Source organism: Sphingomonas sp. ID1715, assembly GCF_013044515.1.
Lineage (GTDB): Bacteria > Pseudomonadota > Alphaproteobacteria > Sphingomonadales > Sphingomonadaceae > Sphingomonas_B.
Genome location: NZ_JABEPR010000002.1, coordinates 558,665 through 612,530, shown reverse-complemented (window position 1 = coordinate 612,530; position 53,866 = coordinate 558,665). Strand labels below are relative to the sequence as shown.

The 53,866-nt window shown below is 65.3% G+C and carries 65 protein-coding genes (1 of these 65 only partly in view); 35 read left to right on the top strand and 30 right to left on the bottom strand.

Translation table 11 applies throughout. The features are described 5' to 3' along the window. The first annotated feature begins 152 nt into the window (after positions 1–152). The 6 genes from HJG53_RS07950 (at position 153) to der (ending at position 4,400) form a co-directional block, all read left to right on the top strand. On the top strand, positions 153–671 hold the full coding sequence (locus tag HJG53_RS07950) for a hypothetical protein (RefSeq protein WP_171129254.1): 519 nt from the start codon (positions 153–155) through the stop codon (positions 669–671). Positions 672–853: 182 nt separating this feature from the next. Beyond that, on the top strand, positions 854–1,402 hold the full coding sequence (locus HJG53_RS07945) for an ATP-dependent Clp protease proteolytic subunit (protein ID WP_171129252.1): 549 nt from the start codon (positions 854–856) through the stop codon (positions 1,400–1,402). Positions 1,403–1,564: 162 nt separating this feature from the next. Beyond that, a complete protein-coding gene (locus HJG53_RS07940) occupies positions 1,565–1,702 on the top strand; it encodes a hypothetical protein (protein ID WP_171129250.1) in 138 nt (45 codons plus the stop codon). Further along, entirely contained in the window at positions 1,699–2,025 is a 327-nt protein-coding gene (locus HJG53_RS18275) for a hypothetical protein (protein WP_174842748.1), read from the top strand. The genes HJG53_RS07940 and HJG53_RS18275 overlap by 4 nt, the downstream gene beginning before the upstream one ends. A gap of 114 nt (positions 2,026–2,139) precedes the next feature. Then, the gene (locus HJG53_RS07930) at positions 2,140–2,994 is read left to right on the top strand and encodes a hypothetical protein (protein WP_171129248.1); all 855 of its coding nucleotides are present in this window, start codon (positions 2,140–2,142) and stop codon (positions 2,992–2,994) included. A gap of 50 nt (positions 2,995–3,044) precedes the next feature. Continuing rightward, entirely contained in the window at positions 3,045–4,400 is a 1,356-nt protein-coding gene (gene der / locus HJG53_RS07925) for a ribosome biogenesis GTPase Der (RefSeq protein ID WP_171129246.1), read from the top strand. Between the two features lie 99 nt (positions 4,401–4,499). Here der and HJG53_RS07920 read toward each other — a convergent pair whose 3' ends face one another. After that, positions 4,500–5,768, bottom strand: a complete 1,269-nt coding sequence (locus HJG53_RS07920) for an amidohydrolase family protein (protein ID WP_171129244.1) — start codon at positions 5,766–5,768, stop codon at positions 4,500–4,502. Between the two features lie 106 nt (positions 5,769–5,874). On the opposite strand from HJG53_RS07920, the gene HJG53_RS07915 reads away from it, so the two are divergent. After that, on the top strand, positions 5,875–6,306 hold the full coding sequence (locus tag HJG53_RS07915) for an Hpt domain-containing protein (protein ID WP_171129242.1): 432 nt from the start codon (positions 5,875–5,877) through the stop codon (positions 6,304–6,306). Here HJG53_RS07915 and bfr read toward each other — a convergent pair. The 5 genes from bfr to HJG53_RS07890 form a co-directional block, all read right to left on the bottom strand. Then, positions 6,303–6,782: a bacterioferritin gene (bfr, locus tag HJG53_RS07910; RefSeq protein WP_171129240.1), complete on the bottom strand. Its 480-nt coding sequence runs from the start codon at positions 6,780–6,782 to the stop codon at positions 6,303–6,305. The two genes, HJG53_RS07915 and bfr, sit on opposite strands and share 4 nt — an antisense overlap. A gap of 92 nt (positions 6,783–6,874) precedes the next feature. Next, positions 6,875–7,045, bottom strand: coding sequence for a bacterioferritin-associated ferredoxin (locus HJG53_RS07905; RefSeq protein ID WP_171129707.1), 171 nt, complete (start codon positions 7,043–7,045; stop codon positions 6,875–6,877). A gap of 43 nt (positions 7,046–7,088) precedes the next feature. Beyond that, positions 7,089–7,307, bottom strand: coding sequence for a hypothetical protein (locus HJG53_RS07900; protein WP_171129238.1), 219 nt, complete (start codon positions 7,305–7,307; stop codon positions 7,089–7,091). Between the two features lie 222 nt (positions 7,308–7,529). After that, positions 7,530–8,276, bottom strand: coding sequence for an arginyltransferase (locus HJG53_RS07895; protein WP_171129236.1), 747 nt, complete (start codon positions 8,274–8,276; stop codon positions 7,530–7,532). Between the two features lie 99 nt (positions 8,277–8,375). Then, complete coding sequence (locus tag HJG53_RS07890) at positions 8,376–9,620, bottom strand: threonine ammonia-lyase (protein ID WP_171129235.1); 1,245 nt, start codon at positions 9,618–9,620, stop codon at positions 8,376–8,378. A gap of 264 nt (positions 9,621–9,884) precedes the next feature. On the opposite strand from HJG53_RS07890, the gene HJG53_RS07885 reads away from it, so the two are divergent. Next, positions 9,885–10,733, top strand: coding sequence for a helix-turn-helix domain-containing protein (locus HJG53_RS07885; RefSeq protein WP_171129233.1), 849 nt, complete (start codon positions 9,885–9,887; stop codon positions 10,731–10,733). On the opposite strand, the gene HJG53_RS07880 is transcribed toward HJG53_RS07885, so the two are convergent. Beyond that, entirely contained in the window at positions 10,730–12,031 is a 1,302-nt protein-coding gene (locus HJG53_RS07880) for a NupC/NupG family nucleoside CNT transporter (RefSeq protein ID WP_171129231.1), read from the bottom strand. The two genes, HJG53_RS07885 and HJG53_RS07880, sit on opposite strands and share 4 nt — an antisense overlap. 107 nt (positions 12,032–12,138) lie before the next feature. Here HJG53_RS07880 and hslV point away from each other — a divergent pair, with 107 nt between their 5' ends. Then, positions 12,139–12,702 (top strand): ATP-dependent protease subunit HslV, encoded by a 564-nt coding sequence (hslV, locus tag HJG53_RS07875; RefSeq protein ID WP_171129229.1) that lies wholly within the window; start codon positions 12,139–12,141, stop codon positions 12,700–12,702. Positions 12,703–12,790: 88 nt separating this feature from the next. After that, positions 12,791–14,092, top strand: coding sequence for an ATP-dependent protease ATPase subunit HslU (gene hslU / locus HJG53_RS07870; protein ID WP_171129227.1), 1,302 nt, complete (start codon positions 12,791–12,793; stop codon positions 14,090–14,092). Positions 14,093–14,205: 113 nt separating this feature from the next. Here hslU and HJG53_RS07865 read toward each other — a convergent pair whose 3' ends face one another. From HJG53_RS07865 to HJG53_RS07830, 8 genes are read right to left on the bottom strand one after another with little or no spacing between them, the layout of a single operon-like run. Beyond that, positions 14,206–14,583, bottom strand: coding sequence for a hypothetical protein (locus HJG53_RS07865; RefSeq protein WP_171129225.1), 378 nt, complete (start codon positions 14,581–14,583; stop codon positions 14,206–14,208). A gap of 54 nt (positions 14,584–14,637) precedes the next feature. Then, positions 14,638–15,624, bottom strand: coding sequence for a type II secretion system F family protein (locus HJG53_RS07860; protein WP_171129223.1), 987 nt, complete (start codon positions 15,622–15,624; stop codon positions 14,638–14,640). Between the two features lies 1 nt (position 15,625). Continuing rightward, on the bottom strand, positions 15,626–16,594 hold the full coding sequence (locus HJG53_RS07855; protein ID WP_171129220.1) for a type II secretion system F family protein: 969 nt from the start codon (positions 16,592–16,594) through the stop codon (positions 15,626–15,628). A 15-nt stretch (positions 16,595–16,609) separates the two neighbouring features. Then, positions 16,610–17,878, bottom strand: a complete 1,269-nt coding sequence (locus tag HJG53_RS07850) for a pilus assembly protein CpaE (RefSeq protein WP_171129219.1) — start codon at positions 17,876–17,878, stop codon at positions 16,610–16,612. Continuing rightward, complete coding sequence (locus HJG53_RS07845; protein ID WP_254447597.1) at positions 17,878–18,516, bottom strand: CpaD family pilus assembly protein; 639 nt, start codon at positions 18,514–18,516, stop codon at positions 17,878–17,880. The genes HJG53_RS07850 and HJG53_RS07845 overlap by 1 nt, the downstream gene beginning before the upstream one ends. Then, a complete protein-coding gene (locus tag HJG53_RS07840; RefSeq protein ID WP_171129217.1) occupies positions 18,516–20,165 on the bottom strand; it encodes a type II and III secretion system protein family protein in 1,650 nt (549 codons plus the stop codon). The genes HJG53_RS07845 and HJG53_RS07840 overlap by 1 nt, the downstream gene beginning before the upstream one ends. Before the next feature lies 1 nt (position 20,166). Continuing rightward, positions 20,167–21,174: a Flp pilus assembly protein CpaB gene (gene cpaB, locus HJG53_RS07835; protein ID WP_171129215.1), complete on the bottom strand. Its 1,008-nt coding sequence runs from the start codon at positions 21,172–21,174 to the stop codon at positions 20,167–20,169. Between the two features lie 44 nt (positions 21,175–21,218). Further along, on the bottom strand, positions 21,219–21,680 hold the full coding sequence (locus HJG53_RS07830) for a prepilin peptidase (RefSeq protein ID WP_171129213.1): 462 nt from the start codon (positions 21,678–21,680) through the stop codon (positions 21,219–21,221). Between the two features lie 47 nt (positions 21,681–21,727). On the opposite strand from HJG53_RS07830, the gene HJG53_RS07825 reads away from it, so the two are divergent. Together HJG53_RS07825 and HJG53_RS07820 are read left to right on the top strand one after the other, a co-directional pair. Next, the gene (locus HJG53_RS07825; protein WP_171129211.1) at positions 21,728–22,666 is read left to right on the top strand and encodes an alpha/beta fold hydrolase; all 939 of its coding nucleotides are present in this window, start codon (positions 21,728–21,730) and stop codon (positions 22,664–22,666) included. Beyond that, the gene (locus HJG53_RS07820; protein WP_171129209.1) at positions 22,663–23,748 is read left to right on the top strand and encodes an FAD-binding oxidoreductase; all 1,086 of its coding nucleotides are present in this window, start codon (positions 22,663–22,665) and stop codon (positions 23,746–23,748) included. The genes HJG53_RS07825 and HJG53_RS07820 overlap by 4 nt, the downstream gene beginning before the upstream one ends. 10 nt (positions 23,749–23,758) lie before the next feature. On the opposite strand, the gene ruvX is transcribed toward HJG53_RS07820, so the two are convergent. Together ruvX and HJG53_RS07810 are read right to left on the bottom strand one after the other, a co-directional pair. Then, positions 23,759–24,220 carry a Holliday junction resolvase RuvX gene (gene ruvX / locus HJG53_RS07815; RefSeq protein WP_171129207.1) on the bottom strand — a complete coding sequence of 154 codons (462 nt, stop codon included), beginning with the start codon at positions 24,218–24,220 and terminating at the stop codon, positions 23,759–23,761. Then, entirely contained in the window at positions 24,217–25,392 is a 1,176-nt protein-coding gene (locus tag HJG53_RS07810) for a DUF3089 domain-containing protein (RefSeq protein WP_171129205.1), read from the bottom strand. The genes ruvX and HJG53_RS07810 overlap by 4 nt, the downstream gene beginning before the upstream one ends. A 345-nt stretch (positions 25,393–25,737) precedes the next feature. Here HJG53_RS07810 and HJG53_RS07805 point away from each other — a divergent pair, with 345 nt between their 5' ends. From HJG53_RS07805 to HJG53_RS07785, 5 genes are all read left to right on the top strand, one after another. Beyond that, on the top strand, positions 25,738–26,124 hold the full coding sequence (locus tag HJG53_RS07805) for a hypothetical protein (protein WP_217352683.1): 387 nt from the start codon (positions 25,738–25,740) through the stop codon (positions 26,122–26,124). A gap of 203 nt (positions 26,125–26,327) precedes the next feature. After that, on the top strand, positions 26,328–26,591 hold the full coding sequence (locus tag HJG53_RS07800; protein WP_171129201.1) for a hypothetical protein: 264 nt from the start codon (positions 26,328–26,330) through the stop codon (positions 26,589–26,591). Between the two features lie 54 nt (positions 26,592–26,645). Next, positions 26,646–26,933: an Asp-tRNA(Asn)/Glu-tRNA(Gln) amidotransferase subunit GatC gene (gatC, locus tag HJG53_RS07795; RefSeq protein ID WP_171129199.1), complete on the top strand. Its 288-nt coding sequence runs from the start codon at positions 26,646–26,648 to the stop codon at positions 26,931–26,933. Then, positions 26,933–28,417, top strand: coding sequence for an Asp-tRNA(Asn)/Glu-tRNA(Gln) amidotransferase subunit GatA (gene gatA, locus HJG53_RS07790; protein ID WP_171129198.1), 1,485 nt, complete (start codon positions 26,933–26,935; stop codon positions 28,415–28,417). The genes gatC and gatA overlap by 1 nt, the downstream gene beginning before the upstream one ends. Beyond that, on the top strand, positions 28,404–29,522 hold the full coding sequence (locus HJG53_RS07785; protein ID WP_368039546.1) for an acyltransferase family protein: 1,119 nt from the start codon (positions 28,404–28,406) through the stop codon (positions 29,520–29,522). Before gatA ends, HJG53_RS07785 begins: the two co-directional genes overlap by 14 nt. Before the next feature lie 19 nt (positions 29,523–29,541). On the opposite strand, the gene HJG53_RS07780 is transcribed toward HJG53_RS07785, so the two are convergent. Further along, the gene (locus tag HJG53_RS07780; protein WP_171129194.1) at positions 29,542–30,315 is read right to left on the bottom strand and encodes a PEPxxWA-CTERM sorting domain-containing protein; all 774 of its coding nucleotides are present in this window, start codon (positions 30,313–30,315) and stop codon (positions 29,542–29,544) included. 157 nt (positions 30,316–30,472) lie between these two features. Here HJG53_RS07780 and HJG53_RS07775 point away from each other — a divergent pair, with 157 nt between their 5' ends. Then, positions 30,473–31,033 carry an ECF-type sigma factor gene (locus HJG53_RS07775; protein ID WP_217352682.1) on the top strand — a complete coding sequence of 187 codons (561 nt, stop codon included), beginning with the start codon at positions 30,473–30,475 and terminating at the stop codon, positions 31,031–31,033. A gap of 24 nt (positions 31,034–31,057) precedes the next feature. Continuing rightward, on the top strand, positions 31,058–33,418 hold the full coding sequence (locus tag HJG53_RS07770) for a serine/threonine-protein kinase (RefSeq protein ID WP_171129192.1): 2,361 nt from the start codon (positions 31,058–31,060) through the stop codon (positions 33,416–33,418). Here HJG53_RS07770 and msrB read toward each other — a convergent pair. Together msrB and HJG53_RS07760 are read right to left on the bottom strand one after the other, a co-directional pair. After that, on the bottom strand, positions 33,415–33,903 hold the full coding sequence (gene msrB / locus HJG53_RS07765) for a peptide-methionine (R)-S-oxide reductase MsrB (protein WP_171129190.1): 489 nt from the start codon (positions 33,901–33,903) through the stop codon (positions 33,415–33,417). The two genes, HJG53_RS07770 and msrB, sit on opposite strands and share 4 nt — an antisense overlap. 56 nt (positions 33,904–33,959) lie before the next feature. Then, complete coding sequence (locus tag HJG53_RS07760; RefSeq protein ID WP_171129188.1) at positions 33,960–35,192, bottom strand: cytochrome P450; 1,233 nt, start codon at positions 35,190–35,192, stop codon at positions 33,960–33,962. Between the two features lie 148 nt (positions 35,193–35,340). Between HJG53_RS07760 and HJG53_RS07755 the strand changes: the two genes are divergently transcribed. Further along, positions 35,341–35,898, top strand: a complete 558-nt coding sequence (locus HJG53_RS07755; protein WP_171129186.1) for a hypothetical protein — start codon at positions 35,341–35,343, stop codon at positions 35,896–35,898. Between the two features lie 3 nt (positions 35,899–35,901). Here HJG53_RS07755 and HJG53_RS07750 read toward each other — a convergent pair whose 3' ends face one another. Then, on the bottom strand, positions 35,902–36,384 hold the full coding sequence (locus HJG53_RS07750; protein ID WP_171129184.1) for an SspB family protein: 483 nt from the start codon (positions 36,382–36,384) through the stop codon (positions 35,902–35,904). A gap of 77 nt (positions 36,385–36,461) precedes the next feature. On the opposite strand from HJG53_RS07750, the gene hisB reads away from it, so the two are divergent. From hisB to HJG53_RS07685, 13 genes are all read left to right on the top strand, one after another. Beyond that, a complete protein-coding gene (gene hisB, locus HJG53_RS07745; RefSeq protein WP_171129182.1) occupies positions 36,462–37,055 on the top strand; it encodes an imidazoleglycerol-phosphate dehydratase HisB in 594 nt (197 codons plus the stop codon). Continuing rightward, positions 37,048–37,656, top strand: coding sequence for an imidazole glycerol phosphate synthase subunit HisH (gene hisH / locus HJG53_RS07740; RefSeq protein WP_368039534.1), 609 nt, complete (start codon positions 37,048–37,050; stop codon positions 37,654–37,656). Before hisB ends, hisH begins: the two co-directional genes overlap by 8 nt. Further along, entirely contained in the window at positions 37,653–38,372 is a 720-nt protein-coding gene (gene hisA / locus HJG53_RS07735; protein WP_171129178.1) for a 1-(5-phosphoribosyl)-5-[(5-phosphoribosylamino)methylideneamino]imidazole-4-carboxamide isomerase, read from the top strand. The genes hisH and hisA overlap by 4 nt, the downstream gene beginning before the upstream one ends. After that, positions 38,369–39,136, top strand: coding sequence for an imidazole glycerol phosphate synthase subunit HisF (gene hisF, locus HJG53_RS07730; protein ID WP_171129176.1), 768 nt, complete (start codon positions 38,369–38,371; stop codon positions 39,134–39,136). Before hisA ends, hisF begins: the two co-directional genes overlap by 4 nt. Continuing rightward, on the top strand, positions 39,129–39,467 hold the full coding sequence (locus HJG53_RS07725) for a phosphoribosyl-ATP diphosphatase (protein ID WP_171129174.1): 339 nt from the start codon (positions 39,129–39,131) through the stop codon (positions 39,465–39,467). The genes hisF and HJG53_RS07725 overlap by 8 nt, the downstream gene beginning before the upstream one ends. A gap of 1 nt (position 39,468) precedes the next feature. Continuing rightward, on the top strand, positions 39,469–39,657 hold the full coding sequence (locus tag HJG53_RS07720; RefSeq protein ID WP_171129172.1) for a hypothetical protein: 189 nt from the start codon (positions 39,469–39,471) through the stop codon (positions 39,655–39,657). Positions 39,658–39,695: 38 nt separating this feature from the next. After that, complete coding sequence (gene gmk / locus HJG53_RS07715) at positions 39,696–40,379, top strand: guanylate kinase (protein WP_368039533.1); 684 nt, start codon at positions 39,696–39,698, stop codon at positions 40,377–40,379. Positions 40,380–40,440: 61 nt separating this feature from the next. Beyond that, entirely contained in the window at positions 40,441–41,271 is an 831-nt protein-coding gene (locus HJG53_RS07710) for a DUF3800 domain-containing protein (protein WP_171129170.1), read from the top strand. 231 nt (positions 41,272–41,502) lie between these two features. Next, entirely contained in the window at positions 41,503–42,741 is a 1,239-nt protein-coding gene (locus HJG53_RS07705; RefSeq protein WP_171129168.1) for a putative DNA modification/repair radical SAM protein, read from the top strand. Between the two features lie 44 nt (positions 42,742–42,785). Next, on the top strand, positions 42,786–43,259 hold the full coding sequence (locus HJG53_RS07700) for a hemerythrin domain-containing protein (protein WP_171129166.1): 474 nt from the start codon (positions 42,786–42,788) through the stop codon (positions 43,257–43,259). Continuing rightward, complete coding sequence (locus tag HJG53_RS07695; protein WP_171129165.1) at positions 43,256–44,647, top strand: UdgX family uracil-DNA binding protein; 1,392 nt, start codon at positions 43,256–43,258, stop codon at positions 44,645–44,647. The genes HJG53_RS07700 and HJG53_RS07695 overlap by 4 nt, the downstream gene beginning before the upstream one ends. 15 nt (positions 44,648–44,662) lie before the next feature. Beyond that, positions 44,663–44,932, top strand: coding sequence for a DUF3297 family protein (locus tag HJG53_RS07690; RefSeq protein ID WP_171129163.1), 270 nt, complete (start codon positions 44,663–44,665; stop codon positions 44,930–44,932). Positions 44,933–44,964: 32 nt separating this feature from the next. After that, complete coding sequence (locus HJG53_RS07685) at positions 44,965–45,576, top strand: flavodoxin family protein (RefSeq protein ID WP_171129161.1); 612 nt, start codon at positions 44,965–44,967, stop codon at positions 45,574–45,576. Here HJG53_RS07685 and HJG53_RS07680 read toward each other — a convergent pair. The 3 genes from HJG53_RS07680 to HJG53_RS07675 are packed head-to-tail and all read right to left on the bottom strand — an operon-like array spanning position 45,539 to position 49,314. Beyond that, positions 45,539–46,714, bottom strand: coding sequence for an alpha-amylase family glycosyl hydrolase (locus HJG53_RS07680; protein WP_254447596.1), 1,176 nt, complete (start codon positions 46,712–46,714; stop codon positions 45,539–45,541). The two genes, HJG53_RS07685 and HJG53_RS07680, sit on opposite strands and share 38 nt — an antisense overlap. Then, positions 46,639–47,151, bottom strand: coding sequence for an alpha-amylase family glycosyl hydrolase (locus HJG53_RS18675; RefSeq protein WP_254447595.1), 513 nt, complete (start codon positions 47,149–47,151; stop codon positions 46,639–46,641). Before HJG53_RS18675 ends, HJG53_RS07680 begins: the two co-directional genes overlap by 76 nt. A 45-nt stretch (positions 47,152–47,196) precedes the next feature. Beyond that, complete coding sequence (locus tag HJG53_RS07675) at positions 47,197–49,314, bottom strand: AsmA family protein (RefSeq protein ID WP_254447594.1); 2,118 nt, start codon at positions 49,312–49,314, stop codon at positions 47,197–47,199. Between the two features lie 160 nt (positions 49,315–49,474). Between HJG53_RS07675 and rpmI the strand changes: the two genes are divergently transcribed. Both rpmI and rplT read left to right on the top strand, forming a co-directional pair. Next, entirely contained in the window at positions 49,475–49,678 is a 204-nt protein-coding gene (gene rpmI / locus HJG53_RS07670; protein ID WP_171129157.1) for a 50S ribosomal protein L35, read from the top strand. A gap of 14 nt (positions 49,679–49,692) precedes the next feature. Beyond that, complete coding sequence (rplT, locus tag HJG53_RS07665; RefSeq protein WP_171129155.1) at positions 49,693–50,070, top strand: 50S ribosomal protein L20; 378 nt, start codon at positions 49,693–49,695, stop codon at positions 50,068–50,070. 59 nt (positions 50,071–50,129) lie between these two features. Here the strand turns inward: rplT and HJG53_RS07660 are convergent, their stop codons facing one another. The 6 genes from HJG53_RS07660 to HJG53_RS07635 form a co-directional block, all read right to left on the bottom strand. After that, positions 50,130–50,360 (bottom strand): hypothetical protein, encoded by a 231-nt coding sequence (locus tag HJG53_RS07660; protein WP_171129153.1) that lies wholly within the window; start codon positions 50,358–50,360, stop codon positions 50,130–50,132. 116 nt (positions 50,361–50,476) lie between these two features. Continuing rightward, positions 50,477–51,424 carry a YsnF/AvaK domain-containing protein gene (locus HJG53_RS07655; RefSeq protein WP_171129151.1) on the bottom strand — a complete coding sequence of 316 codons (948 nt, stop codon included), beginning with the start codon at positions 51,422–51,424 and terminating at the stop codon, positions 50,477–50,479. Beyond that, on the bottom strand, positions 51,425–51,820 hold the full coding sequence (locus tag HJG53_RS07650; protein WP_171129150.1) for a DUF2382 domain-containing protein: 396 nt from the start codon (positions 51,818–51,820) through the stop codon (positions 51,425–51,427). A 102-nt stretch (positions 51,821–51,922) separates the two neighbouring features. Beyond that, positions 51,923–52,591, bottom strand: a complete 669-nt coding sequence (locus HJG53_RS07645; RefSeq protein ID WP_171129148.1) for a 2OG-Fe(II) oxygenase — start codon at positions 52,589–52,591, stop codon at positions 51,923–51,925. 63 nt (positions 52,592–52,654) lie between these two features. After that, positions 52,655–53,515, bottom strand: a complete 861-nt coding sequence (locus HJG53_RS07640; RefSeq protein WP_171129146.1) for an RcnB family protein — start codon at positions 53,513–53,515, stop codon at positions 52,655–52,657. 107 nt (positions 53,516–53,622) lie between these two features. Beyond that, positions 53,623–53,866 carry the 3' end of a helix-hairpin-helix domain-containing protein gene (locus HJG53_RS07635; RefSeq protein WP_368039532.1) on the bottom strand. The gene runs 278 nt beyond the window's last position, so the window shows 244 of its 522 coding nt (coding positions 279–522); its start codon lies beyond the right edge, outside the window — the gene reads right to left on this strand; its stop codon occupies positions 53,623–53,625.

The following is a 53,866-nucleotide window of genomic DNA, read 5'->3' as shown; positions in this document are numbered from 1 at the left end:
GTGGCGCAATGCTATGTGGCGGCGGTTGACAGATCGTTGCGCCCGCGCCAAAACGAAGATCGGCCCGAGTCCTGGGTAGGATCGGGCCGATGTCGGGACGCTGGCTAGGTCGGCAAACTGCGTCAGCGTCCGTATTTTGGGAACGCCAGATCATGTCGGATCACGTCGATTCCGTCAAGTCTTACCTGCGCCTGCTGGAGGGCTGGCGGGAGACTTCTCGCGCCAAAGGCGACGACAAGATGGTCGCCACTTACGACAAGCGCATTGCGTTCATGCAGGCCGCAGTCGACGAGATCGAGCATCTGCGCCGCATTACTAAGCCCATCCCGGCTTCTTACGGCGACCTTAGCGACCTTCCGGACGAGCTGATCAAGGAGCTTACGGGCATCAAGGTGGATGACCTTGAGCAACAGGTCTTCACGATCATCAAGGCCGGGGGCGCCGAAGTCGATTTAGACTCGGTGCTGATCGAGCTTTTTCGGCGATTCAAGGTGGTTCAGACCCGCCGGTACCTACAGAACAAGTTGTGGCGCATGGCGCAGAAGGGCCTAATCTTTTCGGTGGCGGGGAAAAAGGGCGTGTACACCGCCGATCGACCGGAGGCTGATACTGCCGCTCCTAGGGCCGCTCCGAGTCCCTTTGATGATTTTGATGACGACGTGCCATTTTGAGGCTTGGAGCGCCCCGTCGTTTCCAACGGGGCGCTCTGATCGGGCCTAGCATAGTGCGGGGTGCGGCTTTCCATCCAACGCCCCGAGGGTGCAAGTCCCTCTAGGTCCACCCACTCGTTGCCGAGCCTTCGGGGTATACATGTCTCCCCAAGGCTCGGCAACCAAGGCGCAAGGACAGCGCAATGCCGGACTTAGTCGGACCGAAAGTTCTTTACCTCGGATATTGCGGGATCATCGATTCCGCAGGAGTTGCCAAGCTTGCCGGGACCTTCAATCAGGCGGTGAACGATCGCTATGATGCTGTGCATCTGACGTTTACGTCGCATGGAGGAAGCGCGTCCGAGGGCGTCTTCCTGTACTACCACATTCGCAGTCTGCCGATCCGAACGATCATCCACAACTCGGGTATGGTGGCCTCTGTCGCTACCACCATCTATGCGGCTGCCGATCATCGCACCGCCTGTCCGGACGCAATCTTCCAGATACACCCGGTTCAAGTACAAGCGAACGGAGCGCACTCTTCTGTACGCTCCACGCTGGATATGGCGTTGGCTGAGGAAGCTCGGATCGACGGAATACTAAAGGAGCGGACCGGGATTCCGGAGGAGGTTTTGAGCAACCGTCGCAGTCTCGACATCTTTTTCACCGCGGATAAGGCGCTTGAATACGGCCTGGTACACGAGATCGGAGCGTTCACGCTCCCTCCCGGCAATCAGGTCTTCCACCTCTGAGCGTGGCACGTCATGCCCGGGCGCCACAAAGATTGCCTGCGGCGACACGCTGATGGTTCGGTACATCTGCAAGCTCCCTGTGTTGAGGGTGTACGCATACTACCCCTGCCGTTGTCAAATCGTTGCGCTGGGCGGCGGCGCTTACCCTGATATAGGTGCACCATGTCGAAAACGCCCCCCACCCAGATCGACAAGTTCAAAGAAGCCGCTCGCCAGCTAGAAACCGACGACGATCCGGAGCGCTTCAGCGGGAGGCTCCAGAAGATCGTGAAGAATAAGCCGGTGGAGAAGCCGGAGTGAGCGACGGTTATGTCTGCTGCTTCTGCGGAGCGGACATAGAGAAAGAAGACGCCGCCGCCCTCCATTTGATCGCGACGAACCTGTGGAAGCGTGATCCAGCTCAAAGCGTGTACGCTCACTCGCGATGCGCGGCTGCGCAGATGGCCGCCGGGCAGCTAGAGCCTGAAGTCCTGCGGGATAGCGAGAACGGGTACTCCGTCCAGGAGATTGTCTGGGGGGAAGATGAAGGGAAGGGGGTGCAGATCCCCGGATGGGGTTGCTTAGCCATAGCGGTTGTCATCGTTGCGGCAGGTTACGCGCTTGCTCGCTTGGTGGGTTTGTAAGCTACATATACTCCCCGATTGGCATGAGGGGCTCTCTACCGAGCGACAAAGTCCTCTGTCCTACACCAAACCAAATAGGATAACTGTCATACCTTCATCAGAAGGAGACCGGTTATGTCCGACACCCCCGCTCCACACGAGCCCACCCCCACGCCCGCGCAACCCGTCGACCCCGATGCCGGTTGGATGGCGGAGTTCGGGGACGACCCGGCGGAGGCGGAGCCTTCCCGCCGTGGTAGCTTCGATCGGGCGCGCAAGAAGCTGTTCCTGAAGGCGCTCGCCCGCGGCGCGACCATGGCGGAGGCGGCGCGGGCGGCGCGGATCGGCAAGCGCACCGTCTATGAGCATGTCGAGCGGGACCGGACCTTCGCCGCCGCGTGCCGGGCGGCGACCGAAGTCGTGGCGCCGGTGATCGAGCTCGAGGCGTTCAAGCGCGGCGTCACCGGCGTCGAGGAGGATGTGATCAGCTATGGCAAGCATGTCGGCACGCGGGTCAAGCGATCGGACGCGATCCTGCAGACGCTGCTGAAAGGCTCCAACCCGGACAAATATGGCCCTCACGCCGGCTCGGTGCGCGCCAAGGCCGGCAAGCGGAAATGGCGCGAGCGGGAACGGCAGCGCATTCGCGAAGAACTGATCGCCGAGCAGGAAGCGCACGGGGAGGACCCGCAAGTGTTTCGCGACCGCATCGCGCGCCGGCTCGACCGGGTCTGCGACATCGTCACCCGCACGCTCGTCGACGAGATGGGCTGGACCCGGCACGAGGAAACGGAGCGGCTCGTGCCGCCCGGCTGGCGCCTGGTGCCGGACGAAGATTCATCAATTGCACGTGCGGAATGTGCGGATGGTGCGGAATGTGCGGGTCGCGGCGCGACGGTCGATTACACGCAGCGGCCGCGCTGGGCGGATGATGAGCTGGCGGAACTCAACCCCATCACCATGGGGCAGATGATCATGCAGCTGATGTGATGCCGGTCCCCGCATTTCCCTTTGTTGGCCTCACGCGTTAGGTGCCCGCCATGCCCCGTCTTCCCACCGTCGCGATCGTCGGCCGCCCCAATGTCGGCAAGTCCACCCTGTTCAACCGGCTGGTGGGCAAGAAGCTGGCGCTGGTCGACGACCGACCCGGCGTGACGCGCGACCGGCGGGAAGGGGAGGCGCATCTGCTCGGCCTCGATTTCCGCGTGATCGACACCGCCGGGTTCGAGGACGAGGACCCGCAGTCGCTGCCCGGCCGCATGCGTGCGCAGACCGAGGCGGCGGTGCGCGAGGCCGATGTCGCCCTGTTCCTGGTCGATGCCCGCGCCGGCGTCGTGCCGCTGGATGAAGAGATTGGCCGCTGGCTGCGCGCCGAGGACACGCCGGTCGTGCTCGCCGTCAACAAGGCGGAAGGGCGGGCGGGCGAGCAGGGGGCGCTCGAAGCGCTCAGCATGGGCTTTGGCGATCCGATCCAGATCTCCGCCGAACATGGCGAGGGCCTGGCCGACCTGTTCGAAATGCTGCTCCCCCATCTGGAGCGCGACGAAGACGAGATCGACGAGGACGATGACGAGGAGGGCGGCCCGCTCAAGCTCGCCATTGTCGGCCGGCCCAATGCGGGCAAGTCGACCCTGGTCAATCGCATCCTCGGCCAGGAGCGGATGATCACTGGGCCGGAAGCCGGCATCACCCGCGACTCGATCGCGATCGACATGGAATGGGAAGGGCGTCCCATTCGTCTCATCGACACCGCCGGCATGCGCAAGCGCGCCAACGTGCAGGACAAGCTCGAAAAGCTGTCCGTCGCCGACGCCAAGCGCGCGGTCGATTTCGCCGAAGTCGTGGTGCTGCTGCTCGACGCCACCCGCGGCCTGGAAGCGCAGGACCTCCGCATCGCCGACGCGGTGCTGCAGGAGGGCCGCGCGCTGATGATCGCGCTCAACAAATGGGATGTGGCCGAAAACGCCTCTGCGCTGTTCAACGGCGTCAAGGCGGCGCTGGAGGAGGGGCTAAGCCAGGTGAAGGGCCTGCCGGTGCTCACCGTCTCCGCCGCCACCGGCAAGGGCGTCGACACCATGCTGAAGGTGGCGTTCGAGACGCGCGAGGCCTGGTCGCGGCGCGTGCCCACCGGCGAGCTCAATCGCTGGTTCGAGACGGCGATCGAGAAGAACCCGCCGCCCGCGCCCGGCGGCAAGCGCATCAAGCCGCGCTACATCACTCAGGCCAAGACCCGGCCGCCCGGCTTCATCCTGTTCGGCACCCGCGTCGACCTGCTGCCGGAAAGCTACCGCCGCTACCTGATCAACGGCATCCGCCGCGATTTGGGCTTCGGCGCAGTCCCCGTCCGCCTCACCCTGCGCGCCCCCAAAAACCCCTTCGACCGGGACAAGACATGACCCTTGTCGCTCGTCCCGAGCGAAGTCGAGGGGCGTCAGCTCCGGGCCAGCGCCCTTCGACTACGGCCACCGGCCTCCGTTCAGGACGAGCGGTGAAGGTCACCGAACGACTGTTCCATCCTTCATCACGAAGGACACGGCCTTCAGCACCGTCACATCGGCGAGCGGATCGCCGGCCACCGCGATCAGGTCGGCGCGCTTGCCGGGCTCGATCGTGCCGATTTCCTTGGCGAGGCCGAGCAGCTCGGCGGCGTTGACGGTGGCGGCCTGGATCGCGGTGGCGGGCGTCATGCCGTGCTTCACCATCAGCTCGAACTCGTCGGCATTGCGGCCATGCTTCGACACGCCGGCATCGGTGCCGAATGCGATCCTCACGCCCGCCGGCACCGCCTTCTCCAGTGCCTTGCCGGTGATCGAAATGCGCCAGTCGATCTTCGCCCGCACTTCGGGCGGATAGGCATTGGGGTCCTTTGCGATCCGCTCCAGATAGCCGTTCACGGTGGACAGGGTGGGCACGTAATAGGCGCCCGATTTGGCGAACAGGCGGATGGTGGCGTCGTCCATCAGCGTGCCGTGCTCGATCGAATCGGCGCCGGCATTGAGCGCCAGCGCGACACCGTCGGCGCCATGGGCATGCACCGCGACCTTCTTGCCGTACATGTGCGCGGTGTCGACGATCGCCTTCGCTTCGTCGTCGAACATCTGCTTGCCCAGCCCGGCGGCGATGCGGCTGTTCACCCCGCCGGTGGTCGCGATCTTGATCACGTCGGCGCCCCGTCCGATCTGCCGCCGCACCGCCTTGCGGCATTCGTCGGCGCCGTCGCAAATCTCCTTATTCTCGAACATATGGTCGAAATCGTCGTTGAAGCCCGGCTGCGGGTCCATGTGACCGGCGGTGGTCGAGATCGACTGGGCGGCATCGACGATCGTCGGCCCGATCACCCAGCCCCGGCGAATGGCATCGCGCAGCGCCAGCGTCGCTCCCTCGTCGCCGAGGTTGCGCACCGTGGTGAATCCGGCACGGAGCGTCTTCTGCGCGTTCCAATAGGCTTCGAGCGCATGCATCTCGCGGCTCTCCGTCACGCCGGCGAGCAGCCCCTCATTGCCGGCACGGTCCGAGCTCAGATGAACATGGCTGTCGATCAGCCCGGGCAGCACATAGCGATCCTTCAGGTCGATCAGCCGGGCGCCGGCCGGTGGCGCGACATGGCCGTCGCGCACCGCCTCGATCCTCCCGTCCTGCACGATAATCGTCGACGGCCCGCGCACGGGCTTGCCCGGCACGGCGAGCAGACTGCCGGCATGGATATAGCTGCTCTCGGCGGCGGCCGGTGCGGCAATGGCAATCGCTAGGAGGAAAAGGCGCAAATCGGGATCCTTGTGTCAGTGCTACGGCAGAGTCTTATCGCGCGCATTCTGCCGACGCCAATGCTTGGCAACCACCTGTTTACCCGAAGCGCCTAACAGGGTTGTCATGACCGCCAACGCCGCTCCGCTGGTCGACTGGACCGCCTTCAACCAGGCCCGCGCCGAACTCGGTTCCGATTTCGTGCGGATTCTCGGCTATTTCCGCGAGGATGGGGTGAAGTCGCTCGATGCGATCGAGGGCGCGATGCGGGCCAAGAGCGCGGCAGCTTTGGTCCGCCCGGCGCACACGCTGAAGGGCGAGGCCCGCCAGTTCGGCGCCGAACCGCTCGGTGACCTGGCGGAGCGGATCGAGATGACGGCACGCCGCTGCGTCGAGCTGCACACCACGCCGGACGAGCTCATCCCCGAAGTGGTCAAGATCCGGCCGCTGTTCGAACAGACGCTTGAGCTGTTCGACCGCGAAACCAACCCGCTCGCCACCCGCCGTCCCGCCGCTGCTGGCTTCGGTCGGCGTGCAGTGTTCGGCCGCGCGGGCTAGCCCTCCGACGGCTTGGCCTGGAGCTGGATGAAGTTGGCCAAGCCCATCAGCTTGATCTGATCGAACAGCTTTTCGAGATAGTCGACATGCTCTTCCTCATTCTCGAGGATGCGCTTGAACAGGTCGCGGCTGACATAGTCGCGGACGCCTTCGCAATGCTGGATCGCATCGCGGAGCAGGGGGATCGCCTCCTTCTCCAGTTCGAGATCGGCTTTCAGCACTTCCTCGACGGTTTCGCCAATCCGCAAGCGCCCCAGCAGTTGGAAGTTCGGCAGACCCTCTAGGAACAGGATGCGCTCCGACAACCAGTCGGCATGCTTCATCTCGTCGATCGATTCGTGCCGTTCGAACTCGGCCAGCCGGTGCACGCCCCAATGATCGAGCAGGCGATAATGCAGCCAATATTGGTTGATCGCCGTCAGCTCGTTCTTGAGCGCGTCGTTCAGATATTCGATGACCTTGGGATCGCCCTGCATCGCCAGCCTCCGTTCACCCCAGCATAACGCCACAGTGAAGCAAATGACATGCAGAAATGGCGGAAAACTGCGCTTTTTAAGAGTTGCGAACGCTAGGCAATAGCGGCTTCGGCGGCGATAACATCACGTGCGAAGGGAATGCACTGGCCGCAGCGCGGACGGCGGCCGAGGGACTGGTAGGCGGAAAGCGGATCACGATGGCCCCGCCGCGCGGCCTCACGCACGTCCCGCTCGCGAATCGCGTTGCAGTTGCAGACGATCATGAAAGCCGTATCGCTCAATTGCGATTAACTCGCAATAGCGAGGTTAGCTGGCCAGTGCGAACTGCTCGTCGTTAAGCGCCATGCCCGGAGCGTTGAGCGCGAGCGCCAACGCCGTGCCGCAAAAGCCGCACTGCGCAGTGACGCGCCCGATCAGCCAGTTGCTATGGCCGCAGCCAGGGCAACGGTTCGTCTCACCGGGATGATAAACCACTTGATAGCCGCGCTGCACAAGGTTGAGCGGCTGAACAACATCGGTACGCATCAGCACCTCCTCTACACGACGGCGCCATTTCAATGCAGAACAACTTATCACATCGGCATTATGGCTAAAGGCCGTTAACTCAGATTGTCACTTCGTTAACCGTAATGCTGTCAAACTACATCCACCTTGCCGATAAACTCGTGATCGACAAACCCGTTCCACTCCCGAAATGCAGAAATGGGGCGCGGACGGCCGCACCCTATTTGGTAAGGATCCGGAGCGTCAGCCTTCGAGATCGGGCTCGAACCGCTCCCAGCCGTCGGTGCCGAGCCGTTCGACCGGGCGGAACCGCGCCTTGTACGCCATCCGCTTCGACCCGCGCACCCAATAGCCGAGATAAACATAGGGCAGGCCGGCAGCACGGGCGCGCAGGATATGGTCCATGATGATGAAGCTGCCGAGGCTCGGCCGGTCTTCATGATCGGCATCGTAAAAGCTGTAGATCATCGACAGCCCGTCGCACTGCGTGTCGGTCAGGCAGGCGCCGATCAGCCGGCCCGGCGCAAAGCCTTTGCGCGGCTCGCGATACTCGATGATCTGGGTGTTGACGGGCGTCTGCTCGACCATGTCGGCATAGTCCATCTCGTCCATGTTCGACATGCCGCCGCCGGGATGGCGGGCGGAGAGATAGCGGCGCAGCAGCTGGAACTGCTCGTCGGTCGACCATGGGCGGCAGGCGCTCACTTCGAGGTCGCTGTTGCGCTTCAGCACGCGCTTCTGAGTACCGCTAGGTTGCCAATCGTCGGTCAGCACCCGCATCGAGACGCAGGCCTGACAGTCGGGGCAACTCGGCCGGTAGGCGACGCTCTGGCTGCGGCGAAAGCCGATTCGGCCCAGCGCATCGTTCAGTTCGGCCGCGTGCGGTCCGCTTAATTCCGTGAACACCTTCCGCTCGAACTTGCCGGGCAGATAAGGGCAGGGGTTCGGGCTGGTGACGAAAAATCGTGGAAAGCGGAACGGTGCGCTCACGTCAGGCCCTCTCTCGCGCGGGGGCCGTTACCCCGCAGTCGTTCCCGTGAACGCACTATCCTTCACCGGCGCTTCAATGAAAAGCCGGTTTACCTTCTTTCAGGCAAGTTCGACGGTGCTGACTTCGTAATGTGCCGCGCGCAGCGCGTCCATCAGTCGCTCGAGATGGTCGCGGTCCCGCGTCTCGCACTCGATGTCGGTAATCAGTCCCTTGGCTGGCAAAGTCGTGAAGACGCGCTGGTGATAGACCTCGATGATGTTGACCTGCTGCTCGTGGAAGATGCGCGCCACGTTGAACAATGCGCCCGGCCGGTCCTGCAGCCGCACCCGCAACCGGGCCAGCCGCCCGGAGCGGGCAAGGTCGCGCAGCAGCACGTTGGCGAGCAGCCGCGTGTCGATATTGCCGCCGCACAGAACGATGCCGACTTCGCGGCCGGCAAAGCGCTCCGGATGAGCAAGCAGCGCGGCCAGGCCCGCGGCGCCAGCGCCTTCCACGACCGTTTTCTCGATCTGCAGCAGCAGGCTGACCGACCGTTCCAGGTCGCGTTCCGACACCAGCAGCACGTCGTCGGCAAGCGCCGCGACGAACTGACGGGTCAGCGCCCCGGGCTGCTTGACCGCAATGCCTTCCGCGAGCGTGTCGCCCTCGCACGGCAAGTCGACATGGCGGAGCGCGGCGTACATCGAAGGGTAAAGCTCTGCCTGGACGCCGACGAGTTGAATGCCGGGCTTCAGACCGCGCGCCGCCGTGCCCATGCCGGAGAAGAGGCCACCGCCGCCGATCGGCACGACCAAGGTGTCGATGTCCGGCGCATCGGCCAGCATCTCAAGTGCGACCGTGCCCTGGCCCGCGATGATGTGCGGATGGTCGAACGGGTGGACGAAAGTCAGGCCGCGCTCTGCCTCCAGCTGGCGCGCATGAGCATAGGCGGCATCGAATGTCTCGCCTTCCAGGATTACCGCCGCCTGGTGGCTTTCGGTCTGCGTGACCTTCACCGTCGGCGTCGGCTTCGGCATGACGATCGTGACCGGAATGCCGAGCCGGTGGCCGTGATAGGCGAGACCCTGCGCATGGTTGCCGGCCGAGGCGGCGATGACGCCCTTGGCGCGCGCCTCCGCGCTCATCTGCAGCAGCGTGTTGAGCGCGCCTCGCTCCTTATATGCGGCAGTGAACTGGTGATTTTCAAACTTGAGCCACACGCTTGCGCCGGTCAGCTGCGACAGCGTCTGGCTGTGCAGCGTCGGCGTCCGCACGATCGAGCCGCCGATCCGCGCCGCCGCCGCCTGGATGTCCGGAAGAGCGACGGGCAAGGTTTCGGGCGAAAGCGTCGATGCGGTGGCCATTCGACTGCCCTTAGCCGGCACGGTCGGCCATGTCATTCCCGCGCGCTTTCTTGGGTCATCAGCCGTCAAAAAAGAGGGCGTGTCGATTCTGTCCTATCCGACTCGGCCGCCCTTCCGGTAACTCGGAACTGCGACCCGAAGGGCTCCCGTTTTTGGGGGTTCTTTTCCTTTTGCCCGGCTGAACCAGTTTCAGCCGGGCACCTTTTTTCATGAGCGCCGAAAGGCTATGCATGCCGTCCCAGAACAAAACGGGGCGCGCCTTTCATGGATGCTGTGTCTCTGGATTATGCCGCACCGGATGCGGCGCTGACGGAATATGTCTCCGTCTTTTATAATTTCCGCGTCGACTTGCCGCGCTTCGAGGACGACGACCGTGCCGACCTCGCCCAACTTCGCTTCCAGCTCAAGGGGACCGGCCGCTATCGCTTCGCCGACGGCCATGTTCAGGACGCGCCGGAGGTGCAGGTGGTCGGCCCGACCATGGGCGTGACTCATATCGCGGTCGACGGCCCCGCCGAAGTGTTCGGCGCTGGGCTGCTGCCTGCCGGATGGGGGGCGATGATCGCGATCGATGCTTCGTCGCTGACCAACCGCGTCGTCGACGGGACCGAGTTGTTCGGGCGCGATGTGGTCATGGTGCTGGAACGGCTTCGGGCCGCCGAAACGCTGGAGGAGCGGGTCGCCATGGGCAATGCGTTGGTGCGGGATCTCGTCGCGCGAGGCCATGAGCAATCGCGCTGGTTCACGCGGACCGTCGACGGCTGGCTCCAGGCGAGCCTCAGCCCCGAAGTCGATGATCTGGTCGCCGCCACGCGGCTCTCACGGCGGCAGGTGGAGCGGCTTTGCAAGCGTCTCTACGGCTGCCCGCCGAAGCTGCTGTCGCGGAAATACCGTGCGCTCAGGGCGGCGGTGGTGCTGGCGAAAGGCGAGGCAAGCACCGCCGAGCTGCTCACCCAGGGTTTCTATGATCAGTCGCACTGCATTCGGGAGATCAAGCGCTTCACCGGCGTCACGCCGACGCGCATCCAGGGCGATCTGAACGAACTGACGCGCCTGACTATGAAGCGGACGGAACTGGCCGGGCAGGTCGCGCCGCTGGTGGCAGAGGCCTAGCCGAGGATCAGGCCCGCCAGCGCCGCGCTCATCAGATTGGCAAGACTGCCGGCGACGAGCGCGCGCAGGCCGAGGCGTGCGATCACCGGGCGCTGATTGGGCGCGAGGTTGCCCGTCACCGCCATCTGGATGGCGATGGAGCTGAAATTGGCGAAGCCGCAGAGCGCGAATGTGACGACTGCGACGGTCTGCGGCGAAAGCGCATTCTGTATCTTGCCGAGTTCGATGAAGGCGACGAACTCGTTCAGCACCATCTTCGTGCCGAACAGGCCGCCGGCGACACCGGCCTCGTCCCACGGCACGTTCAGCATGAACATGATCGGGCGGAAGATATAGCCCAGCAGCAGCTGGAAGGAGAGGTCGGGCCGACCGAACCAGCCGCCCACCCCCGCCAACAACCCGTTGGCGAGCGCCACCAGCGCGACGAACGCCAGCACCATCGCGCCGACGGCAACCGCCAGCTTGACGCCAGTCTGTGCGCCCTGAGCGGCGGCCATGATGATGTTGGCGGGGCGTTCTTCATCGTCAGTGGCGGGGACCGGATGCGGCCCTGCCTCGGGCAGCAACGCAGCCGGCCCCTCGGCGCTGACGCGGGCGTGCGGCAGGGCGATATCGTCCGGCTCGGGCGTGATCTTGTCGTCCGGCATGATGATCTTGGCCATCAGCACGCCGCCCGGCGCGGACATGAAGCTGGCGGCGAGCAGATAGGGAAGCAGCTGCGCGCCGATCATCGAAGCGTAGGCGCCGAGGATCGTGCCGGCGACGCCGGCCATGCCCACCGTCATCAGGCAGAAGAGCTGCGGCGGGGTCAGGTTTGCCAGATAGGGGCGCACGACCAGCGGGCTTTCCGACTGGCCGACAAAGATGTTCGCAGCCGAGCCGAGGCTCTCGACCCGCGTGATGCCGGTCACCAGCCGGATCGCGCCGCCCACCCAGCGGACGATCTGCTGCATGACGCCGAGATAATAGAGGATGGAAATCAGCGAGGCGAAGAAGATGATCACCGGCAGGGCGGCAATGGCGAAGCTGTTCGCGCCCATTTCCGGCGAGGCGAGCGGCCCGAAGATGAAGTCCGTCCCGGCCTTGGCATAGCCGAGAAGGTTCGACACGCCGCGCGACATCGCTTCTATCACGCTGCGGCCCCAGCTCGTCCCCAGCACCAGCAGCGCGAAGCCCGCCTGCAGGGCGAAGGCCGGACCGACCACCCGCAACCGAATGGCGCGCCGATTGGTCGACAGCAGCAGCGCGACGGCCAGAATCAGCAGGATTCCGGCAATCCCAATCAGATAGCGATTCAACGAGAAGCTCCCCTCACGGCGGCTCCGGGTGGCACAGCCGCGCCGCCGTCGCCAGCGGAATCTTGGGGCTGTTGCAGCGCTGCCACACCCCTCCCATATCTCCGGCCATGAGCGGGAATGAACACGGGCTCGTGCAGTGGCACGGCACCACCATCCTGTCGGTCCGCAAGAACGGCAAGGTCGTCATCGTTGGCGACGGCCAGGTCTCGATGGGCCAGACGGTCATGAAACCCAATGCACGCAAGGTCAGGAAGCTCGGCGACGGCAGTGTCATCGGCGGCTTTGCCGGCGCGACGGCCGACGCCTTCACCCTTTTCGAGCGGCTGGAACGCAAGCTGGAGCAGCATCACGGCCAGCTGCTGCGCGCAGCCGTGGAACTCGCCAAGGACTGGCGGACCGACAAATATCTGCGCAACCTCGAAGCGCTGATGATCGTCGCCGACAAGGATGTGTCGCTGATCCTGACCGGGAATGGCGACGTGCTGGAGCCGCTGAACGGCATCGCTGCGATCGGCTCCGGCGGCAACTACGCGCTGGCCGCCGCCCGCGCGCTTGCGGAATACGAACCGGATGCGGAGACGCTCGCCCGCAAGGCCATGGCCGTGGCGGCGGACATCTGCGTCTACACCAACGACCAGCTCACCATCGAGAGCTTGGACTCAGCCTCTTAACAGCCCCGTTCGTGTCGAGCGAAGTCGAGACACGGCCGGTCACCTCACAAGCGTCTCTCGACTGCGCTCGAGACGAACGGATGATATGATGCAAGACAACCTTACCCCCAAAGCCATCGTCGCCGCGCTGGACGCGCACATCATCGGCCAGGCCGAAGCCAAGCGCGCCGTCGCCGTCGCGCTGCGCAACCGCTGGCGGCGGCAGAAGCTGCCGGCGGAGCTGCGCGACGAAGTCACGCCCAAGAATATCCTGATGATTGGGCCGACCGGTTGCGGAAAGACCGAGATCAGCCGGCGCCTGGCCAAGCTCGCCGACGCCCCGTTCGTGAAGGTCGAGGCGACGAAGTTCACCGAGGTGGGCTATGTCGGCCGTGACGTCGAGCAGATCGCCCGGGACCTGGTCGAGGAAGCGATTCGGCTGGAGAAGGAACGTCGGCGGCAGGCTGTGATCGACAAGGCGGAAGCCGCCGCGATGGAACGGCTGCTTGACGCGTTGACCGGCAAGGGCTCTTCCGAAGCGACCCGCGCCGCCTTCCGCCAGCGTTTCGACGAAGGCGTGCTCGACGACAAGGAGGTCGAGGTTGAGCTGGCCAACCAGCCGAACATGCCGTTCGAAATTCCGGGCATGGGCGGGCAGGTGGGCATGATCAACCTGTCCGACATGATGTCGAAGGCGATGGGCGGCGGCCAGCTGAAGAAGCGCAAGCTCGGCGTTCGCGCGGCCTGGGACAAGCTGGTCGAGGAAGAGGCCGACAAGCGCCTCGATCAGGACGAGGTCAGCCGCCAGGCGCTCGCCGACGCGGAGGCAAACGGCATCGTGTTCCTCGACGAGATCGACAAGATCGCGGTCTCCGACGTGCGCGGCGGCTCGGTTAGTCGCGAGGGCGTGCAACGCGACCTGCTACCCCTGATCGAAGGCACCACCGTCGCCACCAAATACGGCCCGATGAAGACGGACCATATCCTGTTCATCGCCTCGGGAGCCTTCCATGTCGCGAAGCCGAGCGACCTGTTGCCGGAGCTGCAAGGCCGACTGCCGATCCGCGTCGAGCTGAAGGCGCTGACCGAAGCGGATTTCGTCCGCATCCTGACCGACACCAAGGCCTCATTGACCGGCCAGTACAAGGCACTGCTGGGCACCGAAGGCGTGACCATCGACTTTACCGAAGACGGGATCGCCGCGGTGGCCCGGATTGCCGCGGAAGTGAACGGGCAGGTGGAGAATATCGGCGCGCGACGGCTGCAGACGGTGATGGAGAAGCTGCTCGAGCAGGTCAGCTTCGACGCCGAGGACCGCGCGGGCGAAACGCTGACGATCGACCGCGCCTATGTCGACGCGCAACTCAGCAGCATCGCGCGCGACACGGATCTTTCCAAGTACGTGCTCTGAGGCTCGCGGCAGGATCAACTTTCGTCATCCCCGCGCAAGCGGGGACCCAGCCCTTCTTTCGGTGACTCCTGGGTTCCCGCGTTCGCGGGAATGACGAGGAAGATGGTCTGGAATTACCGCGGATAGATCGTCCGCGTGCCGTCAGGATTGCGGCGCGAATCCAGTTCGGTCTCGCGCATCCGGGCATCTTCACGGCGGCGAAGGTCGAGATTGTCGATACTCGACTCGTGGCGCAGGTCGGCGCGGGTGTCGCGGACATCGGCGTCGGTCCGGTATGCGGTCGCCGGGCGATCGCGTTCCAGTTCGACGGTCCGCGCCTTCAGCGCCTCGATCTGCGCGTCGCGGTTCTTGATCGCCGCGGCATGATCTTCGCGCTCACGGGCGAGCTCGCGCTTCCACCGCGCGCCACCCGAACGCGACATCAGGCCCAGCAGCCACCCCAGGGCAAGCGTCAGCCCCAGGATCATCCAGGTTTCGGTGGTGAACTCCACGGCGTCTCTCCCACTGTTCCGGTGGAACAACGAAGGAGACGACGGGGCCGTTCCTTATTTGAAGTTGTCCGCGATCGAGCAGGCTGCCGGTCCGAGGATGACGATGAACAGCACCGGCAGGATGAAGCAGATCAGCGGCACGGTCATGATCGCCGGCAGCCGCGCCGCCTTTTCTTCCGCGCGCATCATCCGCTCGTTGCGGAACTCGGCCGACAGCACCCGCAACGCCGAGGCGAGCGGCGTGCCGTATTTTTCAGTCTGGATCATCGTCGTGACCACGCCGCGTACGGCGTCGAGGTCAACGCGCGTCGCGAGATTCTCAAACGCCTGGCGCCGCTCGGTCAGGAAGCCCAGCTCGATCGAGGTCAGCATGAACTCGTCGCCGAGCTCGGGATAGCCCTTGCCCAGCTCGCGCGCGACGCGGCCGAAGGCGGCGTCCACGGTCAGTCCGGCTTCGGCGCAGATGACGAGCAGGTCGAGCGCGTCGGGCAGGCCCTTGCGGATCGCGTCGCTGCGCTTGGCGATCTTGTTCTTCAGGAAGATGTCGGGCGCCTTGTAGCTGCCGATCAACGCGCCGGCAGTGACCGCGAACTTCTTGAAGGGGCCCCAATCGGGCCAGAAATCGAGCCCGTAGATCATCAGCACGGCGCCGAGGCCGAATACGATCGGCAGCATCATCCGACCGAAGATCACGGCAATCGCCGCATCCTTGGAGCGGATGCCCGCCTGCATCAGCTTGATTTGCGCGGCCTTGAGCTGTTCGTCCTGCAGCACCTTCAACGACGACAGCAGGGAGCGCATCCGATCGGTGGTCTCGCTGCGCGCATTCAGCTTGGCGCGACGCTTGGAACTGGAGGCGGTGATGCCCGCCTTTAGCTGTTCGCGGCGATCGACCAGCGCCTTGACCCGACGCGCCATGGGGTCGCGCACGGTCATGACGGCATAAAGCGCGACCAGCACCATGAAGGTCGCGACGCCGCTGAGCAGCGTTGCCACCCAGAGGACGTCGATGCCGAGGAGAGTGGGGCCGGTCGCTTCCATATCAGATCTCGAAGTTGACCATCTTGGCCATGATGAAGGCGCCGATGCTCATCCAGATGAGCCCGCCCAGGCCGGCGATCATCAGCCGCTCGTCCTTCACGAAGTTCATCATATAGGGCTGGTTGATCATCCAGATCAGGCCGAACACGATGAACGGCAGCGCGCCGACGATGTAAGCTGACGCCTTCGATTCCGACGACATCGCCTTGATCTTGAGCTTCATCTGCGCGCGCTTGCGCAGCACGTCGGCCAGATTGCCGAGCGTCTCCGCCAGGTTGCCGCCGGTCTCCTTCTGGATCGCAAGCGTGATGCAGAAGAACTGGAATTCGGGCGTACCGAGGCGATCGGCGGTTTCCTGAAGCGCCACCTCCATCGTACGGCCGATCTTCATCTTGTCGGTGACGAGGCGGAATTCCTCACCCACCGGGCCTGGAACTTCAGTCGAGACGACGCCCAGAGTTTCGGTGATCGGCAGGCCGGCGCGCAGGCCGCGGACGAGCAGCTCGATCGCATCGGGGAAGCGGGTGGTGAAATTCTTGATCCGCTTCTTGATCATCATGCCGACATACATGTGCGGCCCGCCCACACCGATGACGGCGCCGCCGAACAGGGCGAGCAGGACGGGCGCACCGCGGCTCAGCAGAAAGCCGCCGACGACGAGAGTCAGGACGACATTGACCAGCGCATATTTGCCGACGGACCAGTCCTTGCCCGTCATAGCCAGCCGCTTCTTCATCAGCGCCGGGTTGGGCAGGAAGCGGCCCGCCAGCGTGTCCATGCGCGTGTCCTGCGCCGTGGTGATCCGCCGCATCTTCTCTTCGGCCGACAGGGCCATGGCGCCGCCATGACGCTCGCGCAGGCCTTCGAGCCGCCGCTTCTGCGCCTTGCCTTGAGAAGGGCCGGAAAAGGCGGCGACGATCATCAGCAGGGCGAAGAGTGCCCCCAGAAACGGGAAGATGAACTGGATCATCGCGCCGCGCGCCCCTTACTTCTTGGGCTTCGGAAGCTTCAGCTTGAATTCGCCGAGTTTGCCCAGCAGCGACTTGCCCGAGCCCTGGGAAGACGTCGCCTCATCGCCGGCCGCCGCAACCAGGCGGTCGGACAGCGCCTGCAGCGCCTGGCCAAGCTTGCCGCCCTTGCCGGCCTCCGCAATCGGCTTACCCAGCTTGGCCGCCTGCGCGGCGAGTTTCTGGTCGAGCGGCAGGATGAAGTCGATCTTGCGTTCGATCGAGTCTTCGAAATCCTTGCGGCTGAGCTCTGTCGCACCGGCCGTGGCGACGCGATTGGCGACCAGCAGGACCGAAGCCTGCGGCGCATGCGTCTTGAACCAGGACAGGAAGCGGATGCAGTCGCGCGCGGCCGCCAGCGTGATCTCGGTGACGAGCACGACGGTGTTCGCGTCCTGCACCAGCATCGGGTGCTGGACCAGCATGTGCCGCGGCAGGTCGATCACCGTGCATTCGAAGGCAGCGCGAATCTCTTCCTGCAGCTGATAGAAGGCGGAGCCGTCGGTCATCAGCGGCTGGTTGATCGGCGCCTCGGCCGACAGCACCGCGAGCTTCTCGTTCACGCGCACCAGCGCGCGCTCGATGAACAGACCGTCGATGCGACTCGGATTCTCGATCGCGTCGGTCAGCCCGCGACCGGGCTCAAGGTCGAGCGCGAGCGCATCGGTTCCGAAATGCACGTCGAGGTCGACGAGGGCCGTCGAGCGCTTGTCCTTGTCGCCGAACAGCCAGGCCAGTGACGCTGCGACAGTAGAGGCGCCGGCGCCGCCGCGAGAGCCGATCACCGCGGTCATCAGATGCGGTCGCTCGACGCTCGGCTCGAAGCTCTTGGGCGTGCTGAACACCGTCTGCGCCTGCGCGAAGGCGTCGCGCAGCTGTTCCGGATGGAACGGCTTGAGCAGGTAATCCTGAATGCCGCTCCCGATCAGGTCGCGGTAAAGCCGGACGTCGTTGATGAGGCCGGTGGCGATCACGACGGTGCCGGGTTCGCATACCTCGGCGAGCGCGTTGATCTCGTTCAGCGGATCACTGGTCTCCGACAGGTCGACGAGCAGGATGTTGGGACTGGCCGAGACCGCCAGGTTCTGCACGGCCGCGCGCAGGCCGCCGCGAAGGACCTTTTCGGGCGACCAGCCCATTTCGACTGCAATCGGACGGATCGCGTCGGCGGCGCTGTCGTCGCAGACATAGGCGACGAAGGGGTCGCGCAGGGCTGCCGAGCGGGTGGGGCTCCAGGGTGCGTTCATTATTTTCCAACCTTGGACGTGGATTCGGCCTTGATGCCGCGGGTGCCGGTGGGCGGCGCGGTGCGGTAGGCGTCGATCGCCTTGCTCGACACGGCGGGGTCGACGGCGATGCCGTCGTCGCGGCCGCGGATCAGGTCCATCGGATCGGCGACCATGGCGGCCAGCGCCGCATTGTTCGCGCAGCCATAATTCGACATGGTCGAGCCGACGAAGTCGGGTGCCGACGGACGGCTCCAGTCGGGGCAGCCGGGCACGGAAGCGCTCGAGCGACTGACGATGACCCGAACCGAGCCCGGCGTTATCTGGCCGGCGGTGACGGGCGCCGTGCCTGACACGCTCATGCCGCGCCGGGCGAGCAGCTCCGCGACATCGCCGCGGGCGGTGCCGGCGGGGCCGTCGATCGCGACGCGGTCGCCATAGGCCAGGCCGATCGAGCGGAACCAGCCGTCCAGCCGCTCCTGCTCGCCCAGGGCAAGGCCATCGCCCGCGGTGGCCAAGTCGATCACATAATCGGTTCGCTGCACGATCGGCTGGTGCACCGATTCCATGCCGCGGTTGACGGTGCCGCAGGCGGCGAGCGCCAGCGGCAGGGCGATCAGCGAAATCTGTTTCAGCGCCATCATGCTCTCCGCACGCATCACTTGATCGAGAAGCCCGGGGCGGGAACCGCCGCGGCACTCTTGGTGGGCTTGTCGGCCTTGGACGGCAGCACGGCCTGCGCCTGTGGCTGCCCCGTCACCTGCGTCTGCGGCGGCGCCAGCGTCGGCGTCGGCCGCGCCTGGCCGCTTTCGCCGCTGAAACTGTGCCCCAAGAAGACGCGCGAGGCGTCGGTCGCCGCCTTGTAGCCGTCGGTCGGCAGCGGCAGCGTGCCGGAGGTCGGCTTCACCAGATACGGCGTGATGATGATCACCAGCTCAGTCTCGCTGCGGCGGAACTTGCTGGAGCGGAACAGCGCGCCCAGCACGGGCACGTCGCCGAGCCCCGGCGCCTTGTCGATCTGGTTGAAATGCTTGTTCTGCAGCAGCCCACCGATCATGAAGCTCTGACCGGAGCCGAGTTCCACCGTCGTTTCCGCGCGGCGGGTCGAAAAGCCCGGCACCTGGAAGCCGCTGATCGTGATCGCGCCCTGAGTGCTCAGCTCCGACACCTCCGGCCGCACCCGCATCGAGATGCGGCCATCGGCCAGCACTGTCGGGGTGAAGGCAAGGCTGACGCCATATTGCTTATATTCGATGCCGATCGTGCCGAGGCCCTGCGCCAGCGGGATCGGGATTTCGCCACCGGCCAGGAAGCTGGCCGTTTCGCCCGAGAGGGCGGTCAGGTTCGGATTGGCGAGGGTGGTGACGAGGCCCTGCGTCTCGGCAAGGTCGATCGCGGACGCCACGTCGATGCCGAACAGCTTGCCGGCGAGCGACAGCGCGGTCTTGCCGGCGCCCTGGCCGAGATTGTTGAAGTTGAACGCGGTGCCGCTGGCCGGATTGATGAACTGGCCCGTGGACGGATTGAACGGCAGGCTTATCGAGCCTGCCGGCAGGCCGAAAAGCTGCGACGCGTCGAGCTTCGGGAAGACCGACGCGTCGAAGTTGCCGATCGAACCGAAGTTGCGCCCTTGGGCGATGCCGAACAGAAAGCCGCCGGTCTGGTCGCGCGTCAACAGGTTGACGCCGATCTCCTTGACTAGGTCGCGACTGACTTCGGCGATGCGGACCTGCAGGTTGACCTGCAGCGGCGTCGCCATGCGCAGCCGGTTGATCACGCCCATCTTCAGCTGGGCGTTGGGGTCGCTGATGTTGACGCCGGGATTGAGCGCGGTGAGCACGAGCCGCTCGGCGGCCGCGCTATCCTCGGGCGAGCCGATCGTGCCGGTGATGACCGCCAGCTGGCCCGCCGTCGTGACGTTCACATCCGCGCCCGGAAAGGCGAGTCGCAGCATCTTGTCGAGCGACGTGATGTTCTGGTTGACGCGGACGTTGGTGGCATAAACGACCTGGCCGGAGGCGGTGGTCGCGAACACCGTCGCTTCGCCATTTTCCTTGCCGAACAGGTGGATCTGCCGCGGGTTGCTGACATAGACGTCGGCAACCTTGTCGTTGGACGTCCACACATTGGCCACGTTGGCGGGCAGCGTGATCAGTTGGCCCTGGCCGACAGACAGCAGCACTTCGTTGGTCGGGCGCTGGGTGCCGGCCGGCAGCGCCGCGACGCGGGCGGGCTTCGCGGCCAGCGCCGGGCAACCGGCGCAGACGGCGGCCGCGGAGGCCAGCGCCAGAACGATCTTCTTTCGCATCTTAACGACCCCCTACGGGAACTTCGACGACCACATTGCCGCGCGCGACGCGGACCACGGGTCCGGATGAGAAGCCGGGCACGGGCGCAGCCGGCGCGCCGGCCGCGGGGGCGGCGGGAGCAGCGGAAGGCGCCATGCCGGGCACGGTGCGGCGGGCAAAGCGCGAGACGTCGCCGCCGGTGACGAAAGTGGTGTCACTGTCGATCGGCCGCGACGCGACGGCGAGCAGCATCTGGCGCTCCGCCTTCGGGTCCTTGCCGTCGCCGACCGTGACTTCGCCGGCAGCGATCGCCCGTTCAAGCTCGGCATTGTTGTCGGCGATAGAACGCAGCGAGAGGGATAGCTGACCCAGCGACTGGGCAAGCGCGATCTTCTCGGCGATGCGCGGCGTCGCCTCGAGCGTGACGGTCGAGAAGGTGGTGACTTCGGTCTTGCCATCCTTGGTCTGCGCTTCGGTACGCTGGTCGGTCGCGAGCACGCGGATGTTGCGGACGAAGGTCTCGGCGGTCTTGAGCGCCGGGCCGCCGTCGCGGCCTTCGACGGCCTGGGTGAGCACCAGGTCGATGCGATCGCCCGGGAAGACGAAGCCGCCGACGCCGCTCTTGGCATCGACCGGCACGGTCACGGCACGCATGCCCGGCCCGAGCGCGGCGGCGAGGAAGCCGCGGTCGCCCGGCTTCACCAGCGCGCCCTGCGGGATCGGCTGGCCGGCGGCGATATTGTAGCGGACGACGGTGCCCGGCTGCGGCGGCGTCTGCTCGCCTTGCACGTAATAAGCTTCCTGGATCAGCTCCTTGGGCCAGGGCTGATAGCGAAAGCTGTCCTGCTGTAGGATGGTGCCCACGGGCAGGGCGCGCGTTGCGACCAGCACCTGCGGGCCGCTCGGCTGCGGCGCAGAGGCAGCAACGGCCGGCGTACCGCCCGTGTTGAACAGGCTGCGCGCCATGACGGCCGTGACCGCGGCCACGACCAGCGCCCCCACCAGCAAGACGATCTTTCTTACATCCACGTCAGATCACTCCCGATCCGGACCTTGCGGCCCATCCGCAGCTATCAGGCAAACTGGTTAAGATAGCGTTCGCCAATCACCCAAAGACCCGCACAGGCGATGGCCACGCCGTACGGAATTTCCGGCATCGTCTTGAGCTTGCGTAAGCGGTGCACCGCGACGAAGCCGAGCGTGAGCAGTCCGCCCAGCAGCGACATGCCGATGAGCAGCTTGACCACCGAATAAAGCGGCAGCCACAAAGCGAGCGCCGCCAGCAACTTGACGTCGCCGCCGCCCATCCAGCCCATCGCGAACATGAAGGCGAACAGCCCGAACACGCAGGCGGCGAGCGCGAGCTGCAACGCCATGTCCGGCCAGAAGGACAGGCCGGTGGCCCACCAATAAGCGGGCGCGAGCAGCGCGATCAGCAGGTTGAGGCCATTCGCGATGGTCCGCGAGCGCAGGTCCGTCCCGGCTGCAACGAGCAGCAACAGCGCCAGGATTGCGAGCAGGGCATGACCAGCCATGCCAGACTGTCTAGACGCCGAACCTTGCTTAACCGTAACCAGCCACCATGATCTTTAACAGGCGAGCGGTGCCGGAGGGCGCGACCATCTCCAGCTGGACCGCGGCGGACGGTTGGCCGCATCGAACATTTGAGTGGCAAGGCGGGGACGGCCGGGGCTCGATCCTCTTCCTTGGGGGGCGTGGCGATATCTTCGAAAAATATTTCGAGGCGTTCGACCATTGGCATCGCGCCGGTTGGAATGTGGCGAGTTTCGACTGGCGGGGGCAGGGCGGATCGGGCCGGCTCTCGTCCGACCCGATGTGCGGCCACGCGGCGCGGTTCGCACCCTGGATCGACGATCTGGCGCAGTTCTTCGCAGAATGGAGCGCGCGCACGCCCGGGCCGCGCATCGTGATCGCGCATTCGATGGGCGGCCATCTGACCCTTTGGGCACTTTCCGAACGCCGGATCGATCCCGACGCGGCTGTGCTGGTTGCGCCGATGCTCGGGCTGAAGAGCGCGCCTTTCGGTGCGCGCGTCGCGGCGCGAGTCGCCGCGCTGATGTGCCGAGTCGGCAAGCCGGAGCGACTGGCCTGGAAGGCGAACGAAAGGCCCGGCGTGCCGATTCGGGGGCGGCTGGCGCTGCTGACGCACGATGCCGACCGCTATGAGGACGAACTCTGGTGGAAGGCGCAGAAGCCCGAGATCGCCGTCGGACCGCCCAGCTGGGCTTGGGTCGCGGAGGCCTATCGCTCCACCCTTGCCCTGGAGGAGCGGGGGCGACTGGAACATGTCGCAACGCCGATCCTGATCCTGGCCGCCGAACGCGACCGGCTGGTCGATTACGCTGCCATTCGCCGTGCAGCGGTCCGGCTACCCGATGCGCGGCTGCGCAGTTGGGGACCTGAGTCGGCGCACGAAATCCTGCGCGAAGCGGATCCGGTGCGCGATGCCGCTTTGGCAGAGATCGACCGGTTCCTCGCCGATCGCGCGCCGCCAGCATGAGCCGCTACGACGTCGCGATCATCGGCGCGGGAATAGCGGGAGCAAGTCTCGCCGCCGAACTGGCGCCCCACGCTTCGGTGCTGATCCTCGAAGCGGAGGATCAGCCCGGCTATCACGCAACGGGCCGCTCCGCCGCCTTCTGGTCGGAAACCTATGGCGGGCCGCTGATCCAGCCACTGACCTCCGCTTCGAGTCCGTGGCTGCAGCGGCATGGCCTGCTGTCTCCTCGGGGCGAGCTCCATCTCGCCCGCGCGGAAGAGCGTACCGACATCGACCGCTTTCTGGCCGAGTTCGAGGGACGCGTGCGGATGGAGCGTTGGTCCACCGCCCAGGTCCGCAACTGGCTGCCCGATCTGTCCGATGCGTTCGTCGAAGCGCTGTGGATTCCGACTTGTACGGACATCGACGTCGCCGGGGCGCACCAGGTCTTTCTCAAGACTGCTCGTCAGGCGGGCGCCGAACTGCGCTGCCATGCGCCCCTGGAGCAGGCGGAGCGCCTTGCGGCGGGCTGGCGCCTGCGTGCCGGCGGCGAGTCGTTCGAGGCCGGCATTCTCGTGTCGGCGGCGGGTGCCTGGGCTGATCGCGTCGCCGCGCTGGCGGGCGTGCCGCCGGTCGGCATTCAGCCCTATCGCCGCACGGTCGTTCAGCTGGAGGTCGACCCGCCCGCGCCGGCCGACCTGCCCCTCGTCATGGCGATGGACGGGAGTTTCTATTTCAAGCCAGAGGCGGGCGGGCGCTTGTGGCTCAGCCCGCATGACGAGACGCCCGACCTGCCCGGTGACGTCGCCGCCGACGAACTGGACGTGGCGATCGCCATCGACCGGTTCGAGCAGGCAACCCGCTGGCCGGTCCGCCGGGTCGAGCGGCGCTGGGCGGGGCTGCGCTCCTTCGCGCCCGACCGGCTGCCGGTCTATGGCTATGATCCGGCCGAGCCGCGCTTCTTCTGGTGCGCGGGCCAGGGCGGCTTCGGCATCCAGACCGCGCCGGCCGCGGCACGCATGGCTGCTAATTTGCTGCTCGGGCGGCCCGTGGAGGAGATCGACCCCGCGCCTTACTTACCTGGCCGGTTCCGCAACGCCTGAAGAGAGGGGCCTAGCCCATCATCAGCGCGTCGATGGCGCCCTGCAGAATGTACGCCGCGGCCATCTTGTCGACCAGTTCGGCGCGTCGGGCACGGCTCGTATCGGCATCAAGCAAGGTGCGGGTGACCGCTTGGGTCGACCAGCGTTCGTCCCAAAGCAGGATCGGCACACCCGACGACTCCATGTTCCGGGCAAAGGCGCGGACCGATTGGGTGCGCGGGGAATCGGTTCCGTCGAGATTGAGCGGCAGTCCGATGACGAGCCCCTTCACCGCCTGCGCGGCGATCAGCCGATCCAGCGCCGCCTTGTCAGCGCCGAACTTGGTGCGCCGGATCAGCTCCGCAGGGCTCGCGATCGACCAGCCGGCATCACACAGCGCGGTGCCGATCGTCTTGGTGCCGACATCGAGGCCGAGCAGCCGTCCGCCCATCGGCAGGGCGGCGCGGAAATCGACCGTAAGGCTGGTGATCATCTCCCTTTGCTCCCCGGCGCAGGCCGGGGCCCATTCTCGAGCCGCTGGGCCCCGGCCTTCGCCGGGGAACGGGCAAATCCCGCGAGCCTTCTCGCGGCATCCGCGCGCACATTCGCCCAGAACAGGCTGATGTCGAAGACATGATAATTGTTGCCGGGCAGCACATACGGGCCGAGCGCCGGCGGCTGGCCGATCAGCAGGATGCCGCGATCGGCGCAGCGGGCAGGCACTGCGCCCGGCCGCAGCTCTGCGGTTGAGAAATCCCCGCTCGGGAAGAGCGTGCCGAGATTGGCCTCCGCCGGTGCTTCGCCATTTTGCGTGCCTGTGATCGGATTGACGCAGAGAAAGGGTGTGTTTTCGCGTGGCTGGCCATCGAAGCCGATGGTCGCATCATAGGTGTCGATGATCAGCTTGGGATCGGCCGGCTCAGCAAAGCTTTGCCATGACAGGATGCATCCCGGCTGGTCGGGCGCCGTGCAGGGTGGGAGGCCGAGCGCGGCCATGTCGGTGGTCAGCGAAATCGGCCAGCCGACAACATAGGCGGCGACCACACGGCGGGCGAGCGGCGTGCCCGCGACATGCTCGCGGAGCAGGCGAGTCAGGTGCAACGCGCCCTGGCTATGCCCGGCCAGGAAGATCGGCCGGTCCTTCGGCAGCTGCCGCACGAACTCGTCGAAGGCGAGTTCTACGTCGCGATAGGCGAGGTCCAGCGCCTTGTTGGCGTCCTCAGCCGTGGTGAGGAACGCGCCGAAGGTCGCCTGCCGGTATTTCGGCGCCCAGATCTCCGCAACCTCGTTGAAGGCGCTCGCCTGACCACGGATGAAGAGCCGCGCGCGATCATTCGCCTCCGCATTGTCGAGCGGCATGTTCCAGGCGGAGCGGTCGAGGAAGCTGGTCGGGTGGATGAAGAACAGGGCGGCGGGTGGCTTCGGATTGGGCCGATACCCTTCCGGTACCCAGAGCGCCGGATCGTTCGCGCTGTTCGGCGGCCGCGAATACCACATGCGCGGATCGGCATACGCCGTTCTCGGCTGCGGCGGCTCGGCCTTGAAGGCGATCTGAGGCGTAAAGCGCCAAGCAACCAGCCGCGCTCCCCACAGCTGCCACGCGATGCCGGCACCCAGTACCAGCACGATCAGCCCGGCGACAATGTACAGGAATTTGCGATCCACAAAGGCTCCACGCGCCCGTGACATTCCAGCCCGAGCCAAGTCGCTGGAAGCACTGCCCCGCGCGACCGGTAAAGGAAAGGGCGCATCGGTTCGGACTGCGAGCGGAACACACCTATGGGACTAGTTCGAGTGGGGTCGGCCCGGTTCGCGTCAATCGAATAGAACGAGATGAGATCGACAAAAGGTCATACCGCCGCCCAGATGCAACGGTCGGAAAGGTGGCATTGGATGTCACACTCAGCCACAGATCGTGGGACTTTTCCGCAGTCGGTTTCGTCCGGAGTCGGTCGTGATCATCAGACCTAGGCAGGAGGTTAACGGAGGCTCTTACCTAATTAAGCGGCCATGATGGAGAGATCGATGGATAGGCCAACGCAATTCAATCCTAATCCGTACATTCCTAAAACGATCGGTGAGCTTCGTGACCATGTGATCTCGCTCGTTCTCAATGCGCCAAAGTTTGAGTACGACTTCGCACCGTGGCTAAATATCGATACAGATTTCTTCGCCCTAAAGTCTGGACTTGAGCGCCTTAGATCGAAGCTGGGAGATGAGACGTGCGAGCGTCTGATGAAGCTGGCAGACGAGGCAAAGACGCATTTTGCCGCCGATCCGGAGGACTCGAATGGCGGAGCGGACATCGGAAGGGAACTCCTAGTACAGATGGACGATATTATCGCTCAGTCTCGGTCGCGCCGGCGAAATGTCGCCTCGACCGGCCACATAGGATAAGGTCCCGCTCCTAATCATTCGACCGGGGCAGGAGTTTTCCGCTGGCTTGATCGTTATCACTGCGGGGAAGGCGCATGACTGATCAGTCTTTTCCTGTTGGATCAATACCTTATTACGTTCCGAAGACCTTTAGTGAGATCGTTGATCATCTAACGTGAATGGTAGGTAGCGCACCGCGCTTTGTTCATGACTGGGCGCCTTGGTTGAACATCGATACCGAATTCGCTGCTGTCGAAGAGGCGCTTGAGCTCAATCGAGCCAAGCTCAAGCCGAAGGACCTGGCGCAGCTGATGGAGCTTTCTGCGAGGGCAAAGGCGTTGTTCCTCGCCGACCCAGAAGACACTAATGGCAAGACGAGCGAAGGGTTGGGGCTGCTGTGGGACATGGTGGACATCCTCGACGCAGCTCGGCGTCGGCGGGTGGTAAAGGGCGTGCCTGACGAAGAAGGCGAGGTCACCGGCGACTAGGCCCGGCTTCCGCCCGCCTTGCCCCTGCGCGCACCCGATGCTAGCCGCGCGGCCATGTCCGTCGACCTTTCCACCGTGAAGAAAGTCGCCGGCCTCGCCCGCATCGCGATCAGCGACGATGAGGCCGAGGCTTTGGTGCCCGAGCTCAACAATATCCTGGGCTGGATCGAGCAACTGCAGGAGGTCGACACCTCGTCCGTCCAGCCGATGACGGCGGTTATCCCGAACAAGCTGCGGTTGCGCGACGATGTGGTGACCGAAGGCGATATCCGCGATCGCGTGTTGGCCAACGCGCCGCAGGCCGAACATGGCTTCTTCGCCGTGCCGAAGGTGATTGAATAGTGGCGCAGCTGACCGACCTGACCGTCGCCGAACTGCGCGACGGTTTTCGCGCCGGTGACTTCTCCGCGCGGGAGGCGGCAGAGGCCTTCAATGCCGCCGTGGCCGGCGCCAAGACGCTGAACGCCTTCCTGGTCGAGACTCCCGACCATGCGCTCGCCGCTGCAGATGCCGCCGACCGCGCCCGGGCGGCGGGCGAGGAGGCCAAGCCGCTCGCGGGCGTGCCATTGGGGATCAAGGACCTGTTCTGCACCGAAGGCGTCGAGACCACGGCGGCCTCACATATTTTGGGCGGCTTCAAGCCGACCTATGAGTCGACCATTACCGCCAAGCTGTGGGCGGCGGGCGCGGGCATGCTCGGCAAGCTGAACATGGACCAGTTTGCCATGGGCTCGTCCAACGAGACGAGCGCGTTCGGCAATGTGATCTCGCCGTGGCGGCGAAGCGACGGCGGCAATGCCCCGCTTGCGCCCGGCGGCTCCTCCGGCGGCAGCTCGGCGGCGGTGGCGGCACGGATCGCGCCCGCGGCGACCGGGACCGATACCGGCGGCTCGATCCGTCAGCCGGCGGCATTCACCGGCATTTCGGGCATCAAGCCGACCTATGGCCGCTGCTCGCGCTGGGGCGTGGTCGCCTTCGCGTCGTCGCTCGACCAGGCCGGGCCGATGGCGCGCACGGTGCGTGATTGCGCGATCATGCTAGAGGCAATGAGCGGCTTCGATCCGAAGGATGCGACCTCGCTCGATATGCCAGTGCCCGCCTGGGAACAGGGCCTGTCGCCGGACCTCAAGGGCAAACGCATCGGCATTCCCAAGGAATATCGGGTCGACAATATGCCCGCCGAGATCGATGCGCTGTGGCAGCAGGGTATCGCATGGATGAGGGATGCCGGCGCCGAGATCGTCGACGTCTCGCTGCCCCACACCCGCTATGCGCTGCCGGCCTATTACATCATCGCCCCGGCCGAGGCGTCATCGAACCTCGCCCGCTATGACGGCGTGCGCTACGGTTTGCGCGAGCTGCCGGAAGGCGCCGGCCTGCAGGACATGTATGCCGCGACCCGCGCTGCCGGCTTCGGCGCGGAGGTGAAGCGCCGGCTGATGATCGGCACTTATGTGCTCTCCGCCGGCTTTTACGACGCCTATTACAACCAGGCGCAAAAGGTCCGCGCCCTGATTGCGCGCGACTTCGATCAGGCATGGGAGCAGTGCGACCTGCTGCTGACGCCAACCGCGCCCTCCGCTGCCTTTGCGCTCGGCGAGAAGTCGGCGGACCCGCTCGCCATGTATCTGAACGACGTCTTCACCGTGCCGTCGTCGCTGGCGGGCCTCCCCGCCATGTCGGTGCCGGCTGGCCTCGATGCGCAGGGACTGCCGCTTGGCCTGCAGATCATCGGCAAGGCGTTCGACGAGCAGGGAGTGCTGAACGCCGGGCTGGCACTCGAGCAGCGCGCGGGCTTCACCGCTCGTCCCGATCGCTGGTGGTAGGCTGACGCAGACCCACCGCTTCGCCGCGCTCGATGCCCTGCGCGGGCTGTGCGCGGTTGCGGTGGCGCTGTTTCATTTCCGCACCGAGGGGGTGCTGACCAACCTCGCGCCGATCCGCCGCGGCTGGATGTTCGTCGACTTCTTCTTCGTGCTGAGCGGCTTCGTGATTGCGCACGCCTATTGGGAGCGCGTCGGGCGCGGCCTGTCGCCCTGGCGCTTTCTCGGCCTGAGACTGGGCCGCATCTATCCGCTGCACGTCGCGGTGCTGCTGCTGATGCTGGCGGCGGAGCTTGGATTGGCTATTTTCGGCGGCGCGCGAGATGCTTTTTCCTCCGGCCGCTCGCTCGGCGACCTTGCCGCCTCCTTGCTGATGCTCCACGCCAGCGGCCTCACCGACCGGCTGGTTTGGAACGGCCCGAGCTGGAGCATCGCGGCCGAGTTCTGGGCCTATGTTGCCTTCGCCGCGCTGGCGCTGACCCGGCGCGTCTGGCCATTCGCGCTGCTGGGGCTGGGCGCGGGCCTCGCCATGCTCGCCATCCACCCGGACCTATATGAGGCGAGCTTCGATCTCGGCGTGGTGCGCTGCATCTACGGCTTTGCGCTGGGCGTGCTGGTCTGGCGCCTGCGGTCGGAACCGGCGTGGCGTCCGCCCGTGTGGCTGGCGACCGTTGCCGAGTTGCTCTACGTTGCCGCGATTATCGGCTTCACGGCGCTGGTCTGGGGCGGTGCGCGCACGCTCGTCGCGCCCATCCTGTTCGCCGGCGTCGTTTATGTGTTCGCCGAGGATGCAGGGATGGTCAGCCGTGTTCTGAAGATGCGTCCCTTGCCCCTGCTGGGCATGCTCTCCTACGGCATCTATATGGTGCACCCATTCGTGCAGGCGCGCCTGATGGAAGTGCTCGCAAAACTCGGTCTTGCGCGAACCGGGACGCCGGACGAGCTGACCGCCCAAGGCTGGACCGCCGACGCGATCACGCTCACGATGCTGGCGCTGGTCGTCGCGGCAGCGGCGATTGTCTATCGCATGATTGAGGCGCCGGCCCGTGCCTTCACGCGCCGGCGCCTAAGAAGCTCAGATCAGGGCGACGAAGTGGCCGCGTGGTAGAGCAGCCGCCTCGCCACCGTCAGGCGAGCACTATCCGTCTGCTCCGCCGGCGCGCCGTCGCCCCGGCCAGCGCGAAGCCGGCGATCATCAGCGTCCAGCTGGCCGGCTCCGGAACCGCCGGCGGTGGCGGAGGCGGTGGTGGAAGCGGCTCGTCGGAGATACCCGCGTAGATCACCTGGGCCTGGCTGTAATTGTAAAAGCCGAATCGGCCGTCGGAGAAGGTGCCGTTGACATCGAACTGAAGCACGTTGTCGACGAAAACCTTCACGTTGCTGGCGGTGAACTGGATGTCGAAGGTGTAGGTCTGGAAATCCACCCAGGCGGTGGAACCGAGCGTCGCGCCGCGCGCCAGCTCGGTGACGCCATCGGCGGGGTTGTGCCACCAGGCGCCGGAACTGTTCGCAAGGCCCGAAGTGACTCGCGAGAGCGCCAGGCCCTTCTTCGCGGTCCCCCCGAACGAGCCCTGATCGATCTGCTTCCAGTCGACGAGCAGGAAATCGCTCGTCGCCGCGCTCAGTTCGCCCGGTTTGAAGCCGAGCACGAAGCCGAAGAAATCATCGTCCGAAGATGAGTTAACCTTCACCGTTCCCGACAGGCGCGTGCCCTGAGCGGCGAAGTCGCTGTAGAAGACCGTAGGATTTCCGTTCAGCGTCTGCGTGACCGAATTGTTGTCGGCCGCCCGTACCCAGTTGCCGGGACCTTCGGCGGTCCAGGTCGACAGATTGGTGGGCGCTGCCACTGCCATTCCGTTGGCGCTGAAGGCGACCAGTGCGCCGAAAACAAGCCTTTGCATGAATATCACCCCTGTTGCGCGGCTTTCACGAGCCGCTGAAAGTAAAGGCGACAAAGCAACGGATCACGGTTCACCGGAGCGCGGAAATAATCCGCATGTCCCGTTGTGGCACGGGCGGACGGTTGCGCCCTCGCCACAAGTTGCGCACACATGGTGCGTGCTGGCGGCGGAGACCTCGGACGACGCGGGCCTTTTGCTCGCCTCCTGGCGTGCGGGCGATCTCGCCGCGCGTGACCGGCTTTTCGTGCTTTTCTATCCCGAGTTGAAGCGCGCCGCCGCGGCGATGGTGCGTCGGGAGCCGGGGCTGTCGATGTCCACGGGCGACCTGATCCACGAAGCGGCCGCTCGCCTGATCGGTCTGAAGCAGATCGCCTGGAATGATCGGGCGCATTTTATGGCACTGTCCGCGCGGATGATGCGCCGCGCCCTGCTCGACCATGTCCGCAATCGGCGGCGCCTCAAGCGTGAGCACCAGAAGGTCGAGCTGTCCACTCGGCTTTCCGAAGAGCCGAATGTCGAGCTGGAGGAACTAAACGCCGCGCTCGACCGGCTAGCGACCATCGATCCGGAGCGGGCGGACATCGTCGAGATGCGCTACTTCGCCGGCATGGACATTGCCGACATCGCCGCCGTGCTGAACCTGTCGGAATCGACGGTCAAGCGGCGCTGGACGGCGGCACGATTATGGCTGCTGGAGGCATTGTCGCAGCAGGGTTGAGCAAATGCCTGAGGGGGGACGGGCATGGACATGGAGTTGGAAGCGCGCGCACTGACGATGCTCGACGAAGCGCTCGAACAGCCGGCGAGCCAGCGTGAGCGCTGGTTGGCCGATCGATGCGGCGAGGATGCGGCTTTGCAGCGACGGGTAGCCGCAATGCTTCGGATGGAGGAGGCACCTTCGATCCGCACGGGGACGGCGCCCCTGCTCGCCGTCGACGAAGAACTGCCGGATCGGATCGGCGCCTATCGAATCACCGGGCTGATCGGCCAAGGCGGCATGGGCGCCGTCTATCGCGGCGAGCGGGCGGCTGGCGACTTCGAGCATGTCGCCGCGGTCAAGCTGATCCGGCCAGGCGCGCTTTCCGAGGAATTGGTCGAGCGCTTTCGCCGCGAGCGCCAGACGCTGGCCCGCTTGGCGCATCCGCATATCGCGCGGCTGTACGACGGCGGCGAGACCGGGACGGGACAACCCTATCTCGTCATGGAATGTGTCGACGGGCAACCGCTCGGTGCGTGGCTCGATCAGGAACGTCCGGCAACAGGCCAGCGCCTCGACCTGTTCCGCAAGGTGTGCACCGCGGTCGCCTATGCCCATCGTAACCTGATCATCCACCGCGACCTGACCCCCGCCAATATCCTGGTCGACAAGGGCGGTGAGCCGAAGCTGATCGACTTCGGCATCGCGCGACCGGCGGATGAGCAGGGCGGCGACGCGCCGGCGCAGACCGCCACGCCGGGCTTCGCGCCGCCCGAGCGGCTGGCTGGCGCGCCGGCGACGACGTTGACCGACATCTTCGCGCTCGGACGTCTTCTCGATCTGCTCATTGGCAACGAGCGTGACGCCGACCTCGTCGCAATCGTCGCCAGGGCCAGCGCGACTGATCCGGGTAGGCGCTATGCCACGGTCGAAGGACTGATCGACGATCTCGATCGTTATCTTGACGGTCGCCCGGTCGAAGCGCGCGGCGGCGGCGCTATCTACCGGACGCGTCGCTTCGTCCGGCGGCACCGGCTGCCGGTCGCCGCCGCCTCCTTCGCGCTCCTGCTGCTGATCGGGGCACTGCTGGTAACGACGATCGCCAATCGCCGCGCCCAGCTGGCGCGCCAGGAGACGGAGCGACGGTTCGGCCAGACCAGGGCAATCGCAAACACGCTGCTGTTCCCCGCCTTTGACGAAGTGCGCAAGGCGTCGGGTGGCACGCGCGCTCAGGTGCTGCTGGCTGAGACCGGGCTTCGCTACCTCGACGCGCTCGCCGCCGACGCGTCCGCTCCGTTCGACGTACGGCTGGAGGTCGGTCGCGGCTACACCCGGCTGGCGCAAGTGATCGGCGGTGGCGACGGCGCGCAGCTGGGCAAGCTGACCGACGGCAACCGGCTGCTTACGCGGGCCGAAGCGCTCCTCACCCAAACGCGCGCCGAGCGCCCGGACAGCGGCGCCGCGCGCCGCGCCTTCGCGCAGCTGCGGCTGGAGCAGGCCGCGATCAACATGACCGCAAACAACAGGCCGGCGCTTGCGCTTACCCAAGCCAGGGAAGCCGAGGCCTTGTTGCGCCCGGATGCGCGAGCCAGTGCAGCCGGCGCGCGGGACTATGCGGCGGCGCTCCAGGCGCGCGGCGAGGCGCTGGGCTGGGCAAACGACTATGCCGCCGCGAAACCTGAGCATCTGAAGGCGGAAGGCTTCATCGCGTCGCTGCCGCAAGCGTGGCGCGACGCGCCGCCGCTGATGCAGGTCCGGGCGGCCAACCTGCGGCTGCTTGGCGAGAGCTATCACAAGCTGAAGGACAAGGACGCGGCGCAGCACACGCTCGACCGCGCGGTCGAGGCGAACCGCGCGATTTTGGCCAAGGGGGGTGACGATCCGCTGGCGCAGCGCCGGCTGATCCAGGCGCTCTGGTATCGCGCAGTGGTTCATCGGACCAACTATCGAGACGCCCTGGCGGCCGAGTCGATCGGGGAGGCGCTGCAGCGGGCGCGCGGGTTGCGGGATCGCGATCCCAGCGATGCCGGCGCGCTTCGACTGTTCGCTCTAGTCGGCGAGGTCCAGGCGCAGGTATTCGGCGACGTCGGGCGCCACGCGGACAGCGAGCGGATCGGCGATGAAGTGATCGCCGCCCATCGTCGGCTGGTCTCACTGGCCGGTGACCCCGCCGGCGCGCGACGCAGCTTGGCGCAGGCGCTCAGGACGAGTGGCGGCAATTTCTACAATGCCAAGGCCTATGCAAAGGCCTGCGCTCGCTGGCGCGAAGCGCTCGACATCTTCGAGGACGCCGAACGGCGCGGCGAATTGCTTGAGCGTGACCGCACCAACTCCATGCCCGAGATGCAGCGCTTTCTCGCCAAGGGCTGCAACCCGCCGCGGCCGGGTCTGGAGGGCGAGTTTTAGGCCCGCCCCGGCACGAAGCGCAGCGCCAGGCCGTTGATGCAGTGTCGCTTGCCGGTCGGTCTGGGCCCATCGTCGAAGACGTGGCCCAGATGCCCGCCGCAGCGGCGGCAATGTTCCTCGACCCGCTCGAAGCCGAGCTTGCGATCGGTTGAGGTGGCGGTGCCGCCCGGGATCGCCGCCCAGAAGCTCGGCCAGCCGGTGCCGCTGTCGAACTTGGTTTTGGATGAAAAGACCGGCTGGGCGCAGCCGGCGCAGACGAAGGTGCCGGCGCGATGCTCCTTCAGCAACGGGCTGGTGCCCGGCCGCTCGGTATCCTCTTCGCGCAACACGGCATACACGTCGGGCCTGAGCCGCTTGCGCCATTCCGCCGCGCTCAGCCGAAAGCGCGGATCGGCGGCGGGCGCAGCGGCCTTGGCGCCCTGGCCGAGCCAGGCCAGGCCTGCCGCGGCGGCGCTGGAGAAAAGAAGCAAGCGACGGTCGATCATCTGGTTTCCCGCTTTATCTGTCTGTCGGCAGATACGTGGGCGCGGCCATTTCGGCTTCAATATTTGCTGATCTGGACAGGCATTTTGCGATAGCCGTTCACGAAGCAGGCGCTGACCCGCACCGGCTCTTCCATCACATTCACCCGCATCCGCCGCTTGGCCATTTCCTCAAGCAGCACCTGAATTTGCAATTCGGCGAGCCGCGCGCCGACACAGCGATGAATGCCATAGCCGAAGGCCAGATGCCGCCGCGCATTCTCGCGATCGACGATCAATTTGTCGGCATTGGGGAAGACGCTCTCGTCGCGATTGGCCGAGATGTACCAGAGCGCCAGCTTGTCGCCGGCGCGGATCTTCTGTCCCTCGAGCTCGGTGTCCTCCGTCGCGGTGCGGCGCATATGAGCGAGCGGGGTCTGCCAGCGGATGATTTCCTGCACGGCGTTGGGGATCAGCGCCGGGTTCTGTTCCAGCTTCTCGCGCTGGTCAGGGAATTTATCGAGGCCGTAGACCGCGCCGGTCATCGAGTTGCGGGTGGTGTCGTTGCCGCCGACGATCAGCAGGATCAGGTTCCCGATGAACTCATTGTCGGGCATGTGCGACATCGCTTCCGAGTGCATCATCATAGAGATGAGGTCGGGCGTCGGCTCCTTGCCGATCTTCGAATCCCAAAGCTTCTTGAAATAGGTCATGCACTCGAACATGTGGCCGAGCCGTTCCTGCCGGGTCGCCTCGTTGTGGACGAGCTCGATATCGCCCGCCCAATCCGACCAGAAGGTCAGCTTGCGCCGGTCTTCCCATGGGAAGTCGAACAGGATGGCGAGCATCTGCGTGGTCAGCTCGATCGAGACCCGATCCACCCAGTCGAACGTCTCGTCCCAAGGCAGCGCGTCCAGGATTTCCTCGGTGCGGCGGCGAACGTCGCCCGACATGCGGACGATCTCGCTCGGCGTGAAGGCCGGTGCGACGGTGCGACGCTGGGCGGTGTGGACCGGCCGGTCGCGCGCGATGAACATCGGCATCGCATAATCGTCGGCCAGCCGGTCGGCGAGGGTGATGCCGCCCGCCTCCGACGAGAACAGCTCCGGCAGCGATTCGACATGGACGATCGGCTTGTAGGTCGAGATCGACCAATACGGGCCGAAGGAAGAATGCTCGGTATAATGGACCGGCGATTCCGCGCGGAGCCGGCGGAACGGCTCGTGCCACTTATGCTCGCGGTAGATCTCGGCCCGGCTGACATCCAGCGGGTCTGCGAACACCTCCGGCTGCGGCTGCGCGAGAGTGGCCATATCCTTCTCCTGACTCGGTTCTCTTTGGCGCGGAGAGTGCCATTACTGACATCCAAGTTAAAGAGGGTTTTCACCTGCAACTGATCTGGCGGGAACGGGCAGTCTCCCGCCGTGTTGTCTCGGCACAGAGACGAAAGGTCGTGACGAGATGAAACGCCTGACATTTGCCACCCTCGGCCTGGCCGCACTGCTGGCGGGCTGCGCCACACCCACCCCCTACCAGCCGCTCGGAGCCCCGACGGGCGTTCGCGGCGGCTTTTCCGAGCAACGGATCGAAGCCAATCGCTTCCGCGTCACCTTTGCGGGCAATCAGTTTACCGCGCGCGACCGGGTCGAGAACTACCTGTTGTTCCGCGCCGCCGAACTGACGGTGCAGCAGGGCTATGACGGCTTCACTCTGGTCGATCGCGAGACGGATCGCAGGACATCGGTGCAGACCACGCCGCGGCCGTTCGGCGCCGGGCCCTGGGGCTATTGGGGGCCCAGTTGGCGCTATTATGGCCGCTTCGGTTGGCGCAGCTGGGATCCGTGGGGCTATGATCCGTTCTGGGCCGACTCGGTCGACGTTCGGACGATCGACCGTTTCGAAGCCTATGCCGAGATCGTGATGTTCAAGGGCCGTCCGCGCGACGCCCGCGACTTCGATGCGCGCGAGGTCATGCGCAACCTGGGTCCGACGATCGAGGGTCCCCCGCCGCCGCGGTGAGGCCTATTTCTTCCGGCCGAAATCCACCGTCACGACGTTCGAGCCATCCTCGGCCGGCGTGACGGTGGGGCCGTCATTCTCGGCCTCTTCATGCGGCTCGGGCCCGGTGTCGTCACCTTGCGCCTGGAACTGCAGCGCAAAGTTGACCGCCGGATCGACGAAGCCGGTCACCGCGGCGAACGGGATCGACAGCTTCGCGGGCACCTGGTTGAACGACAGCCCGACCTCGAAATGCTTGTCGGCGACCTTCAAGTCCCAGAACTTGTTCTGGAGGACGATCGTCATTTCGTCCGGGAAGCGCTCGGTCAGGTGCTTGGGCAGCTCGACGCCGGGATGCCCGGTCTTGAACGTGATGTAGAAATGATGCTCGCCCGGCAGACCGCCGGTCTGCTGAACCTCGCCCAGCACGCGGCCGACGACGGCGCGCAACGCTTCCTGCACGATCTCGTCGTATGGAATCAGGCTGTCGGGCGGAGTCTCACTCATCTCCTCGACTCGTAGCCGGGCGGGCGAACGGGTCAAGCCACGTTGCAAAGCGGGACACATGTTCGCATAGGCGCGCCATGCGCACGGCTACGGTGAACCGAAACACCAGCGAGACGAAGATCGCTGTGACCGTCAACCTCGACGGCACCGGGACTTATCGCGTCGCCACCGGCATCGGCTTTCTCGATCATATGCTGGAGCAGCTGTCGCGTCATTCGCTGATCGACCTCGACGTGGCGGTCGATGGCGACCTGCACATCGACCAGCATCACACGACCGAGGACTCGGCACTGGCGATCGGCGAGGCGATCTCGCAGGCACTGGCCGATCGGCGGGGGATCACGCGCTATGGAACTGCCTATGCGCCGATGGATGAGGCGCTGACCCGTTGCGCCCTCGACATTTCCGGGCGGCCATTCCTCGTCTGGAAGATCGCCTTCACGCAGGAGAAGCTCGGCGAGTGGGACACGGAGCTGGTGGAACATTGGTTCCACAGCTTCGCCCAGACCGCCGGACTGACGCTGCACGTCGAGAATCTCTACGGCCGCAACAATCACCACCTCGTCGAAAGCGCGTTCAAGGCGCTCGCCCGGGCGCTCCGCCAGGCGGTCGAGATCGATCCGCGCAAGGCCGATGCCGTGCCGTCCACCAAGGGCACGCTGGGTGGCTGAAACGGTCACGCTCGTCGATTACGGCGCCGGCAATCTGTTCTCGGTGCACAACGCTCTACGAGCGGCGGGAGCCGGACAAATCACGGTGACCGCCGAGCCGAGCGGCATCACCACGGCCGATCGCATCGTGCTGCCAGGGGTCGGCGCATTCGGCGCGGCAATGCGCGCACTCTCGTCCGTGCCCGGCATGATCGAGGCGCTGAACGAAGCTGTGATTGCAAAGGGACGCCCGTTCCTCGGCGTGTGTGTCGGCATGCAGCTGATGGCCGAGGCCGGAGAAGAACATGGCGTCACAGCGGGGCTCGGATGGCTGAACGGCCGCGTGCGGCAGCTGCCCGTTTCGCCCGAACTGAAAGTGCCGCACATGGGGTGGAACGATGTGCGTCCCCGCGCGGATCATCCGCTAATCGCCGAAGGCGAGGCCTATTTCCTGCACAGCTTCGCTTATGAAGGCGAGGGCGTGCTCGCCGACACCGATCATGGTGGTGCGGTGACCGCGGCGATCGGCCGCGACAACATGGCCGGCGTGCAGTTTCATCCTGAAAAGAGCCAGCGCTACGGGCTGGAGCTTCTGTCGCGATTTCTGGAGTGGCGGCCGTGATCGTCTTCCCCGCCATCGACCTGAAGAACGGGCAGGTCGTTCGCCTGGCCGAAGGCGATATGGACCGCGCGACGGTCTATGCCGATGATCCGGCGGCGCAGGCGGAGCGGTTCGCGGCAGCGGGCGCCGAATGGCTGCACGTGGTCGATCTCGACGGGGCCTTCGCCGGAGAAAGCGTCAACGGCATCGCGGTGCGGCGGATCGTCCACGCGTTTCGCGGCAACGTCCAGCTGGGCGGCGGCATCCGGACTCGGGAAAGCATCGAGCGCTGGTTCGATTACGGCGTGGTGCGGGCGGTGATCGGCACTGCGGCGTTGACCGATCCCGCGCTGGTCACCGACGCCGCGCGCGACTTTCCGGGCCGGATCGTCGTTGCGGTCGATGCGAGGGACGGGATGGTCGCGACCCAGGGCTGGGCGGATGTGTCGGACGTTCCCGTGATCGATCTCGCCCGCCGCTTCGAGGATGCAGGTGTGGCGGCGCTGCTGTTCACCGATGTTGGCCGCGACGGCATGTTGCGCGGCGTGAATGTCGACGCGACGGTCGCGCTTGCCGAAGCGCAATCGCTGCCGGTGATCGCCAGCGGCGGTGTGGCCGGGATCGGTGATATCGCGGCGTTGAAGGGCCGGCACGGCATTGAAGGGGTCATCACCGGCCGCGCCATTTATGACGGGCGGCTCGACCTTGCAGAGGCCTTGCAAGAGGCGGCGAAATGACCGTCCGGATCCGGGTCATCCCATGCCTCGATGTTGCGAACGGGCGAGTGGTGAAGGGCGTGAACTTCGTCGACCTCGCCGATGCAGGCGACCCCGTCGAGCAGGCACAGGCCTATGACGCGGCGGGGGCGGACGAACTCTGCTTCCTCGATATCACCGCCAGCCATGAGGCGCGGGGCACGATGGTCGATGTCGTGCGGCGCACGGCGGAGGTCTGCTTCATGCCATTAACGGTGGGTGGCGGCGTGCGTTCGGTCGAGGATGCGCGCGCGCTGCTGCTGGCGGGCGCCGACAAGGTGGCGGTCAACTCGGCCGCCGTCGCCCGGCCGGAGCTGGTCGGCGAAATGGCGGATCGCTTCGGCAGCCAGTGCGTGGTGGCCTCGATCGACGCGCGCGCGGTCGACCGGAATCGCTGGGAGATCTTCACCCATGGCGGACGCCGGGAAACGGGCATCGACGCGGTCGAGCATGCACTGCGCCTGGCCGAGCTGGGCGCTGGCGAACTGCTCGTGACCTCGATGGACCGGGACGGTACGCAGGGCGGCTATGACCTCGCGCTGACCCGCACCATCGCGGACGCCGTCCAGATTCCGGTCGTGGCGAGCGGCGGCGTCGGCGAGCTGGAGCATCTTGTCGCGGGCGTCCGGGATGGCCATGCCTCGGCCGTGCTCGCCGCTTCGATCTTCCATTTCGGCCATCATACGGTCGCCGAGGCGCATGCCGCGCTGGGTGCGGCCGGCTTTCCGGTGCGGCGTCATGACTGAGGACCGGCTGCTGCGCCTGTCGGAGACGATCCGTGCGCGCCGCGGCGGCGATCCCGACAGCTCCTACGTCGCGCGCCTGCTTGCTCGCGGACCGGAACGGATCGCGCAAAAGGTCGGCGAGGAAGCGGTTGAGACGGTCATCGCCGCCATGAAGGGAGAGGGCTTGGCCGGGGAAGCTGCCGACCTGATCTTCCACCTCGCCGTGCTGCTCGAAAGCGCAGGCCTCGGCTTCGAGGAGGTGCTGAGCGAACTCGAGCGCCGAGAAGGCGTCTCTGGCCTGACGGAGAAAGCCTCGCGCTCTGGCGTTATGCCTCCGCAACGAGGAGATTGAGATGATCGGCAAGGTGATCGGCGCCCTGGTGGGGCGCGAAATCGGCAAGCGAAACAACCAGGGCGGCGCGGGCGCGCTGACCGGTGTGCTCGCGGCGGGCGCGTTGCGGCGCATGGGGCCGCTCGGCCTGGTGCTCGGCGGCGCCTATGTCGCCAAGAAGGCGCTGGATCGCCGCCGCGATCGCGCCTGAATTTGACGTGAGGGCGGGCAGCGGTCAGTAGCGCAACCGTGCTCCGCCCCACTACGCTGACCGCCTCGCGCACCGACGACCCGCACAAATTCCGCCGTCGCGGCGTCTTGTTCGTGCTGTCCTCACCTTCGGGCGCGGGCAAATCCACCATTTCCCGCATGCTGCTCGAGGCGGACCGCACGCTGCGTATGTCCGTCTCGGTCACGACGCGACCCATCCGTCCCGGTGAGCGCGACGGCGTGGATTACCATTTCGTCGATCTGCCGCGCTTCAAGGAAATGGTGGCGGCCGGCGAGTTTCTCGAATGGGCGCACGTCTTCGGCCATCGCTACGGCACGCCGGCCCAGCCAGTCGACGACATCTTGGCGTCGGGCAACGATGTGCTGTTCGATATCGACTGGCAGGGCGCGCAGCAGCTGCACCAGCTCGCCGGCGGGGACGTGGTGCGCGTGTTCATCCTGCCACCCTCGATGGAAGAACTGGAGCGCCGCCTGCGCGCACGCGCCACGGACAGCGACGAGGTCATCACCGCGCGCATGGCCCGCGCCGCGAGCGAAATCGGACACTGGGACGGCTATGACTATGTGCTCGTCAACGACGACGCCCATGCCTGTTTCCGGCGGGTGCAGACCATCCTGGAAGCGGAACGGCTGAAGCGCAGCCGCCAGACCGGGCTGATCGGCTTCGTCCGCAAGCTGATGACGCCGGAGAGTTCGGCGTAAACGCTACGGCATTATCGTTGGCCATGCCTTACGTAGGTTGAGTTTCGCGGTATGGTGCGGCATGGCCGAACTAACCTTCTACATGGATGAGACCGGCAACCGTCATCCTGACAAGAAATCAGACCAGAGCCGCGCCGGTCGGGATTGGTTCGGCTTCGGTGGTTATTTGATAAAACGCGAAGACGAGGGCCACGCTAAACAGCTGCGTCAAGATATCGCGGACCAGTGGGCAGTCCACGATCCATTCCACATTACAGATATGTTGAGTGAGACCAAGCGGTTCGCGTGGCTTGGGCGAGCGTCACAGAAGCAGCGTTCACAGTTTTGGTCTGAATATCGAGATTTCCTTTCTACCGTACCCGCCATCGGGCTGGCCTGCATCATTGATCGCCCTGGGTATATCGCTCGCGGCTATCTCGAGAAGCATGGGAATGATCGTTGGCTTCTCTGCCGCAGCGCGTTCGACATCGCTGTGGAACGCGCAGTTAAGTTTGCGCGGACGCAAGATCGAAAATTAAGGATTATCTTCGAAAGCGATCCGTCGTTGAATGCTACTGTCGTTGGGTACTTCGACAATTTGAAGGCGAATGGCTTGGCGTTCAACAAGGAGAACTCGGGGAAGTACGAGCCTCTATCGCAAGAAGTTTTTGCCTCGGTTTTAACGACTATCGAATATAAGCCGAAGGCCAATCCCTTGCTGCAGATTGCCGATAGCTACATCTACGCCCTCGCTCGCGGAAAGTACGACAAGAAGTTCGACATCTGGCGCGAGATCAGGGACGGGCAGCGTGTTATGGATTTCGCGCTTGGTGGCGACGCCGCCCTCATCAAGGCTATGGGAGTAAAGTACTATTGCTTCGACCCCGTACAAACCAAAAAAGCCGAGGCTTAGACCCCGGCTTTTAAGTCGGCCCCCATACGGTGAACCTAACAGGCAGTGCCTGCGGCGCGATATATGATCGGTTTTTGCGTACGTCAACCTGCATGGGACAAACCGCGTACGGTTTGCCGCGAACTGTTGCGTACTTGCATCAGTGGCGTCAGAGCCTAGCCAAATCCACTAGATTCTTTCCCGGCGAAACATCCATTTGAAAATGTGAGTTTTGGAACATATATCGAACGGATGGCGCAGCTCGACGTTCGGCAGAAGCTCGAGATCCTCGCGGACGCGGCGAAGTACGATGCTTCCTGTGCATCCTCGGGGACGGTCAAGCGCGATAGCCGCGGCGGCAAGGGCATCGGCTCGACGGAAGGCATGGGCATATGTCACGCCTATGCGCCGGACGGGCGCTGTATATCGCTGCTCAAGATTCTGCTGACCAACAGCTGCATCTTCGACTGCCATTATTGCATCAATCGCAAGAGCTCGAACGTGCGCCGGGCGCGGTTCACGGCGAAGGAAGTGGTCGACCTCACCCTGGCCTTCTACAAGCGCAACTATATCGAGGGCCTGTTCCTGTCCTCCGGTATCATTCGCAGCTCCAATTACACGATGGAGCAGATTGTCGAAGTCGCGCGCAGCCTGCGCGAGGATCATGACTTTCGCGGTTACATCCACCTGAAGACCATTCCGGACGCCGATCCCGAGCTGATGCGGCTCGCCGGCGTTTATGCCGACCGCGTGTCGATCAACATCGAGCTGCCGACCGAACGCGGGTTGAAGCGCCTGGCGCCCGAAAAGGATGGAGCGCGCATCGAAGGCGCGATGGCGGATGTGAAGCGCGCGATCGATGACGCGACCGAAGCCAAGAAATACAAGCATGCGCCCAAGGTCGCGCCGGCCGGCCAGTCGACCCAGATGATCGTGGGTGCTGACAGCGCGACTGATGGCGACATCGTGCTCCGCGCCTCGTCGCTGTACGGCAGATACAAGCTGCGACGCGTCTATTATTCGGCGTTCAGCCCCATTCCCGACGCCAGTACCGTGCTGCCGCTGCAGCGGCCGCCGCTGATGCGCGAACATCGCCTCTACCAATCGGACTGGCTGATGCGCTTTTACGGCTTCCAGCCGCAGGAGGTGGTGGCCGCTGCGAACCAGACGGGCATGCTGCCGCTCGACATCGATCCGAAGCTCGCCTGGGCACTCAAGCACCGCGACAGTTTTCCAGTCGATGTGAACCGGGCGACCAAGGAGCTGCTGCTGCGTGTGCCCGGTCTGGGCCTGAAGGCTGTGAACGCCATCCTGACCAGCCGCCGTTGGCGTCGGCTGCGGCTCGACGATGTGGCGCGGCTGACGGTTTCAGTGGCGAAACTACGCCCGTTTATCGTGGCCGAAGATTGGCGACCGGTAGTGCTGGCGGATCGCGCCGAGCTGAAGCCGCTGGTCGCGCCCAAGCGGGAACAGCTGGAGCTGTTCGCCTGAACGTTACGCCTGCTCATCCGTTCGGCACGCACAAGGAGGACTGCATGGCCGGCGAGGACATCTACGCGAAACTGAAGCAGGATCACGACAAGCAGCGGGACATGATGAAGCGCCTGGCCGCGGGCGAGAACCGCGCGAAGCTGTTCGAGGCCCTCAGGTTAGAGCTGCAATCCCACGCCGCCGCTGAGGAGGAATCGCTCTACGCGACCATGCTCGCCAAGCCCGAGCTGCGCGACGATGCACGCCATTCGGTGTCGGAGCATAAGGAAGTCGACGATCTGCTCGGTGAAATGATGGGCGTCGATCCCGCGTCGGCTGAATGGGAGGAGAAGTTCGCCAAATTGCGCCACCGCTACGAGCATCACATCGACGAGGAGGAGGAAGAGATGTTCCCTGCCGCCGACGAGGTGCTTTCGGACGCCAAGGAGCGGGAGCTGGCTAAGGTTTACGAAAATCGGAAGCCGGCCGAGCTGGAAAACGCCAAGGCCAGTCCCCCCGGGAGCGACGAGCGCGAGTGAGGGTCGCGCAGCTCGCTTCCGAGGACGATTTCGACGGCTGGCGCACCGCGGCACGGGCATTGGCCGGCGCGCGCGTGCCCGCCGACCAGGTCGTGTGGCAGGTCGGTGAGCGCGCAGGCGATTTGTTCGGAGATGAGGCTGTTCCCGATGCCGCGGCGGGCGCGTTCAGCGTGCCGCGGCCGTTCGTCGAACTGGCGCAAAGCGTCGTCGCGCATTCTGATCCGGAGCGCTTCGCTTTGCTCTACCGTATGCTGTTACGGCTGCGCGAGCAGCCCGGTGCGATGGCGGACCGTGCCGACCCGCTGCTCCGGCGCCTCGAGGAAATGGCGAAGGACGTGCGGCGCGACATGCACAAGATGCGTGCCTTCGTCCGCTTTCGGGAGGTGGAGACGGAGGACGGGCCGCGCTTTATCGCCTGGTTCGAGCCCGAGCATCATATCGTGCGCCTAAACGCTGGCTTTTTCGTCCGACGCTTCGCGTCGATGCACTGGTCGATCCTGACGCCCGAGCTGTCGATCCATTGGGACGGCGCGACGCTGACCGAAAGTCCGGGTGCGACCAAGGCCGATGCGCCGGCCGGCGATCCGATCGAGGAGGTGTGGCGCACCTATTACGGCTCGATCTTCAACCCGGCGCGCCTGAAAATCGGCGCGATGCTGAAGGAGATGCCGCGCAAATATTGGAAAAACATGCCCGAGACGGCGTTGGTCCCGCAGTTGATCGCAGGCGCGCAGGCACGGGAGGCGAAGATGATCGAGACGGCGCGGGCGGATGTCGGCGGCAACAGCCGCGTCGCCTGGAAGGCGCTGCGTGACGAAGCGGCCGCCTGCACCCGCTGCCATCTCTACAAATGCGCGACCCAGACCGTGTTCGGCGAAGGCGATGTGACGGCGCGGCTGATGCTGGTCGGCGAGCAGCCTGGCGACCAGGAAGATCTGGCCGGCAAGCCCTTTGTCGGTCCGGCCGGCCAGGTGCTGGACAAGGCGCTGGCGCAGGCGGGCGTCGACCGCGCGACCACTTACGTCACCAATGCCGTCAAGCATTTCAAGTTCGAGCAGCGGGGGAAGCGCCGCATCCATTCAAAACCCCAGGGACCCGAGATCGATGCCTGCCGCTGGTGGATCGATCAGGAGCGGGTGCTGATCCGTCCGCCGGTGACGGTTGCGCTCGGCGCCACTGCAGCGCGATCGCTGCTCGGCAAGGTGGTGACCATATCGGGCACGCGCGGCCGGCCGCTGAAGCTCGCGGACGGGGGCGAGTGCTGGGTGACGATCCACCCAAGCTATTTGTTGCGCCTGCAGGACAAGGCGCAGGCGGAAGATGAGTTCGGCCGCTTCGTCGAGGATTTGCAGACCGCCAATGCTCGCGTTGCGGCGCTGGCGGCCTGACGCTAAGGGGCCGCCATGACCGACACACCTCCCGATCGCCTTTCGAACGACCCGCGCAGCCCGCACTTCAGCCAGGACGTGCTCAGTCGCGGCATCGGCATCCGCTTCAAGGGCAGCGAGCGGAGCGATGTCGAGGAATATTCCGTGTCCGAGGGCTGGGTGCGGGTGGCGCTGGGCAAGAAGGTTGATCGCCGCGGCCGTCCCCTCACGATCAAGCTGACCGGCGAGGTGGAGCCCTATTATCTCACTGCCGCCGAAGAGAATGAGGAATCTGATCAGGGTTAGGAACTCCCGGGGGGCGTGCGCGTCTGCAGGCCATGCCAAGGGCTCTCGCGCTTAACTGCTCCCTTAAGGCCGAGGGTGACTCGTCTACCGACAAGATGATCGCGCTGATTGCCGGCGAATTGGAGAGCCATGACGTGCAGCTCTCCGAGACCATTCGCGTCGCTGGGCATGACGTGAAGCCGGGCGTCAGCTCGGATGAAGGCGCCGGCGACGCCTGGCCGGCCATTCGCGCCAAGATCATTGCCGCCGACATCCTGATCTTTGGCACGCCCATTTGGCTCGGCCAGATGTCCAGCGTCGCGAAGCGGGTGTTGGAGCGGATGGATGCGTTTCTGAGGGAAACGGACGACCAGGGACGGACTCCGGCTTACGGCAAGGTCGCGCTGGTCGGCGTCGTCGGCAATGAAGATGGCGCGCATCATGTCACCGCCACGGTGATCCAAGCGCTGAATGACGTCGGCTTCACCGTTCCTGCCGCTGCCGCGACCTATTGGGTGGGCGAAGCCATGGGCAAGATCGACTTCAAGGACCTGCCGACTGTTCCGGACAAGATTCGGAAGACCGCCGCTATTGCGGCATCTAGTGCCGCGCATCTCGCCAGGCTCCTCAAGAGCGAGGCGTATCCGGGAGCGGGTGCAAGCTGACGATCGCCGCGCCACAGGCTGGCAAGCGGATGGCGGTGCCGTCGACCGTCCCCGAACAAGCGCAGTCCAGCAGGGTGCTCGGCTCTGCCAAAGGGAAAAGCGTTTCGCTTCCGCCCAGTTCGAAGAGGCAGAGCAGCCGTTCCCCATCGGTCCTACGCTCGAACGCCAGAATATTGGGGGGTGCTTCGATCATGACAGCCTGTCCGACCTGAAGGGCTGGGTGATTGCGACGCAGGGCAAGCGCCCGGCGCGTGAAGTTCAGCATGGACGCTGCATCCTGCTCTTGCCGCGATACGCTGAGAGCCAGGTGCCGCCGGTCCATCGGCAGCCATCCGTTGTCAATTTGCGTATCGGTCCACGGCATCGGCGTGCGCGCTCCGTCACGCCCGGCATCCTGCGCTGCGTCGGTCCAGCTGGCGATGGCGAACGGATCGCGCAGCCGCTCGAGCGGAATGCATGCCTGCGGCAGGCCCAGTTCTTCGCCTTGATAGAGGAATGGTGTGCCCCGCAGACACAGCAACAAGAGCAGAAGCGTGCGGGTCAGCCCCGGATCGTCCGCGGCCAATCGGCTGGGAAAGCGCGGTACGTCATGGTTGCCGAGCGACCATGACGGCCAGCCGAACGCCTTCGCCCAGGCGGTGAGCGCTTCCGAGAACAGGCGGGGCGTGGCCGCGCGCGCGTTCAGCAGATGGAAGCTGTAGGCGGTGTGGAGCCGATCCGGGCCATCCGTATATTCGAGCTGTCGCGCCAGCATGTCATCGTCGAAGATCTCCCCCACGGCCATTCGATCGCCATAAATGTCGAGCAGGGCGCGGAGCCGGCGCACAAAGCCAAGCGCTTCCGGCTGGGACTTGTTGTGGCGTTGGCGCTGAAAGCGGATCGTGGCGACCGGTGTGGCCGCATAGGGTGCGACCGGATTGTCGGTGAGCGCGCGATCGTGCGCGAGATAGTTGATGACGTCCAGGCGAAAGCCGTCGACGCCCCGATCCAGCCAGAACCGCGCCACGTCCAGGATCGCGTCCTGTACCGCTGGATTGTGGAAGTTCAGATCGGGCTGGGAACTCAGGAAGTTGTGCAGATAATATTGGCGTCGGCTGGGTGCCAGGTCCAGGCCGGTCCGCCAAAGCTCGCCTGCCAATTGTTCGGCGGCGTGCCGTCCGGCTTGGCGTCGGCCCAGACATACCAGTCGTCATAACCGTTGCAGCGAGCCGAACTGTCCCGGAGCCAGGGATGCTGGTCCGACGTGTGGGACCAGACCTGGTCGATGATCAGCTTGAGGCCCAGCGCATGCGTGCGCTCCACAAGCCGGTCGAAATCTTGAAGGCTGCCGAACAGCGGGTCGACATCGCGATAATCGGAGACGTCATAGCCGAAGTCCTTCATTGGCGAGCGGAAGAAGGGGGATAGCCAGATCGCATCCACGCCCAAGCTGGCGACATAGGGCAGGCGCTCGATCATGCCCGGCAGGTCGCCGATTCCGTCCCCATCGCCGTCGGCGAAGCTGCGCGGATAAATCTGATAGAAGACCGCCCGCTGCCACCACGGCGCCGTCTCAGGTTGCTCGTCCGCGCTCATCCACGCAGCTTATCGTCAGTCGGCCTCCTGACGCGCAAGCTGCGATCAGAAGATGCCGAGAAACTTCTTGCGCTGCTTCTGCCGCGCTTCGGGCGAGCGCCGCCCATCCTCCGACTTGGCGGTGGTGCCGCGGCCGACATCGTCGCGCGGATCGCCGTCCCTTTCGCGCTGCGCCGAGGCCCGTGCACCGGCGAGGACGGGACCGCAGGCTGCACCTTCCGCATCGCCGATGTCGACAAAGGCGAGGATGCCGGCCAGCGGCGAGGCCGCGGCCGCGAGCCCCACGCCGGCAGCACCGCGGCCGATCAGCTGCGGGCTGATCACGTCCAGCTTGGGTGCAGCGAAATAGCCGCCTATCCCGACCGGGCTTTGCGCGGAGAAGAGGCTGAACTTCTTGCCGTCGGCACGGACCCGCAGGTCCATCGCCTCGTTCCGGAAGCTGAAGCCGCCGCGGCCGAGAATGACGTTCTTCTTGGTGTCGATCAAAATCGGGTCGGCCGCCGCGATGCCGTTGCGCACCGTGAACGCGATCAGACCGCAGTTGATCTCGACCGGATCCTTCAGCTTCTTCTGCCACATCTTCCAGACGAAAGTGCCGAGATCGAGTTCGGACAGCTGGACGTTCCGCGCCCAGAGCGAGCCCTGCGGCAGGATGATAGCGATCCGGCCGTTCGAGGAGGCGAGCGACTTGTGCACGCTGTCACCCGCTCCGGCGAGTTGAATGCGTGCCTTCACCGTCCCGCTGGTGCCCGACTCCTCGACCCCGAACCCTTTCAGCAGCCGACCCATCGGCGTCGGCGAGAGGCGGATGTCATAGGTGGTGAAGACCGGCTGCCGGCGCGCGTTGATCGTGATGTCGGAGGCGACATGCCCGCGTTCCAAATCAAAGCTCAGCGGCGACAGCTTCAGCAGGCTGCGGTCCAGATCGAGCGTCAGGTCGATGTTCGAGATAGCGGGCAGGGCATCGGCGCGGACACGGCGCACCGTCCATTTCACATCGGCATCGAAGCGGCTAATCGCCTCGGAGCGGAGCGGCGCATCCGGCAGGACGCGCGGTGCGCCGCCCGCGCTCTGCACCACCCGGCCACCGGTCGCGTCGAGCCGCTCGGGATCATAGCCGATGAACGGCCCGGCATCGATGATGTCGAGGCTGTTGGTCACAAGTTCGGCGTCGAGCTTCAGGCGGTTGTCCGGGCGTGTGACGGTGAGCCGCCCGGCAAGGTCGCTGTTGCCGAACCGCCCGCGCATGCGCGTGAAGCGCCACACATCGCCATCCTTGGTCAGCACCGATTGCAGCCGATAGGCGCGCGTGTCCGGCACGGCGACGCCCAGGAAATCGAAGGCGCGCGCGAGATTGTAGCCGCGCAGGCGGAAGTCGAGCGGCACGCCCTCGAACCGTGTCGCGCCGGGCAACGTCCCGCCCACGTCCAGCACGGTCCGATAGCCTTCGGCATGCATGCGGAAGCGGTTGCGGCCACCGTTCACCGTCTGATTGGGTGACATCAGGCTGCCGGACAATGAGAAGGGCCTCTCGCGCAACGTGCCACCACCACGGAAGCGGATGTCGTCGGCAAAGCGCGTGTCGCGGGCCCGAACCGTGTCGATGCCGACATCAGCGGTCAGCTGCAGCCGCGGATCGCTATAGCGGACGCGCGCGCCCTGGATCAGCGCGCGCCTGATGTCCGGCAGCTCGAACGGCTCCCCCGTCGGTTTGCCGAGCGTCCAGGTGTTGCGCTTGCCGTCAGGACTCCAGGCAAGGTCGACCTCGCCATTTAGGAACATCAGCCAGTCCGCCCGGCGCTTGCCGAAGATCAGCGGAATGGTTTCGATCTCGCTGTCGATCAGCTTCGACTTGAGGAAATAACGCTGCTTCGCCCAGCCAGGGTTGGTAATCGTCAGCCCTTCGGCAAGGAACTTGATGTCGAGGGGGTTGAGGTAGAGCTGGAAGTCGCCGGCAACGCGCACCTCGCGCTCTGCAGCACGGCTGGCATAGCGCTCGAACGTGTGTTTCAGGAACCTGCCCTTGGTCACGAACAGGATCGTCCAGGCGAGCAGGACCAGACCGATCAAGGTGGCGAGCACCGCGACCAGACTCGCGAGAACAGAGCCCGCGCGCTCGCGTTGCGGCGCGGGTGGCTTTTCGAACGTATCCGATCGGGCCATCTCGTTCATCCCGCGAAACAACCGCCGATGCGCCGATCCGGTTGCAATTCCCGGCTTTGCCCGTTAGGAGCGCGCGCTTCGCGACATCCGGAAGGACTGCCCGGCCAGTGTGGGCTGCCGAGGCCGTCCGTTGATCGTCGATAAAAACGAAAGGACGAAAATGCCCAAGCTCAAGACCAAGAGCGGTGTGAAGAAGCGCTTCAAATTCACCGCGACCGGAAAGCTGAAGCACGGCGTGGCCGGCAAGCGCCACCGCCTGATCAGCCATAACGGCAAGTATATCCGCCAGAACCGCGGCACCTCCGTCCTCTCCGACGCCGATACGGCGACGGTGAAGGCCTGGGCCCCCTACGGTCTCAAGTAAGGGAGGGCTGACACATGGCACGAGTCAAGCGTGGCACGACCACCAAGGCGAAGCACAAGCGGATCCTGGAACAGGCGAAGGGCTATTATGGCCGTCGCAAGAACACGATCCGTATCGCGCGCCAGGCCGTCGAAAAGGCCGGCCAGTACGCCTATCGCGATCGCAAGGTCAAAAAGCGGAACTTCCGCGCGCTCTGGATTCAGCGCATCAACGCCGCCGTGCGGGCCGAAGGCCTGACCTATGGCGTGTTCATGCACGGCTGCAAGTTGGCAGGCGTTGAGCTGGACCGCAAGGTCCTGGCCGATATCGCCATGCACGAGGGTGACGCGTTCCGCGCCATCGTCGCGCAGGTGAAGGCGGCACTGCCGGACGACGCACGCGTCGCCGCCTGAGCAATCGCTGTGACAAGAGAAGGGCCCGAGGAGCGATCCTCGGGCCCTTTTCTTGTGCGCTAGCGCCGGTCGGCGAGGTCGGCGTCGACGAAGCGGCAGACCTTGGTCCGCTTCGCCACCAGGCCGGTGCGCGTATCGAGTTGCACACGGCAGACCCGCTTGCGCTGTGGCTCGGCCTGCTCGAGCGGCGCGGCCTCGGTGCTTTCCTGCATCTGCGCGGCTGGAATCTGGACTGCCCCCCCGGCAGCATCGCTGGACTGAACGGCAAGCAGAACGATCAGACTCAACATAACATGTCCCCTGTTTATGCTGCAGTGCAATAAAACTGCAAAAGCGACGTTCTGCAAGAGGCAAAAAAATGGGGCGGCTCGAGAGCCGCCCCTTCGATTGCAATCTGGCCGATGGCTCAGAGCAGCCCGTCGTCCCGATCGCGGGCATTGCCTGACCGCTCGAAATCGGACCGCTCGTCGGTGCCGGGCTCCCGGTCACGCTCGAAGCCGAACGCGCTGCCGCCCTTGTCGACATCGACTTCAGTGTGACGGACCGTCTCGTCGATCGTTTCGGTGCGCTCTTCCGCCGTCTTGCGGACGACGAGTTCCTCCTGAACCCGCGCTTCCTTGCTGACCACCGCTTCTTCGGCGCGCTCGGTCATCTCAATTTCGCGGTCGCGGAAAACGTCGCCGCCGAACGCGCCCTCACGATAGTCGCCGCTGACCGGGCGCCGCTCGACCTCGACATGCTCCTCGCGCAGATTGACCTGCTCGTGCACTGGCGTCTCGCGAACATAGGAGCGGACGCGTGCGCCGCCGCGCTCGACCTCGCGCTTGCCGACGCGCAGTTCCTCGTTGACGATCGGAATGCGCTCTTCCTCGGCGGAACCGCTTGCGGTCGCGCCCAGATGATTGCCGCTCGCCATGGTCGCGTCGGTGCGGTCGGTCTCCTGATGGCCGCTCAGCGCACCGAAGGCGCCCGCCTGTCGATCGGCCTGATGGCCGGCCCAGCCCTGGTTGCGCCATTCGCTCTGGCGCTGGTCGAAATCGATGCTGCCGCCATCGTCGAGCAGCTGGCAGGCGCGATCAGCGTCCGCCTCGTCGACCTCGGCGACGAGCATATAGCCGCCGCGGCGAATGCCTTCGCCATAGGCGTGGCGATCCTCGTCGGGCATGAACAGGTCCTTCAGAGAGGCGAAGAAGCCTTCTTGCCCAGGCGAGCTATCGGTTGACGATCCGGAAGCGCGGGACTCCTGGTCGATGATGCTGACCCGCTCGGCCTCGATGCCGGAGGAGCTTAATCGCCCGCGCGCCTGCTCGGCCTCGGTGCGACTGTCGAACATGGCGGTGATGGTACGCGACATTTAACTCTCCTCTGCTTCGGATTGTCGTTCATGCCGGTCGACTTCGATGCGCTGGCGGCGCAGCATGACCGGCTGTTCGATTCGCTCGACGCCATCCAGGCGCCGAACGTGAACCTCCTCGACCAGGAACAGGCGCTTCTCGACGATCAGCCGCTCCTCGACGACGGGAATGATGGTAACGTCGCCCTCGGTGCGGACCTCGGGGAAGTCGGTCAGCTCGCGCTCGACCGCGACATGCTGGATGTCGACGCGTTCGCTGTGCAGTTCTTCGGTGAAGCTGCCGGGGACCTCTTCGGTGACCGTGCGGATCCGCACGCGCCGTTCCACCGGTCGCTTGGACACACTCAGCCGTTCCTCGGCGATCGGTATCGCCGCGGTCTCTTCTTCGTGCCGCACGGGACTGCCCTTTGATGTAAGTTACCGCGCCACAACGGCTGCGAGTCAGGCCCGTTCCTATCGTTCCGCCCGCCGAAACGATGAGCGGAGTCTAGCCGTCGGTCAGATCCAATTGCCCTCGCGAAACCATTTCGTGACGATGTATTTGACGCCGCGCTCCACCGCGCAGCCTTCATGGGCGGCGGCGATGTTGGGTGCGCCGTTCGCGTCCATATTGTCCCACATCAGCAGCAGGCCCGGCTTCGGCAGGGCTTTCAGACCGGCGACGGTGAACTGGGTTTCCCCGCCGGCTTCGGGCACGTTCAGGAAGATCATCGCCGTCCAGGTGCGCTGGCCGCCGCACGCCTGCTGCTCCGCCCAATAGCTCTGGTCGGTGTGAAAGAAGTCGTGATGCGCGCGGAAATATTGGCCCGGCGCATAGCGCTGGCCCTGCAACGTCTCCCCGTGCCGCTCGTCCAAGCCTATCAGGTTACAGATGCGGCGATCGATGGCGCGGACGCGCTCGTTCCAGCGATCCAGATTGCAGCTGTCGCTGGTGCGGAAGTTCTGTTCAGGATCATCCGACAGCAGGATGGACGGCTGTCGGCTGCGCTCGATCTCTTCGATCAGGAACTCACGGTCTTCGGGGCCGAGATAGTTCTCGGCATACCAGAGCGTGAAACGCTCGCCCGAGGCGCACGGCACGCCGGCGGCCGCCAAGCGGCTCGCCACATCTCGTCCGATCTGCGCGCGGACGGGTGACGTGTCGCGCTCCATCTCTTCCGGTGTCATTGGCAAGGGCTCTAGCAGCCCGAACGGAAATGGGGAGCCGGATCGCTCCGGCTCCCCAGACCGTCACCAGAAGAAGTCGTAGATCACGTCGACGACGCGGCCGTCGCGAACATCGACCAGCAGCACGTCGTCATAGTAACGGACCCAGCGATAAGGGCCGTAGGCGGGCGGCAGGCGATATTCCCAAGGGTCGCTGATCCAGTAGTTCTGGGAGAAGAGCGGCGCCGACAGGATCACGCCGAGCGAGAAGCGGCGATAGCCATAGTCCCAGCCACGCGGCGCATAATAGCGCGGGAAGCGGTAGGAGCCGCGATTGCGCTGGCGCCAATCCTGCCAGTTATAGCGCGGATCGCGGCGCCAGTCGCGGCTCCAGTTGCCGCCACGGTCATTGCCGTTCCAGCCCCAGCGATTGCCGTCATAGCCGAAGCGTCCGTCGCGGGCACGGTCCCGCTGCCAGTCGCGGCGGCCATTCCAGTTGTCACGGCGGAAGTCGCGCCGGTCTTCGGCTCTATCCCGCCGGAACTCGCGAATGTCGCCGGCGCGGTCGCGTCGATAATCGCGAACATCCTGCGCCCGATCGCGGCGGAACTGCTCGCGGGAGACTTCGCCGCGCTGGAACTGCTGCCGATCTTCCTGGCGTTCCTGGCGGAATTGCTGGCGATCCTCACGCCGCTCCTGGCGGAAGCCCTGACGGTCGCCCTGGCGTTCCTGGCGAAACTCCTGACGTGCCTCGCGACGCTCCTGACGGTCCCCGCCGCCAAAGGCCTGGCGCATACCCTCGCGCGCCAGCTGGCGCTGTTGTTGCGGTTGCTCGGTGCGTTCCGGCGCGGCCCGGACGCCGCCGTCCTCAAAGCGCTGGCGCTGCGCTGCGGCGGGCGCCGTCAGCGATGCGGCGGCGAGCAGCGCGACCATGATCTTGCGCATTTCTGTCACTCCTGTCCCCCCGCGACGGACGCGCCGCGGTCGATGAGACCGATGTGCGCCCTTGCAGATGAGTCGTGGCTGAACCGGGCTGAAAGGAAAGCGAAAGCTCAACCCAGCTTGCCGAACTTCGCTTCGTACCCGGCCCGGTCGCTGGCGGCGAGCAGCCGCGCCTGCTCGACCCACTGATCGCGCGTGATCCGGCCCTTGAACGCGCCGAGCTGCGCGTCGATGCGGGCGATGTCGTCGTCCGACCAGGATGCGATCTGGTCGTAGCGCGTCACGCCAAGGCCGTTCAGCAAGGCGGCGACCTTCGGTCCCACGCCCTTCATCCGCGTCAGCTCGTCCGGCGGC

What these genes read in the sequence shown, in the direction of transcription:
- HJG53_RS07950 (WP_171129254.1), top strand. Translation starts at nt 153, where the DNA reads ATGTCGGATCACGTCGATTCCGTCAAGTCTTACCTGCGCCTGCTGGAG.
- HJG53_RS07700 (WP_171129166.1), top strand. Translation starts at nt 42,786, where the DNA reads ATGGCCGGCGAGGACATCTACGCGAAACTGAAGCAGGATCACGACAAG.
- der (WP_171129246.1), top strand. Translation starts at nt 3,045, where the DNA reads ATGCCCCGTCTTCCCACCGTCGCGATCGTCGGCCGCCCCAATGTCGGC.
- HJG53_RS07655 (WP_171129151.1), bottom strand. Translation starts at nt 51,424, where the DNA reads ATGTCGCGTACCATCACCGCCATGTTCGACAGTCGCACCGAGGCCGAG.
- HJG53_RS07725 (WP_171129174.1), top strand. Translation starts at nt 39,129, where the DNA reads ATGACTGAGGACCGGCTGCTGCGCCTGTCGGAGACGATCCGTGCGCGC.
- bfr (WP_171129240.1), bottom strand. Translation starts at nt 6,782, where the DNA reads ATGCAGGGCGATCCCAAGGTCATCGAATATCTGAACGACGCGCTCAAG.
- hslV (WP_171129229.1), top strand. Translation starts at nt 12,139, where the DNA reads ATGAGCGGGAATGAACACGGGCTCGTGCAGTGGCACGGCACCACCATC.
- HJG53_RS07750 (WP_171129184.1), bottom strand. Translation starts at nt 36,384, where the DNA reads ATGAGTGAGACTCCGCCCGACAGCCTGATTCCATACGACGAGATCGTG.
- HJG53_RS07900 (WP_171129238.1), bottom strand. Translation starts at nt 7,307, where the DNA reads ATGCGTACCGATGTTGTTCAGCCGCTCAACCTTGTGCAGCGCGGCTAT.
- HJG53_RS07945 (WP_171129252.1), top strand. Translation starts at nt 854, where the DNA reads ATGCCGGACTTAGTCGGACCGAAAGTTCTTTACCTCGGATATTGCGGG.
- HJG53_RS18675 (WP_254447595.1), bottom strand. Translation starts at nt 47,151, where the DNA reads ATGAGCGCGGACGAGCAACCTGAGACGGCGCCGTGGTGGCAGCGGGCG.
- msrB (WP_171129190.1), bottom strand. Translation starts at nt 33,903, where the DNA reads ATGATCGACCGTCGCTTGCTTCTTTTCTCCAGCGCCGCCGCGGCAGGC.
- HJG53_RS07885 (WP_171129233.1), top strand. Translation starts at nt 9,885, where the DNA reads ATGGATGCTGTGTCTCTGGATTATGCCGCACCGGATGCGGCGCTGACG.
- HJG53_RS07780 (WP_171129194.1), bottom strand. Translation starts at nt 30,315, where the DNA reads ATGCAAAGGCTTGTTTTCGGCGCACTGGTCGCCTTCAGCGCCAACGGA.
- rpmI (WP_171129157.1), top strand. Translation starts at nt 49,475, where the DNA reads ATGCCCAAGCTCAAGACCAAGAGCGGTGTGAAGAAGCGCTTCAAATTC.
- HJG53_RS07940 (WP_171129250.1), top strand. Translation starts at nt 1,565, where the DNA reads ATGTCGAAAACGCCCCCCACCCAGATCGACAAGTTCAAAGAAGCCGCT.
- HJG53_RS07930 (WP_171129248.1), top strand. Translation starts at nt 2,140, where the DNA reads ATGTCCGACACCCCCGCTCCACACGAGCCCACCCCCACGCCCGCGCAA.
- HJG53_RS07905 (WP_171129707.1), bottom strand. Translation starts at nt 7,045, where the DNA reads ATGATCGTCTGCAACTGCAACGCGATTCGCGAGCGGGACGTGCGTGAG.
- hslU (WP_171129227.1), top strand. Translation starts at nt 12,791, where the DNA reads ATGCAAGACAACCTTACCCCCAAAGCCATCGTCGCCGCGCTGGACGCG.
- HJG53_RS07705 (WP_171129168.1), top strand. Translation starts at nt 41,503, where the DNA reads ATGGCGCAGCTCGACGTTCGGCAGAAGCTCGAGATCCTCGCGGACGCG.
- HJG53_RS07820 (WP_171129209.1), top strand. Translation starts at nt 22,663, where the DNA reads ATGAGCCGCTACGACGTCGCGATCATCGGCGCGGGAATAGCGGGAGCA.
- HJG53_RS07770 (WP_171129192.1), top strand. Translation starts at nt 31,058, where the DNA reads ATGGACATGGAGTTGGAAGCGCGCGCACTGACGATGCTCGACGAAGCG.
- HJG53_RS07825 (WP_171129211.1), top strand. Translation starts at nt 21,728, where the DNA reads ATGATCTTTAACAGGCGAGCGGTGCCGGAGGGCGCGACCATCTCCAGC.
- HJG53_RS07890 (WP_171129235.1), bottom strand. Translation starts at nt 9,620, where the DNA reads ATGGCCACCGCATCGACGCTTTCGCCCGAAACCTTGCCCGTCGCTCTT.
- hisB (WP_171129182.1), top strand. Translation starts at nt 36,462, where the DNA reads ATGCGCACGGCTACGGTGAACCGAAACACCAGCGAGACGAAGATCGCT.
- HJG53_RS07850 (WP_171129219.1), bottom strand. Translation starts at nt 17,878, where the DNA reads ATGAACGCACCCTGGAGCCCCACCCGCTCGGCAGCCCTGCGCGACCCC.
- ruvX (WP_171129207.1), bottom strand. Translation starts at nt 24,220, where the DNA reads ATGATCACCAGCCTTACGGTCGATTTCCGCGCCGCCCTGCCGATGGGC.
- gatC (WP_171129199.1), top strand. Translation starts at nt 26,646, where the DNA reads ATGTCCGTCGACCTTTCCACCGTGAAGAAAGTCGCCGGCCTCGCCCGC.
- HJG53_RS07645 (WP_171129148.1), bottom strand. Translation starts at nt 52,591, where the DNA reads ATGACACCGGAAGAGATGGAGCGCGACACGTCACCCGTCCGCGCGCAG.
- HJG53_RS07855 (WP_171129220.1), bottom strand. Translation starts at nt 16,594, where the DNA reads ATGATCCAGTTCATCTTCCCGTTTCTGGGGGCACTCTTCGCCCTGCTG.
- HJG53_RS07685 (WP_171129161.1), top strand. Translation starts at nt 44,965, where the DNA reads ATGCCAAGGGCTCTCGCGCTTAACTGCTCCCTTAAGGCCGAGGGTGAC.
- HJG53_RS07720 (WP_171129172.1), top strand. Translation starts at nt 39,469, where the DNA reads ATGATCGGCAAGGTGATCGGCGCCCTGGTGGGGCGCGAAATCGGCAAG.
- HJG53_RS07760 (WP_171129188.1), bottom strand. Translation starts at nt 35,192, where the DNA reads ATGGCCACTCTCGCGCAGCCGCAGCCGGAGGTGTTCGCAGACCCGCTG.
- rplT (WP_171129155.1), top strand. Translation starts at nt 49,693, where the DNA reads ATGGCACGAGTCAAGCGTGGCACGACCACCAAGGCGAAGCACAAGCGG.
- hisF (WP_171129176.1), top strand. Translation starts at nt 38,369, where the DNA reads ATGACCGTCCGGATCCGGGTCATCCCATGCCTCGATGTTGCGAACGGG.
- HJG53_RS07660 (WP_171129153.1), bottom strand. Translation starts at nt 50,360, where the DNA reads ATGTTGAGTCTGATCGTTCTGCTTGCCGTTCAGTCCAGCGATGCTGCC.
- HJG53_RS07840 (WP_171129217.1), bottom strand. Translation starts at nt 20,165, where the DNA reads ATGCGAAAGAAGATCGTTCTGGCGCTGGCCTCCGCGGCCGCCGTCTGC.
- HJG53_RS07805 (WP_217352683.1), top strand. Translation starts at nt 25,738, where the DNA reads ATGATGGAGAGATCGATGGATAGGCCAACGCAATTCAATCCTAATCCG.
- HJG53_RS07860 (WP_171129223.1), bottom strand. Translation starts at nt 15,624, where the DNA reads ATGGAAGCGACCGGCCCCACTCTCCTCGGCATCGACGTCCTCTGGGTG.
- HJG53_RS07915 (WP_171129242.1), top strand. Translation starts at nt 5,875, where the DNA reads ATGACCGCCAACGCCGCTCCGCTGGTCGACTGGACCGCCTTCAACCAG.
- HJG53_RS07690 (WP_171129163.1), top strand. Translation starts at nt 44,663, where the DNA reads ATGACCGACACACCTCCCGATCGCCTTTCGAACGACCCGCGCAGCCCG.
- HJG53_RS07710 (WP_171129170.1), top strand. Translation starts at nt 40,441, where the DNA reads ATGGCCGAACTAACCTTCTACATGGATGAGACCGGCAACCGTCATCCT.
- HJG53_RS07675 (WP_254447594.1), bottom strand. Translation starts at nt 49,314, where the DNA reads ATGGCCCGATCGGATACGTTCGAAAAGCCACCCGCGCCGCAACGCGAG.
- HJG53_RS07830 (WP_171129213.1), bottom strand. Translation starts at nt 21,680, where the DNA reads ATGGCTGGTCATGCCCTGCTCGCAATCCTGGCGCTGTTGCTGCTCGTT.
- HJG53_RS07755 (WP_171129186.1), top strand. Translation starts at nt 35,341, where the DNA reads ATGAAACGCCTGACATTTGCCACCCTCGGCCTGGCCGCACTGCTGGCG.
- HJG53_RS07845 (WP_254447597.1), bottom strand. Translation starts at nt 18,516, where the DNA reads ATGCGTGCGGAGAGCATGATGGCGCTGAAACAGATTTCGCTGATCGCC.
- HJG53_RS07640 (WP_171129146.1), bottom strand. Translation starts at nt 53,515, where the DNA reads ATGCGCAAGATCATGGTCGCGCTGCTCGCCGCCGCATCGCTGACGGCG.